Source organism: Leptospira ilyithenensis, from assembly GCF_004771005.1.
Lineage (GTDB): Bacteria > Spirochaetota > Leptospiria > Leptospirales > Leptospiraceae > Leptospira_A > Leptospira_A ilyithenensis.
The window spans coordinates 1-57,671 of record NZ_RQHV01000061.1 but is presented as its reverse complement, the minus strand read 5'-3'; the positions used below and the strand labels follow the sequence as shown (position 1 = coordinate 57,671).

Here is a 57,671-nt window from a genome sequence, read left to right as displayed (position 1 = left end):
TTCGCAGTTTCATCCTGCACCGGCCCGCTGAAACCATTCGGTTCGTAATTATCATAACTACCGTTCTCATCGAAACGAACTCCGTCCCTTTGGTAATTGTTCACTTGATTCCTAGGTCGATTTACAGGAATTAGCTGGTAATTTCCGCCCAATCTGTATCTTTGCGCATCAGGATAAGCAAACAATCTTCCTTGCAGCATCTTGTCGGGAGAGGCTCCTATCCCCGGTACCAAATTGGATGGAGAGAAAGCCGCTTGTTCCACTTCCGCAAAATAATTTTTCGGGTTTCTGTTCAATTCCAAAGTCCCTACTTCAATCAAAGGATAATCCTTATGAGACCAAATCTTTGTTAAATCAAAAGGATTGACTTTGTATTTTTCCGCATCAGCTTCCGGCATAATCTGAACGCAAAATCTCCATTGTGGAAATTTTTTCCTTTCAATTGCTTCGAACAAATCCCTCGTCGCATAATCAGGATCAGTTCCTGCAAGTTCCGATGCTTTTTCCGGGCTTAAAGTTTTGATCCCTTGTTTGGATTTAAAGTGAAACTTCACCCAATACCTTTCCCCTTTTCTATTCCAAAAACTGAATGTATGGGATCCGAATCCGTCCATAAAACGGTACCCGTCGGGAATCCCCCGGTCGCTGAATAGAATCGTCATTTGGTGGAGTGCCTCGGGAGCTTTCGACCAATAGTCCCACATACGAACCGGATTTTTATAACCGGTAATCGGATCTCTTTTCTGAGAATGGATAAAGTCCGGAAATTTGGAAGGATCTCTTTCAAAAAATACAGGGGTATTGTTTCCGACTACATCCCAGATTCCGTCTTCCGTATAAAACTTAATCGCAAAACCACGAGGATCTCTTTCCGTATCTGCGGAACCTTTCTCTCCCGCCACAGTGGAAAATCTAAGGAAGAGAGGAGTTTCCTTTCCTACTTCCGAAAATGTTTTGGCAAGAGTATAAGCCGACAAATCTTTTGTGATCCTTAAAACTCCATATGCACCTGCACCTTTTGCATGTACGACTCTTTCCGGAATTCTTTCTCTGTTGAAATGTGCCAATTTTTCAATCAGATGAGTGTCCGAAATAAGCATCGGTCCTCTGGGTCCGGCTGTCACACTGTGCTGGCTTTCCGGCACCGGTTGTCCGCCTGCGGTTGTTAAAGTTTCATTACTCATCTTAAGCCTCCTTCTTTTTTGCTTTTATAGAGTTGATTTTGAAAAACAAATGAAAACAGATACTGAGCCCAAGCTTTTGCAAATCGAAAGAAAGACCGGAATGAAGATGATCGTTTCAAATTCATTTCTCCTTCTTGCGAATCGGAATGCGTCAAACTCTCAAAATATTCTACAAGATCAGTTCTTCCGAATAACACTGCCATTTGTACGGCAGTCTGCCCCTTCGGACTTGCATAATGGAGATCCGCACCCGATTGAATCAAAATTTTTGCCAATTGCAAATTCCCTTTAAAACTAACTCCCATTAGTATGGAGTTTCCGGAATGATCTACGGAGTTCGGGTTTGCCCCGTATCCCAACAAAATATTGGTTAAATCCTCTCGACCGTTATAGGCAGAGAGCATAAGTGCCGTATAACCTTTGTCATTTTTTGCTTCCAGCTCTTCTTGTGTGACCTGCAATGACAAAAAACCGATCAAGTCCCCCTTCCTTGCGGCATCAAAAATTTCTGCCTGCCTTTTGTCGGGATTTGCAAATGTGGAACGGTAATTTTCCCAAGTAGAAACGGATGATGGTTCTCCTTTCATCCCTTCCCCCTTTTTTGCTAACATTGTCTGTTCCATTTCCAGCTCCGTTTGTCCCTACTTGCCGCTTCTACCTTTCGGAAAAGGAAAGACGAACTTTTCCGAGACTTAGTATCAATTTAGATCAAGTCTAAATATATGGAAAAATTAGACAAGAACTTTTTTTAGATTTAGTCTAAATATTGACAAAAAAATAGAAAATAGGAATTTAGCAGTATGGACCAATCTTACGAGAGAACAAAGGAAATTTTGGAAAAAGCAGGAATCCGTCCTACTTCCCAAAGGCTGGAAATGGCACATTTGATCCTTTCCAAACACCAACACCTCCAGGCGGATGAGGTATTTCATTTGATCAATATGCATTTTCCACATGCTTCCCGAGCCACCATTTTCAATAATTTGAAACTTTTCTCCGAGAAAGGTGTGATAGGAACTTTGGAATTGAAATCAGGGATTACTCATTTTGATTCCAATACGGGCCGCCATCACCATGCATTCAATGAAGAGACCGGGGAAATCATAGATATTGAACTGGAAGAAAATCTGGAAAAACAAATTTTTGAAAATCTATCTCAGAGTTATCAGGAAAAGACAGGACTCACCCTAACAAACGCTAGTTTGGTCGTGACTCTCAAGGGCAAACCGTCTAAAATTTAAATCAATTTTTTCCCCACTCTTTCTATATGGTCTAACAAATCTTTGTTTTCAATTTTATGTTTCAAAGATAAATCTATCTTATAAGGTAGCAACAAATCATCCAACTCGGTTTCAATCAGCATCAGTTCGGACAAATCCATCTCACTTGCTTCCAAACAAATATCAATATCGGAACCTGTTCGATAATTTCCCTTGGCCCGAGAACCGTAAATGACCGCATTTTCAATTTTAGGATGCCCAAAAAATACCTGTAGGATTTTTTGAACCGTTTCTTCCTTAAGACCAAATGAATTCATATCAAAGTAACGATTTCATCTTTTCATGAAATGCGAGAAAAAGAGATTCATAAGATTGCAGGATTTTCATATAAATTTCATCTGCAATCTTTTCATTATATGTATGTGAGGATAGATTTCTGCTGCGGATGGTTTCCATCCACAAATCCCCTTCTAAAATCAAACCTTTGTGAAAAGATTCACGGATTGCGTCTTTAGATCCGGTAATATCGGAATTTCCCTGATCATAGAAATAATCTTTCATTACATTCCAGGCAAGCTCATGAGTGTATTCAAAAGCTTTGATCATGCCCTGTTTTTCAATCTCGGAAAAATCCCTTTGCCTTGACAAGGATACCATTTCCGACAATTTATTCAATGCTTTGGTGTAATTTGAAAAGCGCTCTTCCATCGAATATCATTCATAAATGCCAATGGGCTTAACCTATTGGATGAATCCATTTTTGTAAAGAGAAAGATGCCGAAACCAGCGCTCAAAAATCAGAGATATTCTATTTTACGATCCAAATAATAAGCGTATCCGTTCAAAGCAATATAAGACAATAACGCTTGTATGCTGATTTCCCAAGTCGCGGAAGGGATTGGAAAAAATAAAAATCCTACATTCATAAGGATAAGGATCAGCGCTAACAAGTATATTTTCTTTTTGGATTCATTCGTCAGAGCGCGGGCATAGAAATAAACGGAAAGCAAAATCAATCCGTTTTCCAGCGCCAAGGCAATGTATTTATATTTCCAAATTCCGAAGCCTAATTTCAGGCTATCATCGGAATAAAGAGGAAGATCTTCCCTATGCATCGGCAAATCCAGAAGGAAATGGGAGAATACACAAAATCCCATCACTAGTCCTAAAAGAATTCGGTCTCTACCTATCTCTTTTCTAAATACAAAACCTGAATAGATCAAAAATACTAAAACAGACCAGATGAGCGACATCACCAAACTATGAGAAAACGGCATATAATAAAGATCAAACGGATTTGATTCCGTAAACCCTTCCACGATTCTCATCTTTTCCACTCCAAAGAGCAAAAAGAACATAAACAAATAATCCAAAAACTGTGCTGCAAAAAACAAATGAAAGAATCCCAGTTTCGGCAGGAATCTCCTCAAAACAAACGCGGGTGCATAATGTCCTGTAAACATTTTAATCTCCTAATAGAAATGTTTCAAGAGGGACAGAATAGAGTCCTCTTGATGTTTTATCAAACACAGGGAAATATGCCTTTTTACCGTAAGGAACTGCGACGGATATGTCCCTGATTTTGGTTCCGTCGTGCATTACATAATAAAGAGCTCTCTCCCCCGTCCTATCCAACACGAGAATCCCTGTTTTTTTTGCGATGGGCAATAATTTCTGCGGCAAAGAAAGTAAAAACGATTTAATCCAGGGATTTCTATGTACGAAATTGACAAGTCCCGATCTGGGTTTGATGATCCCCACCCAAATTCGTCCCTTTTCGTCCCTTTCCAATCCATCCGCAAGACCGGGAAGATTTTCAAACAGAACTTGCACCTTACCTTTGTTATTTCCCGAGATATCGGCTCTTAAAATTCTGAATTTGGTAGTTTCCGTAAAGATAACGGATTCTTCGCCCGCCTTACCTTCTTCCAAAAGAATCCCGTCGATAAAAGTAAATCCGTTTAAAACAAGCGATATGGAATCTTTTTCCCGATCGTATAACCATAGTTTACCGTGAGGATAAAGTCCGATCGCTTCGGGGACAGCACCGCTTCCCATGGAAGCATCTTCTCTTTCAAAAGGTTCCGTAATATAAATACGTTTGCCGTCTTTGGAAACAGCCAGATCATTGCACAAGGAAAAAGGACGCGAATTTGAAGAATCCAATTGGTTTTGCCGAATCGTCTTTCTCTCTTCCGAAAGATAAACCTTTTCAAACTCTTGTTTGTCAGTTTTCGGCAGATTTGTTACCAATGCTTGTATGATTTTTGTTTTTATTTCCACTTCATACAAACCGACACGGTCTTTTTCCGAATAGGATTCCCCTCCGAGTCTTGATGCACAAAATAAAATTTTATCTTTAGCTGCACCGGAGTAACTCATGCCGGCAGGATTTACGGGAGGTTTCACCCACTTCTCCGCAATCCCTTTTTGAAAATCCAATTTCCAAATCCAACCATCCATTCCCGAAGCATATCCCAATTGCAAATCGGAATCAAAGATCAAATCGTCATGTCCCACAAGTTCTTTCATATCAACTTGCAACTTTGTCAGAAAAGGATCGTTTTTGGATTCTACTGAGGAAATTTCTTTCGGAACATCACCTAACAAATACTTATCTCCTACTTTAACATTCCCTGTAGAACAATAGGTGAAAGCGGATAAAACGGTAATATAAAAAACAATCTTTAGCATTTTCATGTAAGACTACCCTTTTGTTTCCGTAATATGCGGAACATCGTCGGAAAGCCAATAGACTCTGTCTTTTTCGACGACTATGATTTCTTCAAACTTGGCCCCGAAACCATTTCCTCCTATATGAGGTTCGATCGCCCACAAACCTAACTTTTCACCCTTGTGTTCTTCCGTCAGTGTTTCCGGAAACACTCCTCTTTTGCTAAAAGACAATAATGCCTGATAACTGAACCAACTAACATAACTAATGGGAAGCAGATAGGAACTGAATTTTGCAAATGGAAACTTTCGATAAACCCTATGTCCCAGGACCGCAAAAGGATAAAGCGCATGGCAATTGGCAAATCCGGCTTCCAGAACCCTTTCGTTCACACGTTTCCAAACTTCTCCGGGGGTTTTTGCTTTTAAAAATAAAACTGGAATTTCCTTTCGGAGGTCCAATAGAAAATTTTTAGCACGAGTGAGTTCGGGATGAGGTGATAACGAACTCGTATAACCGATGTCACCCGTGTATCCGTTCACGACGGGAGAAACATCCAGGATATAAACATCGTCTTCTTTTAATTTTCTGTCCGACGGCAAATACCTCATATAAAAACCCAAGTTGAGAAATCGGGAACGATCCCCGAACCAGGCAAAAGGGCGATGCAAAAAAGACCGTGCACCATGGTCATGCAGATATGTTTTTAAAAGTTTTGCGGCTTCCTTCTCCGATATGCCGGGTCTCAATTCTTTGGAGACGGCGACTGCAGCGGAATATGCCAGGTTTTGCGCTTTGCGAAATCCTTCCAAATCAGCAGGACTAGGCTGCCAGGAAGAATCCTTGGAAAGTGAGGAAAGATGTTTGGAAGAAAAATGAAAAACAGATTCAAAAACACTTAGACTCATACACTTATCCATATTTACTATTTTAGTAATTTTAGTAATTTTAGTAAAGTTTATCTAAATAAGTAAACAAAAAAACAGGGAAAACAAAGATTTTCCTTCCCACCCCGGCAGAATGACGAAATATAAAACAAAGAAACAAAATGGCACAAGAAAAATCCGCCAAAATCATTTCCCTTTTCCAAAGAGAATTTCTAAGGAAAGGAGTCAGCAGAATCACTGTTGATGAAATAGTAGTTCGAATTGGAATTACGAAACCGACTCTTTACAAATACTTCGAAAGCAAAGAGGATCTTTTCTCTAAAGCGCTTAACAAAACAAATACGGACATTCTGACGAAAATGGATTCTATCATGAATACCAAAAAAGAATATTCGGAAAAGATCAAAGACATTCTAAGAGTGTTCCATGAAGATCTTCATTTTGCTGATGAAGATTTTTTAAAAAAACTGGAATTTCAAGCTCCCGAAGTTTGGGAAGAGGTGCAGGAGTTTCGAAGAGTAAAATTCCCCGCTCTATTTAAAAAAGTATTAAACGAAGGGATATCAAAAGGTTACATTACCAAAGACATCAACAAGGAACTCATCGCCGATTTTTTCATCTATTATGTTAGAAATTTCATATCTTACGAACCTTTGTCAAAATACAATATGAATGTAAGTTCGGCTTACCAGTTTTTTATTCAAATTTTTTTCAAAGGCATCCTAACCGAAAAAGGCAGAACTTATTTTTAAAAGTCCTGCCTTTTCGTTCTTATCAGTCTTCTCTTACCAAACGATCGGATTGAACTGCAAGTTCTTCCAAATTTTCACGGAAGTTGGAAGAACTATCTGCAATCATTGAAGAGGATTGTTCTATCGTTTGCAAAGCGCGGGATATTTCCGATGTTCCCGATTTTTGTTCCGAAGTGATGGTTTCCAATTGTTCCGATATGGAATATAATTCCTGAAAGGAATTCAAAAAGGAATCATGAATCACTCCCTGCTTTCCAACGCGGTCCTTCAACTGATCCAAATGGGTAACAAGAGTGAAAAATCCCTTTTCCTGAGTGCCCACTCTCATTTTCGTATCGAGCGCAGCTTTGTTACCGTTTTGGATTTGTTTGGCGGCTTGCGAAATGATTTTAGAAATAAGTGATGCGTTTTCGGAAGCACTGTCGGCAAGTTTTGCAACCTCTTGTGCGACTACGGCAAATCCCCTTCCTTGGTCTCCCGCACGTGCAGCTTCGATAGAAGCGTTTAACGCAAGCAAGTTGGTTCTGTCGGCAATTTCACGCATGATTTGGTTTACATCTTCCACTTTCTGAAAGGAACCTTCGACTTCATGAAAATTTTCATTCAAAGAATCCATAGCACTGGATACTTCTTTGCCGTATTTTTGAGATTCCAAAGTAGTTTCACCCAACGAGTCCGTTGCAGAACGTACTTCCTTTAAAATCTGATTTAACGTATTGCTTTCCTGATTCAACTCTTCAATTTTCTTAAATTGAACCCGAACGAAATGCGAAGCATTGTCCATTGATGCTGCAAGCTCTTCCATGGAAGCGCTGATTTCTTCCACACTGGAAACTTGAGTCTGAATTTCCGTGTTCAAAGAATCCATGGAATTTTGCATCTTGGAAACGTTGCCATTGAGAGAATCCGCTTCTTCCTTGATTCTGTTTTTAGTGGAAAGTGCCTGATTGCTTTTCTTTTCTGATTCTTCCGAAGAAAATGCTGCCTGGTCAGTGGTCTTTACCATAAACTTTACAACGGATGCAATGATATACACCCCGGTGATGAAAAAGGAAAACTTGATGATTTCCAAGAAAAGAGATATCTGATCCGGCTCAGTCGGATTAAAACTATAAGGAACTCCCGCCAAAACCACTATCAAATCATTTATAATCAATGCAAGCATCGCCGCATAACCGGAAATAAGCGTCAATTTATAAGAGAGCAAAAATCCTGAATAAAACAAAATAAAGAATAAAATCATGATAAAGAAAGGCATGTTTACCATCACTAACTTTGCCTGGGCATTGGCACCAGTATAGGTATAGGATAAAAACAATACCGAGTAGATCACCATGTCAGAAAATAGGAAATAACGGGCTAATTTGGCAATGGACTTGCCTTTACTTAATAGGCTTATTTGCCAAAAGGCATAACTCAATATAATAATCTCGAGAAAAGCATTGAAAATGGAAATCGCAGTGACTTGGGTGGTAGCCATCGCAAAAATCCCAACCGCAAACATCATCAACGTAAACCCGATGCGGATCCTATTTGCTATCTGAGCACCCGAATCCCGAAAATCTACTAACTCACCTGCCATAAATCAACCTAATCCTTTCTATTTTAAAAGAGCATGGGGGTAAATTTTCCCTGCTTCTAAATTACCTAGAAATAATTGACTCAGTATTTTCATATAATATACACATTGTTCTAAAAAAAAACAAAAGACTATACCTTAAACTTGAAAAATTTAAAAATCGAGAAAGAAATTTCCTAGTGCTTATAACAGTGCTCCGGTTGCAGACTTGAAATTTTAGAAACACTCTAAAATATAAGTAAAGTTCCTTGACCGCATAATCTGCGAGCTAAAGCATTCTTAAGCAAAGAAAACACTGGCAATGCCGTACTAAATGAAACCAGAAAAAATAAACCCGATCCGTGCGACCCTTCCCTACGATTTTTTAATCAATCTTGTTTATAAGTCCAGAGGACTGATCTTCCATTCCATTGAAGAACATTTTTCCGATGAGAGAGATACTTTCGCTTCTCCTTACCCGTCCGCACTGATTGCAAATCATGTTTCCGAGGCGGACATCTCGGCTCTTTCTGCTGTCTACAGAAGGCTCAGTCCCAGAGTCAAAGTCATCATACCTGCCAGGGAAGATATCTTGAGAAATGACTTTTTGCAAAAGGAATTCCGTACAAAAGGTATTATAAAACTTCTACTTACCGCAATTGACAAATCCCATATCATTCCTTTTTTATTGAACTATATCGGAGCGCATCCGATCAAACGTCCCTTTAGGGACAACGCCCGGGATCTGATGAAAAAGGGAGAACTGAGAGAAACCGTGGAAGCAGAATGGAGTTTCCTTGTTTCCAAAATCAAAGACGGAAGAAATTTGTTTATGTTTCCGGAAGGAACCTACAATCATGACGGGTATCTGAATCAAATCCGAAAAGGCGCATATTACTTAAAATCCAAAATAGGAAACTTGCAATTCAATTCGTTTACATTCACTTACGATTCCATCTCAACTGACAAATCCACACTCCATATTTCCTACGGAAATCCTTTCTCTTTGGAAGAAGGAATGGATGCGGATACCGTTACCCAATTGGTAGAGGAAAAATTGGGAAGCGGTTATGTTTTGACTATGGGAAATTTATTGTCCTATGTTCTGTTCAAGTTGGAAAGCCAGGTAAAAACTTCCACGGAAAAATTGAATTTGGTTTTGAATGATTTCAACGATCACATAACAAAGGAATATCCAGGTCTGAAAAAAGGTTCCAGTCTAAGAAAAAATTTTTCCTTACAGGGACTCGATCCTATTTTCAAAAAGCTGATTCGAGAAAAGTACATAGACATCAAGGAAGATTCGATTGTGCTTTTGGACAAACTCACTATCATTCCAAAGAGCATTCACAATCTTAAAAAAAACAATACGATCCTATATCATAAAAACCAACTCAACTGGCACTTAAACAAACTGGATTCCATTTGGACCGGGCTTGAAGCCAAACTGATTTCGACTGACCTGACTAGCTGACCCTGACGGGGAAATCCTTCCTTATTTGTTTCTTGACAAATGAAAGACGGGTTTCTTTATTGGCATTATGATCATTATTTCAATATTCCTGAAGTATTGAAATGAAAGGACAAAAGCCTACATGGAACTGATAGAACAACTGCAATGGCGCTACGCTACCAAAAGAATGAACGGAGCAAAAGTCCCGAAAGACAAACTGGACAAAATCCTGGAAGCAATCCAATTATCTCCCTCGTCCATGGGTTTCCAACCTTATACCATTTATGTAATCGAAAGTCCCGATACTAAAAAGGAAATCTCGTCAAAGGCATCCAAACAACCCCAAATCACAGAGAGTTCCCATTTGATTGTTTTTGCTGCATGGACTAGTCCGAGTTTGGAAAATGTGGATCGGTATATAGAACTTATTGCAAATGAAAGGTCCGTGACTCTGGAAAGCCTTACCCCTTTTAGAAATAAGATTGCAAGCGAGTTACAGAGCAAATCCTCCGAAGAATTGGTAAACTGGACGGCGAAACAAGCTTATATTGCTTTAGGAACGGGAATTGCCGCAGCTGCATTGGAAAGAGTAGATGCAACTCCTATGGAAGGATTCGATTCCAACTCGCTGGATGAGGTTTTAGGCCTAAAAGAAAAAGGGCTGAAGTCAGTAGTCTTACTTGCATTAGGTTACCGCAACCAGGAAACGGATCCTCTTGTGTCTGCAAAAAAAGTAAGAAGACCGAAAGAAGAATTATTTGTAACAATTTAGAACTAAGGAAAAACTGCTCTTTATGCCACGACCATTTTATCATCCATCACTAAAAGAAATCACACTCGACGGATTGCTTCATGCGCTAAGCGACCCGACGAGAAGACTGATTCTTTTCAATTTGATCGGATGCGAAGGAAAAAGCTGTAGCCAAACTTGCGACAACCTGGCTCCATCCACCCTTTCCTTTCATTACAAAGTGCTTAGAGATTCAGGTTTGGTTCGCTCTGAAAAAAAGGGAATCGAAGTGATGAACGTAATTCGTAAAGATGAGATAGACTCCAAATTTCCCGGTCTTTTGGAAACGATTTACAATCTTCAGAAAACAACTGTAAAACGAAAACAAATAGCATGAACCCAACTGCCAAATCCATTTCTAATATCCCTCTTTCCATTTTGGATCTAGTTCCCATAACGGAAGGAACGAGCCCTTCCTTGTCCATCCAACGTAGTTTGGATTTGGCCAAAAAAGCGGAAGCTCTCGGATACAACCGGATTTGGTTCGCAGAACATCATAATATGCTCGGGATAGGAAGTGCCGCCACATCGATTATCATAGGTTATGTGGCAAACGGAACATCCAAAATCAGAGTTGGCTCCGGCGGGATCATGTTGCCAAATCACGCACCTATGGTGATTGCCGAACAATTCGGAACTCTGGAAGCACTTTTTCCGGGTAGAATCGATTTGGGCCTGGGCAGAGCACCAGGCACAGACCAACTAACAACACATGCGCTGCGAAGAGAAAAAATCTCGGGTGGTCAGGAATTTTCCGATCAATTGGATGAACTGAGATATTTTTTAGCTCCCGGTTTCCCCGGACAAAAAGTAAGAGCCGTTCCCGGAATGGGTTCCACAACTCCGATTTGGTTACTCGGTTCAAGCGGATACAGTGCGGAACTTGCTGGTAGACTGGGTTTGCCATTCAGCTTTGCAAGTCACTTCGCTCCAGAACAATTGATGTATGCCATCGACCTTTACAAACGGGTTTTCATTCCTTCAGATGTTTTGGACAAACCCTATATCATGTTAGGTGTTAATCTTGTAGCTGCCGAATCCGACGAAGAAGCGGAAAAACTCGCTACTTCCCAAATTATCAGTTTTTTGGGACTACTTCGCGGAAACCCGAAACAAATGGGTCCTCCTTTGGAGAGTCTCGAAGGCCACTGGACTCCTTTGGAAAAAGCACATATAGAACAAAGGTTGGGATCTTCCGTCCTCGGCTCTCCTTCCACCGTAAAACAAAAGCTAAATGATTTTATTGAAAGGACGGGAGCTGACGAATTGATCGTAAACACTATGGTTTATGATTATGAAAAACGAATCCGTTCTTATGAAATTCTTTCTCAAATTAAGAAAGAAGCTCCCGTAATGGTTTGATTTTATATTCGCTATGATCATGTTTTACCTAATGCATTGGATTCCCAAACAAAGGAAAAAACGACGATGATCCTTATACCTCTCCCTAGTAATGATTTTGATCCGAGTGAGGCATCCCTTCCTTGGAAGTTACTATCAAGGTCAGAATTCAAATTTCAGTTCGCTACACCTAACGGTAGACAAGCGAAAGCGGATGAGAGAATGTTAACCGGAAAAGGTTTCGGAATTTTAAAACCGGGATTTATTGCAAGAAATGACGCAAGAGATGCGTACGCGGAAATGGAAAATTCAAAAGAGTTTCAAAACCCGATTTCTTATTCGGATATAAAAGAAAAAGATTATAAGGCACTTCTTTTGCCTGGGGGACACGCCCCCGGAATGAAAGAATATTTAGAATCGGATATTTTACAAAAAGCCATAGTTGATTTTTTTCATTCGGAAAAACCGATAGCAGCCATCTGCCACGGAGTTTTGCTTGCAGCAAGAAGTATCGACCCGAACACAAACAAATCGGTATTATACGACAAACAGACGACTGCACTTTTGCAAAAGCAGGAACTACTCGCATATTATTCCACAAGACTTTGGCTGGGAAATTATTACAAAACTTACCCGCTGACCGTGCAAGAGGAAGTGACAAGTCTCTTAAAATCAAAAGACCAATTCAAAACAGGCGGAAGTTTGTCCCAGAGAGATAGTTTGGAAAATCCTGATCTAGGATTTACAGTTTTGGACGGGAAATATCTATCCGCACGATGGCCGGGAGATGCCTATCAATTTACAAATCGTTTTCAAATGCTTTTAAGTTAAGCTATTCTTCGATGGAGGATTTTGCCGAAGAATTTGAAAAAAAAGGATTTTATCTTTTTCGAAATTTCTTTCTACAACGGGAACTCGATGATTTCGGCGAGGTTCTTGCAAAAGCAAACGAGGAATGGCAAAAAACAAATTTTCATCCATCCTATGTGAATAGCAGCTACCTTACTTCGCTTAAATATTGTAAAGACAGAGATGAAAGGATTCGTTTCTTTCGATGGATATCACAAAAGAAACTTTTTTCCATCGCAAAGAAATTGATTCCGACAGGTCCCTACTTTCTAAACACACAAATATTTTATAATCCGAAAGACAATTTCAAAAAACCATATTGGCACCGCGACGTACAATACTTAGGTGTTTCCGAAGAAGAACAGAAAAAAATCATAGGTAAGGCTTCCGTTCTCCATTTTCGAATTCCATTCCTTGATGATCCCGGTTTGGATTTCATTCCCGGCTCCCATTCCAGATGGGATACTGAAGAAGAAAGGATCGTTAGGTTGGAGTTGGATGGTCACGGAAACGGGGAGGAAATTTACGGGAGTAAAAAAGTCCCGCATACCAAAAGGGATCTGTTGGTTTTCTCAGCCCATCTACTGCACAGAGGAGATTATTCCAAAGAAAGATTTTCTTTGGATATTTTATATACCGGTTTTAAAGAAAATTCGGAAACGGTAAAATCATTTCAACATTTTCCCGAACCTGATATCATTGATTGTTTGGAAAACCAGGATTTATTCGCCACAAAGGAAACTTCCGATACAATCTGAAGATTAACGAATATAAAAAAAGCCCCTGGCATGAAATCGCTTGATCCAAATCAATATTATGATTTTCTAATCTAGAATCAAATTTAAATCTCGGATGTATTTTATGAAGTCCAAACTGAAAAAAATCGTTCTTTCGTTTCTACTACTCTTTATCATATCATTCATAGTTTACCATTTCAAGTCCAGGCCGGAAGAGATTTTAAAATTCGATGATCCTTACCATACCGACAGACCGATTGCTTCCGGCAAAACTATGATGGCTGCCACGGGGCATCCTTATGCCACCAGGACCGCACTGGAAATTATGGAAAAGGGAGGAAACGCTGCAGACGCAGGAGTTGCCGCATTACTTGTATTAAACGTAACTCAAGGTGAAGAAGCTTCCTTTCCCGGAGTTGCGCCCCTTCTCTATTTTGATTCTTCCTCGGGAAAAGTGAAAAGTTATACAGGAGCGGGAGTCGCCCCTTCCCTTGCTACCATAGAGTATTTCCGATCCAGAGGGTATGAAACCATCCCCACTCTGAAATATTCCTCTCAGTTGGTTCCCGCTTCTCCCGATGTGATCATCGCCTTACTTCAGAAATACGGAACGATGAGTTTTTCCGAAGTCAGCGCCCCTGCGATTCAAATGGCAAGGCAAGGTTTTCCAGTACATAAAATCCTAATGAGAAACCTGAATATGAATCCGATCAAACGATTCGGATTTTCATTGCTTATGCCTTATAATGCGGAAGTATATCTCAAAGGAAAATGGTGGAAACCTTTGTTTCATAAAGAAAAATTCACCCGACCTGAATTGGCGGACACATTGTCCGAACTCGCAGATGCCGAAAAAAAATCACTGGCTGCGGGTAAATCCAGAAAAGAGACATTAACTTCCATTAGAGATTATTTCTACAAAGGCCCTATCGCGGAAAAAATAGCAAAAGCCCACAGAGAAAATGACGGAACGATGATTTTGGATGATTTGAAAAAATACTCAGGCCATTGGGAAAACCCTCTTCAAGGAACTTACAATGATTATACTGTTTTTTCCAATCCGACTTGGAACCAAGGAGCGGTAGTCCCCCTTGTGTTACAAATTTTGGAAGGAATCGATTTGAAATCTATGGGTCACAACTCACCTGAATATATTCACACAGTGATCCAAGCGATTGAACTTGCAATGGCTGACAGGGACAAGTACTTCGGAGACCCCGATTTTGTAGTGGTTCCTGTGGAAGGACTTCTCAGCAAAGGATATGCCAAACAAAGAAGAAGTTTGATTCAGAAAAACGCATTCGGTAAAACTCCTCCCTTTGGAAATCCTTTTGCATTCGAGAAAGTGAAAAACAAAACTCAATCAAATTTGATTCCGAATACAAATATCATTCCTGATTTCCACAGATATAATCATATAAATGACGTTAGTTTATTATTGGAAATCCCCGCTCGTTCCTTTTGGGAAAAAACGGATAGCGGAAGAGTAGGAAGGGACACGACATACTTAAGCATCATAGACCCGAAAGGAAATTCCATTTCACTCACTCCAAGCGATTTTCCACAGTCTCCTATGATTGCGGGAGACATAACACTCGGAATACGAATGACTCAGTTTCGTCTGGATCCGAATCATCCGTCAGCTCTCCTTCCCGGAAAACGACCTACAATCACTCCCAATGCGTCTATGATATTTCAGAAAGGAAAATTTCTAATGAGTTTCGGAACACCTGGAGGAGATATGCAAACCCAGGCAACAGTACAAGTCTTTTTAAATCTATTCGTATTCGGAATGAACCCACAAGCAGCAGTTAACTCCCCTAGGTTCCGATCTCTCAATTGGCCGGATTCATTTTCACCTCACTCTTATTATCCGGGAAGAATCGAATTGGAAGAAGAAATCTACGAAAAACACGGAACCGCTTTAAAAGACAAAGGTTATGATGTGATAGGTCGCCCCAAATGGGAATATGATTTCGGTGCTCCCTGCATTTCTCTAAAAGATCCGGAAACAGGCGTTTTAAAAGGGGGAGCCGATCCGAGGAAGGAGTCCTGGGCAGAAGGGAGATAATCCATTTTCAAGATTTCTTTTTATGATAGGTCAAAGCCTGTGAGATACAATCCTCAAGTTCCTTAACAGGAATCTTGTCTTTTAAGTGGAAGATGATACTTCGATTTCCACCAAATGTAAATTTGGTGGAATATTTTTTTCTAAAACCGTCGACTAGGTTTGTCTTGCAGTTGAAATACATCGCATATTGCTCAGGGTTTTCCTTAACCGTATGAATACGAACCGTACTTCCCGATTTTGTTTGAGTCGTCAGGTAACTGGGTTCCCCCCATTTCAAAGTCTCTTCCAGATTTCCTACTACTTCGTTTCCGGAAGCCGTATCCAAGATCAACTGTCTCAGATAAAGTAGTTTTTCTCTGAGCTTTTCAGGATAGCCGGAAAATACTTCCGCAACGGAATCGTTTTCAAATTGAATTTTTTTAGTTTTGGAATTCAGGGAATTAATAATTTCTTTTTTATACTGCATCCGATCATTCATGTTTCAAATCCATCGTATAATCCAAAGTTAAATAAAGCCAACCACAGAACCACATACTATGCCGCGCTTTGAGTCCGTTGTCAAACCAAACTTCGATGGTTTCATCCAAGGGCAATCGAATTCCAAAACCTGCAATTACCAAATACACTCCCTGGTCCCCCAAAGGATGGCGGGAATGAATCGTTGTTAGTTGAATTCCGGAAGTAAAATCGGAATATTCAATATGCAAGACACTTGTCATATTGGAATAAGGTAGCGGAAATGCGATATTCATATAAGTTACCTGATGCGTTTCATGCATGGAGTAAACCGCAGCGTAAATCGGCTTTCCTGTCTGCGCGTCAACTCTCATCCATCCTCTGGGAGAAGGACGACCGTCTTTTTCCTCAGATATAGAATTTATACTTCCTAAAATTTTCTTATCCTGATCCGGTAGATTCAATTGTTGCAGTTTTGCAAAAAAATGTTTTACCAAAAATTTCCAGATTCTTTGGAAGAAATGATTCGGCTTTGCTTTTACATTCAATTCGTATCTGTCTGTGAATTCGTAAAAATTTCTTACGGAAGGATGCGTCAGTTCCGGATCGAAATCATTTCTTCGGAATGCGGAAAAATCATCTGTCAATCCTTCCTTGGCCTTGTCTTCGGAAAGATAGGAATGAAAAAAATCCGACTCTATTTTCCCCTTAGAATGAATTTTACTAAAAGAGAATTTCCGAAGAGGAAGACTGATTTTTTGTCTCTTTGTCAAATAAATCAGCAAAGGAAGAAACAAGAATGCATTCAAAAGTCCGTGAGTCAAAATCATCCAATAAACATCCAACGGAGAAAAAATCCGCAATGAATAGGTTAATGCCAAAGAAAATGAAAGAAAACCGAAAACAAATATGCACAACACAATCGCCCTATCATAAATAAACGCATCTTTCCAAACTGATTTTAATAGAAGAAAAAGATTAACAAATGCAGAGGAGAATAAAACAAACGTGCCAAAAACTTCGATGAATCTTGGTCCAGTAAGACCAATGGCAACCAAGACAAAACCCAAAAGATAAAAGCAATTAAATGTTATATAAGTTTTTGATTCAAGACCTGAAGAGCACTTGCGAATCTTATCCCTGTAAGCTGCAAAAACGGAAACAAGAAGAAATCCTGAAAAATGGAAATGGATTGCGGTTAAAGTTTTCCAAGGTTCGCCGAAGCCGAGAAACTGCCAGGAAAACCTTGTGGAAAAAAGCCAGACACTTCCTCCCAAAAGCAGAGCCGATGCAATGAAATTCAAAAAAACTCCGAAATGGTCATAACCCCAAATCAGAAACTCGGAAAAACTAGTAACTGCATTTCCAATGCACCATAACAACCACAACAAAGCAAAAAAAATACCGAAATGATTTTGTACGGGAAAAAATAAACTCAAGGCTCCCGCAGCGGACGCAATCCGTAGTAAAAGAAATCTCAGCCTTGTATGATCAGGCTTAAGTATGTTTTGCAAGAATGGAATCAAAACAAAAATTCCATAACCCAAGACAAATTGAATGGTTAAAGTCATTGCCTGTTTTTATCCGACGGAATCATGTATAAGTAAAGTTTTTTCTCTTTCCCTTTCTTTTAAATCCGCCACAATGAGTTTGAAAATCCGAATGATTCTCCCGATCCGACACAAAACCGAAAACGGAGAATCCTTAGGTTAGGTGCCGTATGAAAAAAATAATTCTATTTTCCTCTTTATTACTCGTAGGCTGCGGAAGCATTTCGAGAGGGTGTGCCAAATACTTTGGCTATGATGAAGTCTGTGTGGACGGAGTGAAATACATTCAATTCACATCAGGTGCGAGCGTCAAATACAACCCCGATGGAACCGTGGCAACTTGCAGGTGACTTTGAGATCTTTTCCGGAGCGACCGTTATCCTGAATAGGACAACGGTCAAAGGGATCTTTCGATTAAGGATTCATCTCATACGTATCCACCAAAGCAAGCAATTTGTCTTTGTAAATACGATTGAATCTTTCTTCATTTAACACAGGTTTGCGAAGTATCTTCAAACAGTATTCTTGTTGAGCTGACGTACTAGTCGGCTTGGAATACAACTGAGTGGCGAACTTTGAAAAATCCCGTACTAAAAAGTCGAAGATTTGATCAATGATGTCTTCATCTGTTTTTTCCAATTTTGCGCTTTCCAACACCAATTGCCCGTAAGCAACCAGAGTGAACATCTCTCCCACAGTGAGCATAAAACCGATATCAGTATTTTGTTCTTTCGTGGGAGCTGCTTTTTCCAATAGCTCTTTGAATATCGCAATCTGTTCTTTGAAGATCGAAATATTGGGAAGGTTATAGGAATTATAAGCAATGTTATAATCATGAAAGAAAATCTTATCAAATCCTTTGGTTGTTGCGCCCTGGTTGAACAGATAATTGTCATCCTTGACGTCATAAACTCTAGGAATCACAGGAAGGTTTGTTTCCGATTTGAAAAAATAATTTTGCATAAACCGCATAATGAGAACCATATTTACATGCACGGTTCCTTCCAATCTAGGAAGCATTTGAATATCACGAATCGCCATTTCGAAATAGGCGTCTTTATTCAGTCCTTTGGCAGCAATGATATCCCAAAGGCCAATCACCACTTCTTCGCCTTGCGTAGTCACCTTCATCTTTTCCATAGGATTGAATAACAGATAACGCTTGTCAGTAACAGACCCAGTTCTCATATAATCGGTTGCTCTTATTGAGAAAAGTTTCATTGCTATGAGACGTGTGTAAGAATCCATAAAGATCTGTTTGATATGCGGGAAGTCGGTTACATACTGATTAAAAAGTCTTCTGTGTGCAGCATGATTGAGAGCTTCGTAAAAGGAATGTGTGCAAATTCCGACAGAACCCCAACCAAGATTGAATTTGCAAAATGCAATCGTAGCAAGTGATGTATCCCATGCCGCTCTGCCTTTGGAAATAATGTCCGCTTCCGTAATCGGGTAATCATGCAATTCAAACTCAGCCACGTAGTTTTGAGATGTTACGATGTTTTGTTTGAGTTCATAATTTTTGTGCTGCGAATTCACTCCGAAGAATACGAATTCTCCCGTATCCTGCATTTTTCCAAATGTGGATACGATCGCAGCTTTGTTTCCGTTTCCGATATAAAACTTGTCACCGCTAGCTTTATAAGTTCCATCTCCATTGGGAATGAGCATCATGTCACTTCCGATCAGATCGGCGCCGTGTTCTTTTTCGGATAAGCCGAAAGCGAAAATTTCACCGTCTTCCAAAAGTTTGGCGGCTTTCTTTTTGATCTCTTCATTTTTGCTGATCCAAATGGGACCGAGTCCGAGCATGGAAACCTGCCAGGTATACCAATAACAAAGTCCGTAAAACCCGAGGATTTCATTGAAGGCCATGATCCGGTTGCAGTCCCAACGGGAATCACTTGCTCCGTATCCGCTAGGAGTCATAAGAATTGCAAATGCCTTTTCTCTTTTTACAAATTCCAAAAAGTCTGCATACCATACTTTGTCATGGTCGTCTTGCATAAGTTTTCGTTTTCCTTTTGTCTCGAAAAACTTTACAGTTTTCAACATAAGGTTTCTAGATTTTTCATCTAAGTGAGAAAATGTTTCAGTTCTGGGATTGAATAGATTCACAGGGTTTCCTTTTCCAAAAGATTCATGTATAAGAATCTATCAATACGATTTGGGAACGGATTGTAAAGGGGTTTTTCTCTTTCAAAGGAAAGAGCCGCCCCTCCCTTCCCAATGGGAATTATAATTAGAATTGTTAGTTATGCATAGCTCAGGTTTTATTTTCGAACGATTGATTCTTAAAGCGAGCAGGAGGGAGGGGTATAACCCTCCAGCAATCATAGTGCAATCGTATAAGCTTCGAATCCATCTCTTACCGATCCTCCCATAATGGCGCTAGCACCTTTGCAAGTAAGCGATCCCGAAATTGATTTTATAATCTTGCAGCGAGCCTTGTTCCCTGGTCGATCGCACGTTTTGCATCCAATTCCGCTGCCAAATCAGCTCCGCCTATCAAATGTACGTTGACTCCCGCTTTTTCCAATGAATCCAAAAGTTCACGATTGGGATCTTGACCAGCACATATCACGATAGTATCCGCTTCCACCTTTTGGTCTTTTCCTTTCACTTCGATTAGGATTCCTTCTTTATCGATTTCCTTATAAGTAACACCTGAGATCTGAGCAACCTTCCTGTCTTCCAAAGATGTTTTATGAATCCAACCTGTGGTTTTGCCGAGAGTGGAACCGAATTTATTATTGGAACGTTTCAACATGGTGACCTTTCGATTCGATTTCATCTCTTGTTTGACGGATAGTCCTCCGTTTTCACTGATAGAAGTGTTGATCCCCCATTCTTTCAGATAATTTTCTTTTGTAAAAGGATGGCCTCCATCGGTAAGATACAAACTCACATCATATCCGATTCCACCGGCTCCGATAACTGCTACGTTTTTTCCTGCGGGTTTTCCGTTCAAAACAAGGTCCACATAACTGAGTACATTCGCCTTTTCCATACCGGGAATCGAAGGAATACGGGGAACGACACCGGTTGCAAGAACCACTTCATCGTATTTCCCGGAAATCAATTCGTCTGCGGTTACTTTTTTTCCCAGATGTACCTTAACGCCTGTTCTCTGGATTTTGTTTCCGAAATAACGAATTGTTTCTTTGAATTCCTCTTTTCCGGGAATCCTTCTGGCGATATTCAACTGACCACCTAACTCCGAATGCGCATCAAAAAGGACCACTTCATGTCCTCTTTCTGCCAAAGTGGAAGCGCAAGACATTCCTCCGGGACCCGCTCCGACCACAGCGATCTTTTTCTTTTTCGTTGTCGGTTCGATGATCAGTTCCGTTTCATGGCAAGCTCTCGGATTAACTAGGCAGCTTGTGATTTTTCCTACAAAGATATGATCGAGACATGCTTGGTTACATGCGATGCAAGTATTGATTTCTTCCGGCTTGCCCGCTTCCGCTTTGTTAACAAAATCCGGATCGGCAAGAAACGGACGTGCCATGGAAATCATATCGGCATCGCCGCGCGCCAAAACTTCTTCCGCAACTTCAGGCGTATTGATTCTGTTAGATGTTACCAAAGGAATGCCCACATGACCTTTTACCTTCGCAGTCACCCATGTGAATGCGGCACGAGGAACCATCATTCCGATCGTAGGAATTCTCGCTTCATGCCAACCGATTCCCGTATTGATGATCGTAGTGCCCGCTTTTTCCACTTCCTTGGCAAGTTGAAGTACTTCTTCTATATTGCCGCCGTCTTCCACAAGATCAAGCATGGAAAGTCGGTAGATGATGATAAAATCTTTGCCGGCTTTTTTACGAACCGCTTTGATGATTTCCAAAGGGAAACGAATCCTATTTTCAAAACTTCCTCCCCAATCATCCGTTCGATTGTTGGTTCGCCTAGCAATGAATTGGTTGATCAGGTATCCTTCCGATCCCATCACTTCCACTCCGTCGTAACCTGCTTCCCGGGCAAGACTTGCGCAAGTTGCAAATTCATCGATGGTTTTCCAAATTTCCTCTTCGGTCAGAGGGTGCGGTCTGAATATGTTGATGGGAGCGCGAAGTGTAGAGGCTCCCACGATTTTGTCGTGATAACCGTATCTTCCCGTATGTAAAATCTGAAGGGCGATTTTTCCGCCTTCTCTATGAACAGCTTCCGTCACAGGTTTGTGGTGAAGGGCGACTTCCAAACTATCCAAGACGCTTCCGTCTTTTCCCACGCGACCGGCTTCACTGGGAGCGATGCCACCGGTTACAATGAGGCCGCAACCTCCTTTCGCCCGTTCGCCGTAAAATGCCGCCATCCTTTGATAGCCGTTTTCCGCTTCTTCGAGGCCGGTGTGCATGGAACCCATCAAGGTCCTGTTCTTAAGTATGGTGAATCCTAAATCGAGAGGTGCAAGTAGATGAGGAAAAGATTTCATTCCATCCAAACAAAGAAAATGACACAGTTTTGGCAAGAGAAAGGAAATTGGTAAATTGAAACCGAGTCTCAAAGAGAAGGAGAAATAAAAGACCACCGATTTTGGACTGGTGGTCCTATTTGATCCGATCTTTAGGAATTAGCTATTTCCAATCGTTTTTGATCCATTATCATCTTCCAAGCAATCAACACTCCCATAAGAGAACCGATTCCGCCGAATAAATAAGCAGATTCATATTGAAAGTAATTTACAATGAGCCCTACTGTAGGTGCGGAAATGCCAAGAGAAATATCGAAGAAAGCTGAATATGCCCCTATCGCCGAACCTCTATTTTGTGGTCCTACTCTTTTGACCGCCTCGATTCCAAATGCAGGGAATACGAAAGAGTAACCGATCCCTGTTAATCCTGATCCCACGAATGCAAGATACGGAGAAGAAGAATAACAAATCAATAACTGTCCGAATGCTTCGATGAATAAAGATATGAACGCTACTTGAGCGCCTCCGAAACGGTCAGGCAGACCCGAAAAAAATAGCCTAGTTCCTATATAACAACCACCAAATACGATCATAGCGATGGAACCATTTTCCCATCCGCGGCTCATAAAATACAAATTGATAAAACCGGCGATCGTTCCGAATCCCAAACCTGACAGAAACAAGCCAAGCCCCGGTCCGCAAACCTTGTAAACGACAGTCCAAAAAGAAACTTTTTTCCCTGCTATCGCGTAAACCGGGCGAAGTCTAAACGCAAATCCCAAAGCCAATAAAGGCAAAAATAAAATTCCGAAAGAAAGAACCTTGAATCCGTAAAATTCCAGTAAATTCATTCCGATAGGGGAACCCACACCGATTGCTCCGTACATTGCGATTCCACACCAAACCATCGCCTTACCAGAGTTTTTTGGATCAACAGAGCCGATTCCCCATGCCAATGCACCGGAAATCAATGCCCCTTGTCCAATACCTAAAAAAGAACTTCCTAAGATCATGATTGATAAGGCCAAAAATGCGGAATCTAAATAAAAACTACTAAGTAAGTAGAATATGCCTGAAAAGGAAGATACGACTAATCCTAGTAAGATAGCGTTTTTAGGGCCTTTTGTATCTAAAAAATTTCCTATATATGGCCGAAACAAAACAGCAAAGAGGGATTCGACGCCAATGACAACCCCTCCCCAAAAAGAATCTAATCCCAAAGTTTCCTTTACATGAACGGCAAGTATCGAAAGGGGAATTCCCAAAGAAAGTACACCGGTAAATACGATCAGAACCAAAGGTAAAAGAATTTGTAAATCGGTGGCTTTTTTATTTTGAAAAGTAACAATCATAGTATCCTCACTTTAGCTAACCCGCTCTTTACTTAACTCGAGTTAACCAATATAATTGGTTTTTATAGTTTGATTTTATTTTTCAAATTTCCTTTCCTTATAACTTGATTTTTCCGATCGACATTGCATCTAACAGAACAGAAGTGAACTTTGTATTCCTAACAATTTAACTAGAAAAATAGTGGAAAGTGTCGTTTTTCAATTCATTAAGTAGAAACGGAACGAGAGACGAATCATTCATTTTTCCGTTATAAGATTCAATTGAAGTTATTCTAATAACTCTTCAACTTTATCTCTATACTAACTATTTAATTAGACTTATAAATCGCAATTTGATTTTCTACTTATCTTTATAGATTTGACTTAATAAAAACAAACATAGGTTCATAATATGTCTTTTTATAATCAATTATAAGCCGGTTCTCGCTTTTTTTACCGACAATTCAAACTAACTCATGTTTATTTTTTGATTTGATATTTTCCGAGACTTTGTAATTAAAATAACCAAACCTCGGGAAAGTTTCCATAGAAGAAGTGGAAAAAGATCAATAAAGAATTGATTTTGAAAAAACAAAAACAAATCTAGATTCCGGATATGCCCTCTTACAAATCATTCTCATCCTTTCATCTATTATTTCCAAAAAGTTTTTTTATCTTCGGACTCTTATTATTCGTTCGCTGCACTACTGTCGGTTTTCATAGCGAAGCAAAAAGATCAGCCATCGACTTCGGTTCTTTCGCGGAAATTAAAATCTGCACCATTCTGGAAACAGGAGTTTCGGAAGAAGAAACAAATAAACTCTTTGATTATTGGAATGAGGAGTTGAATTTATATTCTATAAAAGTTGTTCCTATACCTTATCGGAAAATGGAGAGACCCGGGTTTACGGGAGGTGCCATCTTTTCCTATCTTTATACATTGGACCTCGAACCTCCATGTGATCGTATTCTATATCTAAAAGGAAGAACCTTGGGAGACTTAGTATACGAATTCTTCACATTAGGAATTTTTCTTGGGGTGGGTTTGAAATTGGAAATTCACGGAGCGGTCGATTCGAAAACCCATTCCAGGGGATATATCAAATCCAAATACATCTCCACCTTACAGATATTATTTACTAGTCCCGAATCGACATTGGTCCATGAAGGATACCACCTACTCGGATGCGGTCACCAATTGTTTATGGAAGAATGTTATATTCAGATTCAGAAAGTAAAAACTCTGGCAAGAGAAAAAGAAACGGAGCCGGGTTTTTTCCCGAGCATCACCCCCGAAGGAAAAAAATTCAAGAACAGAGAAGCGATCAATTCTGAAGAGTGATCGTTTCTATCTTTTATTCGCAAACCGGCACAATTAGTTTTCAGAATTTCAAACGAACAGGATTGAACAGGCCCGATGTCATCCTCATCATGGTAAAAAAAGAAGAATTTAAATGGAAAAACAAACTCTCGATTACATCCAGAATTTCGAAACCAATGATAAGTTAGGTGGTCTCTTCGGATCGAAGTGCATCTCTGTTTCAAAGGAAGAATGTTTCTACGAATATATTGCATCTCCCGATCATTTTAACCCGAACGGAATCCTCCATGGAGGAGCGCTTTATACGGTAATGGATTCCAGTCAGGGAGCTTTTATCCATTATATACTGGAAGACATATACAAATGCGGTGCGACAGGAACAGCAACCATACGTTATTTGGCACCGGTGTCGGAAGAAAAAATAAAAATCAGAACCTGGCTGAAAGAAAAAGACAAAAGGAAATATATAATATGTTCCGAAGCAATGAATGAATCGGAAACTATCGTCGCAACTTTGGAAGAGATTTGGATCGCCATTTTAAAATAAACGAATTGGCCGGGACTCTCGCAGTAGGATTGTTGCTAGTCATTTTCCAAAAAGCGAAACCCGATCGCTTGCATTTTTGTTCCCGTAAATCAGGATTGCCTAGAAGGTGAAATTTCATTGATAGAACCTCTATTATTAGCACTCACGAGCATTACCACAAAATTCAATCAGTCGGAACTCACCAAAGCCACTGGTTTTTTCTTCGAAAGGGAAAATCGCCTTTATCTCGTTACAGCAAGGCACGTGGTATTGGACAAGCAGACAAACCACGAACCTAATTTACTTCTCATCAACCTTCATATAGATCGCCAAAACATAACGATTACCACTGATTTCTCCATACCTCTTTATAAAAACGGCAAACCTGTTTGGAAAGAAGGATATGATTCGGGAGGAGCCGTCGACGTATGCGTAATTGAACTGGACAGAAAAGCCTTGGGAGAAACTACTTTCCTTCGCGCCTTTACCATCAACCACCTGATCAAACAACTGGATCAGATCGAAGTTGGTACTTCTGCCGTGATCGTCGGATTTCCATTGGGTTTTTACGACACTCTTCATAAGCTTCCCGTAGCGAGACAAGCGCTGATTTCTTCCTCCTTCGGAATTCGCTTCCAAGGTCATGGATATTTTTTAACCGACGCGCAAATGCACAGAGGTTCCAGCGGTGCGCCCGTTGTAGTAAAGACACATTCCGGGGTTTCCAAAAGAGGAGATTTTGATTGGAGCCTAATCGGAATACATACGTCCAGGATGGATGTGATCAATAGAGATATCATAGAAGACGAAAGGTTGAATCTGAACTGCGCCTGGTATGCGGATGTACTGATGAAGCTAACTGAATGATACAATTGCAAATTGCTCAATCTTTATGCTTTTTCCAGCTATGTAAAAACCATCGAATTCAAACCAACTACTCGTTTGAGTGACATCAATTTTAATTTTGTCAAAAAATTATATATTTTGCTTTCATAGGATGAATCTTTTTTTAGCTTCTATTTTATGATTCGAGGTCATAAGATTTTTAATAAGAGAAAAACATATTTATACATGATTGTTTTACCTGCGATTCTATTCTGCAAACCGTCCCTGGATGACCAATGCGATCCGTTTGGCGAAAAAAACAAATCTACTCTCTTACTAAGAACATTATTAGGAGACAATAGCATTTTCTGCGGAAAATCCTCTTCCACAGAAAATAGCAAAGTTCTCGTAGCTCCTACTACGTTCCAATGTCCATCGGATACAGTTCCTATCCTAAACGGAAATACTGTTGCAATGCAAGTAACAACTAACGGAACGGAACTTACCTATTCCATCAATTCCGATCTCCCTAGCGGGCTGACCTTAGATACAAAAACGGGAAACATTACCGGTTCTTACACCTCATATAGAGGCTTTTTAAAAAATTATACCATCACAGGTTCCAATTCGCTTGGAACCGCCTCCTGCACTTTCAATCCCAAGTTTATGGGAAAGCTCCCATTCAAAACAAATATAGTGAGTTGTTGGGATAGTTCCGGAGGAAGCGACCCTACTTGCACAGGCCCCGTAGGACAAGACGGCTCATTGCAGCTAGGCACTTCTAATAATTTTACCGGGCCGACTCTTGTCGGTGCCGATCCGATTACAACAGACAATGTAACAGGACTTATATGGACATCGTGCAGTATCGGTCAAACTGACATCAATTGTCTTACAGGTACTGCCGGCACATTTGGTTATACCGGTGCGCAGTCTGCATGCAGCAATTTAGATACATTAAACTCCGGGGCAGGATATGCCAACTTAAAAGGATGGAGGATTCCCGAGCGGGAAGAGTATTCATATACGATCAATCATAATACTACGAACCCTGCCATCTTTACTACCTACTTCCCCCAAACAGTCTCATTCAATTATAAAACAAACACCATTCCTCCTTCCAGTCCGACTATCGCCTGGTATCCCACTTTTATAGAAGGCACCTACGGTGCGGGTGCATTGACGGATGCTCACTACCTGCGATGTGTCACGAACGCAACTTTCGATACCGCAAAAAGATACTTAGACAATCAAAACGGAACTGTCACAGATTTGAATACGTCTCTTGTATGGCAAAAATGCACAGCCGGATTCACCAATGTTACAGATTGTACGGGAGGAAGTGCCGCAACTTCCGATTGGTTAAGTGCAATGAATACCTGCAATGCATTGAGTCTCGCGGGAAGAACCTGGAGACTTCCCAATAATAAGGAACTATTGACTCTCGCCGATTTGTATATTACACCCAGCCCTGCCGCCATCGACTCAGTTTATTTCCCAAATACAAGCAGTAGTTATTATTGGACTTCCTCCACTTTGCCAACTGGAACCGCACAAGCATGGTTTGTCGGTTTCGGAATCGGAGAAAATGGTTTTATAGCAAAATCAACCACTACAAACTATACCCGTTGCGTTTCTTCTTTTTAGAAAATAAAAGTCAACATACCTTAAGTTAGGCGCCCTCCCTGCGGGACCGGGCTACTTCGGGCTCCGCTAACGCTGCGGTCGTATGCGACCAAGCCCTACGTATCCCTGGTCGGGAGATCTAACGAAAATTCGGATACAATCGAAATTTGAGTGCAAAAAGGCGAACTTATTTGAAATAAATTTCCAAAAAGAAAGGATTGGATTGCAAAACCGCCAAATCCGTGCTAAAGCGGAGTCATTGGGTGGCTTTGTGGTTCACCCCACCCAATCAGGGCGGGGAGATCCGTCCTAAACCGAAAACCGAATCAATCCTTCAAAATTTCCCGGTTTTACAAACGACTGCCAAATTACTTTCGTTAGACTATTCATCTGGCAGAACGAGCCGTGAATTTGATTCATCGTTTTTACAAATCACTTCTCTTAAGCGCGCCCGCACTTGGTACAGTATCTTTCCTGAGATTTTCTCCCATGTTCTGCCTTGACAATCTGCCCTTAGATTCGACTTTTAACCAAGTTATCTAGTGCATACGCACTAGATTCCACAAATGAGACAAGGAAATCCATGAAAGTCCACGAATACCAGGCAAAAGAAATCTTACGTAGACATAATGCCAACGTTCCCTTCGGAAAAGTCATCGATAATGCCGCTGACTGGGAAAAAGCATACAATGAAGTAGTTCAAAAATCACCCGTAGTGGTGGTGAAAGCACAGATCCATGCCGGTGGGCGTGGAAAAGGTGGCGGTGTAAAAGTTACCAAAACCAAAGACGATGCGAAAGCAGCCGTAGACAAAATCTTAGGCATGCAGCTCATTACTCCTCAAACGGGTCCCGAAGGAAAAAAAGTCCTAAAGGTTTACCTGGAACAAGGGATCGACATCGCAAAAGAATATTATATCTCTATTCTTCTGGACAGAGCATTCCGCAAAACAATCATTATGGCATCCACCGAAGGTGGTATGGAGATTGAAGAAGTTGCGGAAACCCATCCTGAAAAAATCATCAAAATCCAAATCGATCCGGGTATCGGTGTCCAAGGTTCTCAAATCAGAGAGCTGGCATTTGCATTGGGAATTCCTGCTGAAGCTCAAAAATCTTTTACTAGTCTTGTAAATTCCATTTACAGCGCTTATATCAAAGAAGATGCAGCGCTACTTGAAATCAACCCACTCATCCTTACAAAAGGAAATGAAATCGTTGCAGGTGACTGCAAGATGGACTTGGACGAAAACGCTCTCTACAGACACACTGAAAACGAAGCTTACCGCGACGAAACGGAAGAAGATCCGTTCGAAGTAAAAGCAAAAGAATTCAATCTGAACTACGTAAAACTGGATGGAAACATCGGTTGTATGGTAAACGGTGCGGGTCTTGCCATGGCGACTATGGACATAGTCAAACTTGCGGGAGCAGAACCGGCTAACTTCCTGGATGTCGGAGGCGGAGCGAACCCTGTAACAGTAGAAAACGGTTTCCGTCTGATCCTATCCGATCCGAACGTAAAAGGTATTTTCGTAAATATCTTCGGTGGAATCGTTCGTTGCGATCGAGTAGCAAACGGTGTGATCGAAGCTGCAAAAAAAGTAAACATCCATGTTCCCGTTGTAGTTCGGTTGAAAGGAACCAACGCGGAAGAAGGTAAAAAGATCCTGAACGAATCAGGACTCAATATCGTAGGAGTGGAAGGACTCCGTGATGCGGCCGACAAGATCGTTTCGCTCATAAGGAAGTAGGGAGAAGATATGACTGTTTTAGTAGATGCTAATACAAAAGTGGTAGTCCAAGGGATTACCGGTAAAGAAGGAACTTTCCACGCAACACAGATGTTAGATTATGGCACTAAGGTTGTGGCGGGAGTGACTCCGGGAAAAGGTGGTCAAACTTGGACTTCCGAAACCGGCAAGTCCGTTCCTGTACGTAACACAATCAAAGACGCGATGAAAGAAGACGGAGCCAATGCTGCGATCATCTTTGTTCCGCCTCCGTTTGCAGCTGATGCGATTTTGGAAGGCATTTTTGCCGAGATCCCTCTTGTGGTATGTATCACGGAAGGAATTCCAACCCACGATATGCTTAAAGTTTATAGCGTTCTTCGTAACTCTAAAACCAAACTGGTCGGACCGAACTGTCCCGGTGTGATCAATCCGTTTCACAAAGTAAAAATGGGGATCATGCCCGGCTTTATCCACAACCCGGGTAAAATCGGAATCGTTTCCCGTTCCGGAACTTTGACCTACGAATCCGTAGCAGCACTCACTGCGGCAGGACTCGGTCAGTCTACTTGTATCGGAATCGGGGGAGACCCGGTTCCCGGAATGAATCACGTAGAAGCGGTTCGCCTTTTGAACGAAGATCCTGACACTGAGGGAATTGTAATGATCGGTGAAATCGGCGGAACTTCGGAAGAGGAAGCTGCCGCTTACATCAAAGCCCATGTGAAAAAACCGGTTGTGGGATTCATCGCAGGTCAAACTGCTCCGCCCGGCAAAAGAATGGGGCACGCAGGTGCGATCATTTCCGGGGGAATGGGAACAGCTACTTCCAAGATCGCCGCAATGAAAGACGCTGGTGTGAGCATTTGCGCGCATATCGGGGAAGTCGGTGAAAAAATGAAGGCCGCTTTAGGAAAATAAAGAGCGATTTTTTAAGGGAGAGAGTCAAACTAGTATATATGGAACGTCGTTCAGCAATTTCAGTTCTCTTTTTGACTCTCTCATCCTTGGCTTTGCTCGCAGCAGAGTCGGATAAAAATTTCGAACTCAACTTAAAAGATGCGGTTCGTTATGCGATAGATAACAACCGTGATGTGATGCGGGCCAGACTGGAGCTTGCAAAATCGGATACGGAGTATTTGAAGAATGAAGGTAAGTATTCCTGGAGAGCATTGGCAGGAACCGACATTCAACAAAACAGATTTCCTTATAACCAAAACAATTTGTTCACAGGAACAAAAACCCAAACTAATAACTATTCTGCGGGGATTGACAAACTTTTTACAACAGGGACTTATTTCAAATTAGAAGCAAAACAAACCAGATTTGACTCGAACGCATTCGAAGATCCTTTAAAGACTCCTGCAGGATTCGGAGCTTTGGGAATCCCTCCTCTATTTACGGATTCGATCAACGTAACCATTTCCCAAGATTTGCTGAAAAACGCATTCGGTTACAAAGAAAGAAACGTGGAGACGATGCTCGAAAACCAATCTTTGATCTTAAAAGATCAGCTGGAAGAACAAGTTTCCCAAAAGGTAATCAATGCACTCGTGGATTATTGGAATTATAATGTAAAAGATTCGAGTTACCAGACATTCGAACAACTTTTAAAAAATACCAAAACAGTGAGAGACCTCACTATCCGCAAACAAGGATTAGGTCTTTCCGAATCTTTCGAAGTCAACCAATGGAATGCACTTCTCGCACAAGTGGAAGGACAGATGGCTCAGGCGGAAGCGGAAAGAGAAGAGGCAAAAAGAAAATTGATCCGATCTCTCAATCTTCCGGAAACTACAGTGTTTTCCAAAACAACTCCTCTTTCGGAAGAACTTCCTCAAAATATAAATTACGAAGCCGATATCAATTATGCTTATTTGCATAGAGCGGATTTCAAAAGTATCGCCCGCAAAAAAGAAAATGCGGAACTAGCACTTAAAAATGCCAAAAACGATGCTTTACCTACCTTGAAAGCTGCAGGCACTTACGGATACCAAGCTCAGAATTTACAAGGCGGGGCGACCAATTACACGGAAGGGAAAAACGGTGTATTCACAGGTTCATATCCTGTGATGCAAGGTTCCATTGATATGAGTTACCCGATCGGAGACACTGGTGTCAAAGCCGGTTTACGGGATGCGGAAATTCAAAAAAGACAAGTTGGCTTGGAAGAAGAAGACCTCACAAAGTCCGTAGCTGATGACGTAAGAACTAGAATTGATATCTTAAAAGCTTCCTATAAAGTGATGGAGAATGCCAAAAAGACGGAAGAAGAAGCTAAAAAATATTATGCAGGTGTTCTTCGGTCTTTCCAACAAGGAAGATTCAATGCGCTTACTGTTAAAAATTCATTGGATACATTGGTTCAGGACCAACTAGCACTCGTTCGTGCAAAAGTGGATTTCAATATCAATCTACACCGCTATTATGTTTCAAAAAATGCGTTATTTGAAGAATACGGAGTGGATCGTTCAAAACTGCTTCCGGAAGGATTTCAAAAATAAAAGAAACGGGGGAGCTATTCATTGTGATTAGATCCCGTGTTTTTCTCGCTTTAGGAATCTTTTCCTTACTTACCTTTCTTCTCATTTATTCATTTGTAGATTTTCGTGAAAAGGAAGACAAAGCCTATGCTTACTTTTCCGAAAAACAATATGAGGAAGTGATCAACCTCTACAAGGAAGATTCTACAGTTGATTCGGAAGGAGTTCTCGCCCTACTCTCCGAATCCATCTCCCGTTTGGAAAGAAAGGCTAACGATTCGAAAGAAAGAGAGACCGCTTTAAATTTTTTAAAAAGAATTCCCAAGATCAAAACCATTGAATGGGAAACAAATCTTGGAATTTACAACCATATCGAAGATCCTTATTTTCCTTTATTGAAAAAACACGGAACCCATTACAAAAGAGCGCTTATTACCAAAATCTCTTCTTTTTCAAAGATGATTCCCAAAGACAAATCAACCTATTATCTTCTTCTATTGATTTTAGAAGACCCGAGAGGACTGGAACAAACCTACAGCGAAGCGCTTGCAAATGTTCTCGGCTACCCTCTGGATTCGATCGGAGAAATAGAAACCGGGTTTCTTTTGCAAACACTTCATTTACTCAGTGCCGCTCCTACTTCATTATTTTTTGAAAATTATTTCTCAATAAACGGAAAGAATGTAAACCTGCGAAGCGGTCCCGGAAAAGAAAACAAAGAAGTGGGTAAAGTAAGTAGCCCAGAAACAACTTTCTGTTTTGAAAGGGACAATACGGAAGAAACTTTGGCGGGCAAAACAGGACATTGGGTTCAATGTTATTTTCCGGGTTTAGGAAGATCTGCCTGGCTATTTTCAGGCTTTTTAGCAAAAGTAGAACTTAACCAAAGTTACATGGATGAATTTCAGAAAAGATTCAAATCAATCGAAAACGAAACTAGAATCGATTTCGAAGGTTGGACTGGTGAAAAAATTCCTGCCGGTTTTTACGGAAAATATATTCCCAGACAAAGAGAAGTGGATTCCGGAAAACCTGGCTTTGCGCTCTTCGGATCTAAAACGGAAAAATGGGAACTGATTTGCAGAAAAATAGAAGGCGAAAAAAATTATTTTGAGTTTTCTTACAAGCCGACTGATTCCCAAACAAACATCCCTCTATTTGAAATCAGGCTGGTGTCTTCCGGGATAAGTCAACCAGCGTATTCTATTCATACGGACAAAGAATCAATTTCGATTGGTAAAAATAGATATATCCTGGACGATAGAAACAGAAGAGAGAATTTGTCATTGCATATTGAATCCCGAAAGGGAGACAAACTTTTGGCAAGTCTTCGGAACAGAAATACCGTTCTGCTTCCAAAGATAGGTTCCTTCCCGATGGATGAATCTTCCCTAAAACAGGGAAATAGTTCTTGGGAAGTATGTCTTCCCCAGGCGGTTTCTCCCAATCGGGAAAAAGCCATACTATTCGAAATTAGAACCGGTGTTCATTAATTATCAGGAGCAAAATGGCAACATACGATTACAATTGCAAAACTTGCGGACAACAATTCGAATATGTGCAATCGATGAAGGATGATCCGATCACAAAATGCATATTATGCGGTGCAGAGACTGCGGAAAGAATGATTACAAGCACAGGCGGAATTATTTTTAAAGGAACAGGATTCTACGTTACGGATTACAAAAAGGATTCTTCCAAAAGGCCAGCGGAAAGCCCAGGACAGGTTCAGGCAGCCCCGAGCACTGAGACCGCTCCCAAATCGGAAGCCGCCGTTTCCAATCCAACGAACGCTACCGAAACAAAGCCAGCCTCAAACAACTAACTGGCGCTCAATGGGAAAATTAGCCATCATCGCAGGAGGCGGGGAATTGCCGCACGTAGGTATGTCGGAAGCGATCGCTGCGGGGGAAGACGTAATCTTTCTCGGACTAAAGGAATCCGATTTTTCACCCAGAGGCTACGAATCCAGAACCATACCGGTCCATATAACCCAAGTAGGAAAAATTCTAAAAACGATTGAAAAACAAAATGTAGATAGGGTTCTTATGCTTGGAAAAGTTCGCAAAGACCTTTTGTTCCAAGGATTAAAATTCGACCTGAAAGCACTTTCCATCCTGGCAAAAACCATAAACAGGAATGACTACCCTATTTTTTTAGCAATCGCGGATGAATTCAAAAGGATGGGGGTCACTGTCATTTCTCAGAAAAAATATCTAAAATCTCTCCTTTTAAAAGAAGGAAGGTACACACCCAAAAAATTCAGTTCTTCCGACATCAAAGATATAGAATTCGGAATGATGTATGCCGAAAAAATGGCGGACCTGGACATCGGGCAACTCGTCGTTGTTTGCGATGAATCTGTCATTGCAGTGGAAGCAGTCGAAGGTACGGACGTTACCATCAGACGAGGCGGCGAATACACCAAAAAGAAAGGTTCGGCAGTCGTCTGCAAATCCGCAAAATCCAAACAAGACGAAAGATTCGACCTTCCTACCGTCGGGGTTCATACTCTTCAGATTATGAAAGAAAGCGGATGCAAAACGCTTTGTATCCGAGAGGGGGAAACATTGGTAGTAGATCCCGAGGAAGTTGTAGACTATGCTACAAAATCCAAGTTAAACTTTGTAGTGTACGGACCCTCAAAAACAAAAGGTATCAATGGTAGCCAAAAAAAAATCAAGCCACTCTAGATCTAAGTCATCAGACTCTTCCATTCTCATCCTAACGGGAGAGCATTCTGGAGATTTACTAGGTGGAGATTTACTAGGTGAACTAAAATCCATGAAGCCGGATTTTTCCTATTATGGAATCGGAGGCGATTCCATGAAAGCTCACGGATTTGAATCTTTGGAAGATATAGAAGCTTTGAGCGTAATCGGATTTTCGGAAGCAATCAAAAAGTATAGTTTTTTAAAAAGAGTTCTATTTCAAATTGTAGAAGAGGCAAAATACAGGAACACAAAACTCGCCGTCCTGATAGACTATCCAGGATTTAACCTACGCTTGGCGAGGGAATTAAAAAAAATAGGCATCCCTTCCATATTCTATGTGTCCCCTCAAATTTGGGCATGGAAATTCAAACGCATTTTTTTTATCAAAGAACATATTGCACTGATGCTGACGTTGTTTCGTTTTGAAGAGTCCATATACAAAGAATACGGAGTCAACGCAAAGTTTGTCGGCCATCCGATCGTAAGAAGGATCCCGGAAAAATTAAAGAAAGAAAGCCCTTTGCCTGGCGGACTTCCGCATACGGACGAAGGATTTGTAATCGGCCTGTTACCGGGTTCCCGAACGGGAGAGATCACAAAATTACTCGATCCTATTTTGGGAACAGCAGTTCTATTGCACAGACATGTAACTTCTCAAGGCAAAAAAATAGTATTCCTACTTCCCAATATCAATTCTAAACAGGAAAATTTCATCAAACAGAAATTAGATGAAATTAAAACCAAAGAACCTTCCATTGAAATTCATTACGTTTGGGACGGTTCCCTAAAGGTAATGAACGCAAGCGACTTATTATTGATCGCATCGGGTACGGCCACATTAGAGGGTTTGTATTTCGAAAAGCCTATGATTATTTTGTATAAGGTGAGTTTATTTACCTATTTTATCGGTTCATTGCTTATGAAGTCCAAATTCATAGGACTTGCCAATATACTTTCCGGCCAAGAAGTATGCAGGGAACTTACGCAAAACGAATGTAAGCCTAAGTATATTTTTGAAGAAGCGAAAAGAATCTTGGATCACAGCGAATTCAGAAACAAAATGATTCGTTTATTAAAAGAAACGAAAGAAAGGGAATTGGGAGCGAGTAACGGAGGAAAACTAGCAGCCAAAGAGATTTCCCATTTTATAGATTCACTAGGCACCGAAGAATCTTAAAAAGCCGGGCAGACATTGCAAAAGTAGATTCTATTATTTTAATATCAAAGACGGATCAAACGAACAACCCGATCGTCCCAGGTTCCAATCCAAGTTTTGTCTTTGATTTCGGAATACAAAAAATAGCCGATCGCATTCTCTCTATCCTCCGGACGCAATCGAACCCCCAAAGAGTCCATTTCCAAAATCAATTTCACTTCTCCGAAACTTGCAGTCTTTGCCTCTTTATCTATATCAATGACAACAATGTTGCCATCTCCTTCCAATTGCCACTTACCTGAAAAATCAGGTAGTGAGGAAAGATCGGGAGGTGTGTCTGCAACTCTGGATTTTTCGGAACAATTTTGGAAACCAATGAGAAGGATAAAAAAGATCAATAAAGAATATTTGGATGAAAATGCAGATAGATATATTCTGTTCATTTGATCACACACCTTGTATCGTCTTCTGTAAAAGACCAGTTTCCTCTATTTTCTCCCATCAGCCCGTAAAATGAATACTGAAAAAATCCGGATTTATTTTGTCCGTATCCTTTTAAGTCAGTCGAAGTGGAAATCACAGAAAGATTTCGAATGTAATCAGATTCGAAATAATGATCCAAATTGAATTCGATCGTATAGGATTCTTTATAGAGTGAATCAGGCAAATTCATTTTAAACCAAAGCTCTTCTCCTTCCCAAATCGCATTTTCCAATTTCAAATAATAATTGATCCGACCGTCTTTGGAAAGAGTATAATAATCGCTTCCCTGGCTTGCAAAAGAATAGTCCATTGAAACTAGGCGCGGTTTAAGTAGAAGCCCGCAGACTTTCATCCAAGATTCACTCCAAGGGTAACGATCCAATAACAATCCAAAACTGAAGTTAGGTGTTTTTGTAGCAAAATAGGAACTGATGTTTAACTTCGATGCTGATTTCTCAAGCCCAAAAACAAAATTAAGTCTACCGTCTTTAATGACAAAACTTCCTTTTGCTTCTCCCTGATCTGCGGCACCGTCGTAAGGATAAAAAGAGGAAATCTTCAGACCTAAATCCAAATTCATGGATTCCAAAAAGTATTTATAAATCTTTTTCTGATAAAAATACTCTTCGGGAATCAACTTCTCCTGTCTCTCTTTGATCTCTTCGTTTGTTTCTTTTTTCCAAGACTGAAATAACTCGGATAGATTATTTGCAACAAGATCCTGAATCTGCAAATTTCCTTTTGATTTCGAATAAAGCGGGTAATAAAAAGAACCGTCCGTTTTTTTCTGCCGTGTCCAATCCAGTTGTGATAAAAGTTCGAGACCGGCCGGTTTACCGAAAATTTCGCCTTTTGCCTGTAAGTTCAGGTTGTTATCTTCAGTCAGTCTTAAATTCAAGCTTGCATTCCTTATCAAAAGCAAAGGAGAATTCCAACTTAAAGAATCGCCTGCAACTTCTCCCGCTACCTTGAACCATTTATTTTTTTCCCCGGTTTCCTTTATCTCCAAGTTGCCCCTCAATTTGCCGGAAAGGGGCACTTTATCTCCGGTCTGAGAGTCTTGCAATAGTTCGGCGAGAGGTTCCAATTCCGCTACATCAAACAGGATATTTTTTTGTAAAAGAATTTCCTTTCCGGGAGTTACTATGTCTTCCACTTTAATCTGAAAATCATAAGAGCTATACTCGCGGGTCTCTTTGTTTTCCTGAAACAAAAACTTTTCATTAAAACGAAGGCCTTTGACCAAATAGGAATTGATCCATGGCAGATAAAAATTCGTATTTTCGTATTCAACATCCCCTTTAATCATATAACTTCCGTCAGATGTTTTTTCGGTGACTGCTTCTCCCGACAAGACGGAGGATTGCAGGTTCGTGCCAAACAGGTAATTTACAAGTAAGGGAGCTTCTTCCGAAGGATAGTTTTTCCAGAAAAATTCAAATTTATATTCATTGAATTTTCCTTCCGCAAAATACCCTTCTCCTTTAACGCGCGTTGCATTAGGAACCCAGAACCAGCCGTTATCATAACTTACAAAAATTTTGTCGTTTTTTCTCCGAAAGGAAATATCCCAACCTTCCCTCCAATTGAGGATAGTGGAGTTTCCTTTTTTATAATTGATTCTGGTATCATGAAAGATCACTTCTTTGATCTTTGTATTTTGAAAGTATTCTATAAGCTTTTTTTCCAGCTCCTCATCATTTTCCAAAACCAGATTCGGACTGAAAAAATCAATCCGTTCCACATAAGGGTTATTAGTAAAATAAGAAGACAATCGAAAGGTAACTTTTTTGACTTTTAAAAGATGTGCATTGAATGAGAAGTCTTCTTCTCTCGAGATCACAAGATCTTCCAGAATAAGACCTTCTCTGAGGGAAAAGTCGACAACACCCAAATCGACAGCTTTCCCGATTTCCTTATTGATTGTTTCCGTCACGATGGCTCTTACCGAAACCAAAGGGATACGTTTCGTTTTGAGAAAATACTCAAAGCCGATATAGATCAGGGAAAGTAAAAAGAACACTCCTCCCAATGCCAGAAAGGAATATATGGTTTTTTGATGCTTTCGAAGGATAGATAGGAAGATGGAGAAATAAGCCCTTAAATCTTCGTCAGATAGAAGGGCGATTGGAAACTTCAAGGGAGATTAAAGTTTTCCCTCCGGCTGAAGAACTTCCATACATTCTTTTTGGATGGAACGTAGAGTTTCATTTTCAGGAAACTCCTCCAGACCTAAGTTGGCCACTTGGAGTCCTTTTTGGTAAAACCCGGCGTTTTTGTAATCATAGCCCATTTTTAAATAGGTTTTTGCCGCTGTTTCATAATAAAACTCGTCTTTCTTCTGATTGCCTTTGTGGTATGTTTTTGTCAAAGCAGCAAGTGCAGGGTAATATTCCCTCTCTGCTACCAAAGACTGAACTACCAGTTTTTTGCGTTCAGGATTGTAAGTTTTGTCTAATTTTTCGGATTGGTTTAGGTATTGGATCGCTTTTGCATATTGGTTTTTGCCTATATGAGCTCTTCCAAGATATAAATTCAATTCCGGGCTATTCGCATTCGCATTTTTTAAAGAAAAAATTTGATTCAAAGTCTCAATAGAATCGTCGTATTTACCAAGCTCTAAAAGAAGTCTTCCTTTCGTAAGATAAAGTTTGGATTTTGTTTCGTCAGATGCATTGGAGATTTTAAGCTCTTTGTCGATGGACTCGATCTGAGCAAAATGGGAACTTGTGTTGATCTTAGGATATCCCCCTATCATGCGCACGGAATCATCCGTGGATGCACAATTCAACACAACCGCCAACGCCATAAACAGGGTTAGTGGGTAAAGTCGTTTCATTAGCCTACCTTCAGTTTCTCTAATTCCTCTAGGAAATTCAATGTTTCCGCTTCCCGATCCTCTTTTTCCAAAGGAAAATAGAGAACCACGTCCCGGGAAAGCTCTTTTATAAATCGAGACGGGTCGCTCGCGATTTGTTCTCCGAATTTTCGCCTGGAACGGGCTGCGGTCAAGTACAATTTTCGCCTTGGCCGAGTCATTCCCACGTAGAGAAGCCTTCTTTCTTCATCGACAGCTTCTCCTTCTTCTATAACACGTGAGTTCGGTAAAATTCCCTCTTCCAGTCCAACTAAAAAAACTAAATCGTATTCCAGACCCTTGGACTGGTGCATAGTCAGGAGTTGGACTCTCCGGTCCTTTTCCTCCTCCTTGGGTTCGTCCTCCATCATCAGGGCCAGGCGTTGCAAAAAGTCGAAAATTTTCGGTTTTTCCTCTCTTTCCTCGTTTTCGAAAAAGGCGAGCATATTGACCAGTTCGCTCAGGTTGAAAATCCGTGCTTTGGAGACTTTTTCGTCAGATTCCTCGATCGAAATCTCCCTTTCAAAACCGATCTGGGTGATCATCTCTTTCAAAACCGGGGCCAGTTTGGGAGAGAGTGAAAATTTCTTTTTGAATGTTTCCACAAGTTCCACGAAATGATAAATCTCCTGGCGCACTTTGGTTTTAACTTCTGTTAAATAATCAACATCTTCGACGATTTTCAAGAAAACATCGAAGATGGAAATGCCTTTGCTGAATGCTTCTTCCTGCAATTTATTTACAGTAGTGGGTCCGATTCCCCGTTTGGGATAATTGATGATGCGAAGCAGGGAATAATCGTCTTTCGGATTTGCCACATAACGGAGATAACAGATACAATCCCTCACTTCTTTGCGATCGAAAAAATTATAACCGCCTACTACCTTATAAGGAATGTTTCTATTTCTAAGTTCTTCTTCGAACGGTCTCGATTGAAAATTCGTGCGGAACAAAATAGCAATCTCGTTTCCCTGAAATTCATTTTTGATAAGCACGGACTGAATCCGACTGGCAACAAAGATGGCTTCCTCTTTTTCATCCGCAGTTTCGTAATACTCCACATTCTCATCAGATTGAATCCGACTGAAAAGTTGTTTTTCCTTTCGACCCTTGTTGTTTTTGATAAGTGAATGCGCGGCTTCTATGATGGGTTGTGTAGAACGGTAATTTTCAAGCAATCGGACTATTTTTGCATGAGGGAATTCTCTTTCAAAATTCAAAATGAGTTCTACGTTGGAACCTCGAAAAGCATAAATACTCTGATCGTCGTCTCCCACCACACAAAGGTTATCGCTTTTCCCCCGGAACAGAGACAAGAATTCATATTGAAGTTGGTTGGTATCCTGGAACTCATCCACAAGAAAGTACTGGTATTTTTTATGATACGCTTCTGCTACTTCCGGAAACTCGTGCAAAATTCTTTTGGGAAGTAAAATCAAATCATCAAAGTCGATTGCATTTTTTTCCTTCAGTCCTTCTTCATACATGGGAAATAATTCTTGTGCAATCAGACTGAACTCTTCGGAAACATCGAGCGAAGCGTTTCTCGAAAGTCCCATCGTATTTTTTGCATAGGAAATTCTCCGAAGGATTTCTTTCGGAGGGACTTTCTTAGGATCTATTTTTTTGATTTTGAGAAGTTCGGAAACAAAGGATTCCTGGTCTCCTCCGTTGAATAACAGAAAAGTTTCGTGATAACCGAGTTTGGTAATATGTTCTTTTAGTATCCTGAGACCTAACGAATGAAAGGTGGAAAGTATGATTCCTTTCAGTTTTTCACGAGGCACCATTTTCCTAAGTCTTTCCGAAAGTTCCTTTGCACTTTTATTAGTAAAGGAAAGTGCCACGATCCTTCCCGCAGAGATTTCTTTGTTTTGAATCATATGGGCGATCCTGTTTGTGATCACCCTGGTTTTTCCGGAACCTGCTCCCGCAAATACAAGGAGCGGGCCTTGTATTGTATTGACTGCTTCCATTTGGGCGGGGTTGAGTTTCATATTCTTTTTCTTTAAGTCGCCCGGGAAAGGGACATAATCCAGAAAAAGTACAAAGTTCTACCTGAAAACCAGAAAAATAACCCGAAAGGCCTGCCTTTCGGTATTTTTAACATCTATTTATTTGATTTCATCAATCTGAGACATGGCATCCAATTCCCCTTGTTTGGCGGTGCGGATTTTCCAGTCTTTGTTTTTAGGATCTATATCCAAAGCATTCCCTTTCTCTACTGTGAAAGAAACGTTGTCTGACTTTCGGGTGATCTCTACTGCACCGTCCCGAACTGCAAACGTACCTGTTTCCGTTTCTTTGTTTACCTGGCCCCAAAACTGAGTGCCTCTTACCGCAGCAACGACTGTGGGAGTCACCACTTTCAAGGACTGTCCCTTATTCAATTTTGCCGCTTTGACAAGTATATTTCCCTCGGAAACGGTAAGAGAGAGTGCATCTTGCGTAAGAGCGTCCAAACTGACAACAGTGTCTCCCAGCATACGCATCGTTCCCAGATCGGATGCAAGATCCAGGCTCGCGCCTTTTGCAGTTCTGATCACTTCAGACTGCGGAAGAATATCATATGCCCTCAGGCTTTTGGGTTCCTGACTTTTTTCCGCTTCTCCCTTTAAAAAGGAAATGGTAAAAACTTTGGACTTTGGTTCCTCTTTGCAGTTCACGAATGAGCAAACCAGAACTACAGTTAGAAAAAAAAGAAAGGTAAAACGTTTCATTTTAGAACACTCCTTGCTTACGTTTGTTACGTAGAACTTAGACAATCTCCGATTGAAAACCGTTAGAAAATGTGTATTCAGAATTGCTGCCGAAAAATTTAACTAATAGGCTCATGGCAAAACACGAACGTAATAATTGGAAAGATATTTATCCCACCCCCATCTACACTCTTGCCAGTTTCGATATGGAACTACCGAGAACCCAAAAAATAAAAACATACTACGTATTGAAATCCAAAGATTGGGTGAATGTGATTCCGATTACCAAAGAAGGAAAAATCCTTCTCATCCGCCAGTTCCGCCATGGTTTGGGAGAAATCAGTTTGGAAATTCCGGGAGGGATTGTAGACGAGGAAGGAAGAGATGCGTCTCTTGTTTCCGCAAAAAGAGAGTTACGTGAAGAAACAGGATTCACTGCCAAAGATGAAAATTACGAACTGCTATCCAAATTTTCAGGAAACCCTGCGATGTTCACAAACTGGTCCTACTCCTATATTGCAAAAGATGTGGAAAAAACGGGCCCCGTCGAATTCGACGAAGGAGAAGATATAGAAATCCTACTCGCTTCACCGGAAGAAGTGAAACAATACTTAGTCGAAGGCAAAATCCATCATCCTCATATGGCTGCAGCACTAGGATTGTATTTTTTAAAGCAAGAAAGAACTTAATGCAATCGTTTAGGATAAACGCCTTTATTTTGAGGGTTTCTCCGAAAAAATTCAGTCTCACTCTAGCAAATCCTTGCAAAAAATCCGCTACAAATGCGAAAGAACTAGAAATTTTCGTTTAATAGATCATAATGGACCAATGGTGAACAAAATGACACGCTCCTTTCTGATTTTGTGTTTAATCCTGCTTTTTCAAACTCAGTTTTTAACGGCTGAGGAAGATCCCAAACTAGAACCGATTACGATTACTGTGCAAAAGGGAGAAAATCTATCTCTCATTTCCAAAAAGTATCTTGAAGATTCCAATCGTTGGTCCGAACTATTAAAATATAATAAAATTCCAAATCCCAATTTGATCAAACCGGGTATGAATCTGGTGATCCCCGTCTTCCTTCGGAAACCAGTGATGGGAGTGGCAAGTTTTGTCATCGGAAAAGTGGAATGGAACGGTGCAGGAGGAACAGGGCCTTGGACTCCTATGAAACTGGGACAAGAACTGCACGCTAAAGACCAGATCAAAACTTCCGAAAAAGGCAAAGTAGACATTCAAATCAGAGAAGTAGGACTCATTCGGGTTTTCCATGATAGCTTATTCGAGGTGAAGGGAAAAGAAACTCCTAACTCTGCGGTTTCAGTAGCACTTCTCAAAGGCAGTCTTGATGCCAAAGTAAACAAGTCCGCACAAAAGCAAGGCGACTACAAACTAACAATAGTAAATCCATCAGCGACTGCGGGTGTTAGGGGAACTGAGTTCCGAGTGGAATTGGATTCCAAACTCAATAGTACAACTTCCTGTTTTGAAGGAGTTGTAGATGTGAACGCGCAAGGGAAAACAGTCACAGTTACGGAAGGTATGGCCACTTTTGTTGAAAAAGGAAAAGCTCCGGTGGAACCTTATTTGATTCCTGAAGCTCCCAAACTAAAAGCCGAATAAGAATACGAATGAAAAAAATTTGGATCCTTTTACTTTTCTCTTCTACTATCATTCTCTCGGAACCAAAGAAGGAACTCAGTATCCTGATTGATTCTCCCGAAGATGCCAATTTTGAATTGGAGCTTTGGAAAGAAAATCCGGGAAATGGTGATGCTATCACCAAATCGGTTCCTGAAGTAATCTTATTCAGAGGAAACAAAATCAAAGTCAATCCGAAAGATGAATTTGTTTTCTTTCGGGTGAGACGCATTGGAAATTTCGGAGCCAAAGGATTTTGGACCCAAGTGTATTCCGCCGATGTGGATCCGGGTTCCCCACTTTCCGTTCCCAATGAATTCAAACAAGCTCCCAAAGTATTTGCAAAGGTAGAAGAGCCGGTGGTGGAACGTCCGAGTGATACAGGTAGTTTTGTAGCCATTCCCGACAAAGGAAATGTAACCCTTTATCTGACGCGTGAAAAATTGAAGATCACGACTACGGACTCAATGGCAGGGACACTCGTAACGCATTACAAGGTTAATGACGGTATCTGGCAGACTTTACCTGCGGGTGAATTTTTGAGTTTTTCGGATGAAGGTAATTATAATCTACAGTATTACTCTGTGGACCGGGTAGGAAACAAAGAAGAAACTCGTTCCGTTTATTTCATCAAAGATACATTGGCGCCTAAGACTAATTTGTTGTGGTTGGATGAAAAACAAACGAATGGACAAACATCAGGTTATTATTCTCCCGAAACCAAACTTAGTTTGAATTCCACTGATTTAGGAAGCGGTATCCAAGAAAGTTTTTATGCAGTTCAGTGTACAAATTCGGAATCTGCGTCTTTCCAAAAGTATACTTCTCCCATCTCGTTGAAAGAAAGTTTCTCAGAATGCAAAAACCAATACCGCTTGCTTGTATATTCCGTAGATAAAGTGGGAAACAAAGAAACGACACAAGTGTTTGAAATCAATTACAGTTCTCTCGCAGTGGCAACCGTTCAGGAAGAAAAAAAGAACTGATTATCATCCCGTAGCTATAATCGCCCCGTTCTTCGTAACAATCACCGTATGTTCGAACTGGGTGACGAGAGATCCGTCTCTCGTTTTCAATGTCCAACCGTCATTTGCCTCATACACATAATGAGCGCCGGTGGAAACAAAAGACTCAATTGCAAGAACCAGACCTTCATTCAATTTGAAGGTTTCTTTTTTATCTTCATAAGGAAGCACTTGAGGAGGTTCGTGCAATTTACGGCCTGTTCCATGGCCTGCTAAATTCCTTACCATCGTGTAACCTTCGTTCTTTGCAGAAAGATGCATCGCCCTTCCTATATTTCGCAAATAATTTCCTGTCTTTGCCTGGGAAATTCCAGCGAGAGTGCTGTTCCTTGCCGCCTGACAGAGATGAGTTCTTTCCGGATTGGAATTGCCTACCGTCAGAGAAATCCCGCAATCCGCGTAAAATTCGTCCAACTTTCCGGACACGTCGATATTTACCAAATCGCCTTCTTTTAATATTTTTGTTTCGGAAGGAATTCCATGAGCGGCTTCTTCATTAACGCTGATGCAAGTGAAGCCCGGGAAATTGTAATCGAATTTAGGAGCCGACATTGCTCCGAATTTATGAAAATAGCTTTCAGCAACTGAATCCAATTCTTTTGTACTGATCCCGGGTCTTACCAATCGGACCAAAACATCACGAACAAGGGCTACAAATTTCCCCGCCTTTAAAATACCTTGCAATTCTCTTTCGTTTTGAATCGACATATAACATTAGGATCCAAATTTGTTATGTATAGGAAACTATTTTACAGATATTTTTGTAAAATTTCCTTCAATGCTTTCGTATCAACCGGCTTGGTTAGAAAATCATTCATTCCTACGGAAAAACATTTATCTTTTTCTTCGACCAATGCACCAGCAGTCAAGGCAATGATCGGAACCGTTCTTTCATTTGAATTTTCGGATTCTCTAATCATCTTTGTTGCAGTGAGACCGTCCATTACCGGCATTTGAATGTCCATAAGCACCAAATCGGGTCTTTTCGATTGAAATTGTGTAACAGCTGCTTGTCCGTCTTCAGCTTCTATCAAACAGGCATTCGGATACCATTGACTTAGGAATTTTTTCATAAGTTTTCGGTTGATCAGATTATCTTCTACAAGTAAAATCTTAGGGCCTGATAGATTGCTTTTAATCGGATTATTTTCTTTTGAGGAAATCACTGACCGATGATTTGACTGCTTTTGATGAATGGACTTGATCGCTTTGTATAAATCGTAAGACTTTACCGGCTTAACAAGCTTTTGATTGATTCCATATTCTACGGAATACTTGATCATCTTCATGTCCTCGCCCGAGCTATGAAGAAGAATGATAGGAAGATCCGTAGGAGAAAGTTTCAACTCTTCCCTAATCCATCTGGTTGTTTCCAATCCATCAAGCACAGGCATCTGGTAATCCATAATGACCAGATCAAAAGGATCGGAGTTCATGATTTTTTCCAATGCTTCTTTACCGTTTCCTGCTTCCTCTACGATTTGATTCGAACCGATCAGCGTTTGAGATAATATTCTGCGATTATTGTCATTGTCATCCACAATCAAAATGCGCTTTGCATTTGCAAATTTACCTAATAATTTCTTTTCATCCTTAGAAAATGCAGAAACCAAATCAAAATAGAATATGCTTCCCTTCCCAACTTCAGTTTCCAAGTTGAGAGTTCCTCCCATCATCCCCACAAGAGAATCGGAAATAGTAAGACCGAGCCCTGTACCGCCAAACTTGCGTGTAGTGGAAGCGTCTCCCTGGGAAAACTCTTTGAATAATTTCTTTCTGTCTTTTTCGCTGATTCCGATTCCGGTGTCCCTTACCGAAAATCGGAAAAGCCCTTTCGGGGGGTCATTTTCTTTAAATATCACTTGCAATTCAACTTCGCCAGCATCGGTAAACTTGATTGCGTTACTTAAAAGATTCATCAACACCTGTTTCAAACGGATAGGATCCGCTGTGATGAAACGAGGCAAATCAGGCTCGTAATTTAGCAATAACTCCAGTTTCTTTTCATCTGATTTATATTTTAGAATATCTATGATTTGTTCCAAAAGTTCAACCAGATCCACTTCCACCTCATCGAGTTCCATTTTGCGGGCTTCGATTTTAGAAAAATCCAAGATATCGTTTATGATTCCAAGCAATGAATTGGCCGAAACGATCGTATTATGAACGTATTCTTTTTGCAAAGAATCAAGTTCTGTATTTGATAATAGCTCGGAGAACCCAATCACCCCGTTCAAAGGAGTTCTAATCTCATGACTCATATTTGCAACAAACTCTGATTTGGCGTGATTTGCGGCGTCCGCTTGTTCTTTAGCAAATAATAAAACCTGTTCGGATTGTTTTTTTTCGGTTATATCGGTTGTCACTATCACGCAGGACTCTTCTTCAAACGGGAGAGGCATGGCGCTTACTTCCGTCCAGATAAAGGAACCGTCTTCTTTTTCAATCCCTACTTCCATAGAATGAATCGGCTTTTGTTCTCTGATTGCTTTAGCCGTAGGCATATCTTCAGGTAACAAGAGTTTACCGTTGGAGCCGTAATATTTTCTATATTTATATAAACCTTGTTCCAAACCTTCTCTTGTAATACCTACTATATCGCTCAACGTTTGGTTGAATTCCAATAAGGTACGGTTCTTATCAATGATGGAAACACCGATGGGAAGAATATCAAATAGTTTAATCCATTTGGTAACACTCTCCCGCAAAGCACCCTTGGTATTTTTCTTTTCCGTAATGTCTTCCAGAACTACGGCAAAATGATCCGGCTCGTGATAATAAATGGTTTCTTTGAACCAACGGTCATTTTCTTTTAAGTAATATTCGATCTCTCTTCTGGTTCGGTGGACGGTAATGTTTCCGTAAACTTGAATTCTATCAAAGCCAGATTTTGGTAATAAACCCATTACCTCGGAAGCAAACCGATTGGTAATATTTTCCGAAAAAACACCTGTTAAATTCTCAAAAGCAGCATTTACAGCTAAAATTTGATAATCTTTGGGTTGGTTTTTATCATCCGAAATCAGACGGTGGTAGGCGAATCCATAAGGAAGGCCTTCAATCAGACTTTGGTATATATGGAAATCCATGATTTAAGGAAATCAGACGAAAAAAAGAAGGAAAATAGAAACTTTAAGTAAGCAAATTTACGGAGTTTTATCTTTTTTCCGTTTTGTGATAGGTGGAATTCGGCAGAAAAATGTAGCGGATCCTGCCAGAACAAGTCCCCGTTTTTTCAAAAACCACAGCCTGTTCTTGAAATGGATGGATCCGCAGTATCCTGAAAAACAAGCTTCCGGGCTTGGGAAAAAATCTTAGATGGCAATTCCGCCGGAAAAAACCAATTCCACAAATCCGAAATTTTGAGAGGCGCGATTGGAACCACCACTTGTGAGAATATCGGTCAAGTCAATGTACCCGGCTTTTCCACCTAACTCAAGAAAGTAGGTTTTCATAAATTCATAACGTCCCGCAGTATATCCCGAAACTCCGTAACCAGAGATATGAAAATTATTATTCTGACCTTTTCCCATCACACGTGCGTCCGTCCTGCAAACAACCATTCCACCGCCCGCGGATGTTACCCAACTCAAAGCGGATTCTCCATTGGCAGCAGTCCACATAGGAATGAGATATCCCGCATCCAGGAAAAGAAAATTGAGACCGTCCGTATGTTCGAACTTGAGGATATCGGGAGTCAATGTAATCACCTCTTCTCCTCCGTGATAACCGGCCATCTGCGCGATATGGCCGGGAAATAAATACTGGAATGCGATGGATTCAATTGCAGGATGCAGATTGTTTTTTTGGATCGCAAGCGGATCCACATAACCTGAGTAAGCTACAGGCTGTCCTTGCGTGACAACATACTTCATATGATCCTGGCCGAACGCCAAGAAGAAATGGTCCGAAAAAAAGTAGGAAGCTTTCAGATTGTATTGGGGAATCTCAAATTTGGTAGGATCAATATAAACTGCCGAAAGTCGTTCAGGTTTGTCTTTTGCGTCTACGGACTTGTAAGTATAATGATAGCCAGGTCCGCGAAAATTGATATCGCTTTGAGTATAACCTGATCGGTTGTATCCCCATTGGAATGTCCATTTTCCTTTTCTATTTCCCACATGGTAAGGAGTTGTAGTTGCCTCCTCCTCAGCCAAAACCGGGCTAATAACAAGAAAAAAACCGATAAGAAAGACAAAAAATCGAATATGATTACGGTCCGAAGAGAAAGAAGCTTTTTTTTTCAAAGACATGTGAGCGTGGTATTTCCTCGTTTAAAGAAATGAAAAATTACCAGCGGAAACAGGAAAGATATTTATTGTCTTCTTGAATTCTTTGTCAAAAAAATACACAAAACTCCCAAGACGTTCCTTCACTATCCGATGAACGAAACAAAACATAACATTTGCTAAATCTATATATCAAAACAAGAAAACAAATCAGAAAGCGGAAAAGCCCCATTGTTTGAGTGGACAGAACCCCCTATGAAAAAACTAATGAAGGTAGAGTCCGTTCATGGCAAAATACCTTTCCAATTTTTCCATCTTTCAATTCAGAGATTTTCGTTTTTTCATTATTTCCCGATTTTTTATGATAATCGCCATCAACATTCAGGCAACGATCGTCGGCTGGCAAGTATATGACCTAACAGGGAGCACACTGGACTTGGGTTTGATCGGCCTTGCAGAGGCCATTCCTTCCATTATCGTTGCTTTATACGCAGGCCATTTAGCGGACATTAAAGAAAGAAGAAGCATCATGTTGATCTGCTTATTCGTTTTATTTCTCTGTTCTCTGGCTTTACTTAGTTTTACGGGACCTTTTTACTTTCTTTTGGAAAAATTCAAAGCCTATCCCATCTTTATAGTAATTTTCATTTCCGGGATTGCCAGAGGATTTATTTCACCGGCTATCTTCAGTTTTGTGACTCAAATCGTCCCCAAAGACAAATACGCCCAATCCGCAGCATGGATGGGAACTTCCTTTCAGGCAGGAGCCGTCCTTGGGCCGGCGGTCGGAGGTTTACTCTACGGTTGGATCAACATTCAGTCCGCTTATGTTTTAGACTGTATTTGCATAGGACTTCCCTTTTTAATGACCCTCTTTATTGCACCGCGACCTCTTCCTGAAAAGAAGATAAGAGAACCTTTGGCGCAAAGCCTTGCTGCGGGACTCAAATTCGTTTGGAAAAACGAAATCATGTTAGGTGCTATGGCATTGGATATGTTTGCCGTTTTATTCGGAGGAGCGATTGCACTACTTCCCGTATTTGCGAAGGATATTCTGGATGTAGGATCGGAAGGTTTGGGGATTTTGCGCGCAGCACCTTCTCTTGGTGCGTTTGTAATGGCTTATTTTCTGACACATAGGCCCCCTCTCAAACGGTCGGGCAGCCTGCTTTTGGGAAGTGTTTTCGGATTCGGAATTTGTATGTTGGTGTTCGGGCTTTCCAGTTTGTTTTGGATGTCACTCATTGCATTATTTCTCTCCGGTTTTTTCGATAGTGTTTCCGTCGTTATACGTTCCACCATCATGCAAACGATGACTCCGGAAGAGATGCGGGGAAGAGTCAGTTCCATCAATAAAATTTTTATCGGAAGCTCCAATGAAATCGGCGCATTCGAATCCGGAACGACCGCAGAAGCAATGGGACCTGTAGGGTCAGTATTATTCGGCGGAATTATGACTGTTTTGATCGTCATAATATCTGCAAGGTTTATTCCCAAACTCCGTAAATTAGAGCTAAAGGATTGGGTTTAAAAAATGATGGAAAAAAATTTACAATAGAAAAAGATTAGGGATAATTATGAGCGATTTCATTCACGATTCAAAACTTTCAGCTACCCATAAAGAAGAACTGGAAAAGATCATCAAAACGATGTTAACTGAAGTGAATACGAGGATTGCACATCTCGGCATCAATAATTTCATGCGATTGAACGATGATATCGCCAAAATCATCGTTCCTCTTCTGGAAGACAAACTGGATTGAACTTTAAAATTCCTTACATACAGATACTCCGCTGCCATTAGAATTCATTTTCTGTTTTTGTTGCAGATACCGGATCCAGCCGGGAATCTCAGTATTTTTTCTTTTCGTACAAATATGCCGATAACCTGAATCCGTTTCGAGTATGATCCAATTTTCTCCAACGATCTTTGTTTTTAAATCGAGATCAAAATCATTTCCTGAAACGGGATAAAATTCCGACGGTTCTTTTTTTCCGTCCCATAAAATCAATTTCCGAATTTGAATCATTTCATCCGCAGTCCATCTGTATTTATCCCAAAATGTTAGAAAAGACCAATGAGAATGAGATCGTAAAGGTTCGTTCATCCATTGAAAATCGGATGGCAAAACAAAATCTCTGGCCTGAAACCGATTGGGAAAAACCTGTTTATAGAATTCGTCTTCCGTTATGTCCAAAGAAACATTCAAAATATTTGCGAGCCCTGAAGAATTTCTGTCAACGAATGCGGAAGCACCCGTTTGTTTTGTCAAAAGGAAAGAACTCAATAGCTTGGAACCAATTCGAGTGATATGATAGGATGTTTTTTCTTACTCAGGATCGGAATTGTATTCGGAAGCTGCAGATTTGACTCTTTCCCATTCTCCTAAAAATTCTTTGGCAATCTTTCCGGAATTAAATTCGATAAAAAATTCACGATTTTCATCTCTTGCCGATACTGTGTAATTATAAGATCCGACGAGCACCTTTTCTTCATCTATTATCATTGTTTTATGATGTAACAATCCTCCTCGAAAACTTCCCTCTTTTACCTCTACATCTTCGTTTCCGTCCACATAAACTTTGGACGGATGGGAGAGTAAACCTCCGAGGATCTTTCCTTCATCATTGATCGGAAAATTATATACTGCTTCAACAACCACTCCCCTCTTGCTTGCGGCCAATAACGCATAACTGATCACCGGATCATAATGAGTATAGATCATATAACGTATGCTTGTTTTTGCATTTAAAATGGAATCGAGGATTTTGTCTTGAATTTGTTTTCCTGCTTCGGGAGAAAATAAAATCATTCCTTTGGAAAAGAGAAAGACCCCGGATAAATCGACTTCTTCCAAGTGTTCTCTGAATTTTCTAATCTCACCTGCTGGCAATGTCCATTCCCAATAAACATTATTGTCCCGAACCAGTCCGTGACCGCTGAAATTTCCAGTGCCAAGAAAGACTCTTTCCTCATCAGCAAATAAGATCTTCGTATGGTGAATGCCCGATCCTTTCCAGGGAGTCACATGAATTCCGAATTTTTCCGCTTCTTCATAAGACTCGTCTTTATCTCCTAATAAATTGATTTTCACTCCTCTCGATTTTGCTTTTCTTAAAGCAATCAAACTATCCAGATCATCCAAACTATAAATAAATCCGTCTATCCTGAATTTGGCGCTATCGATAAAACTCACTATTTTTCGCCTAACTTTAAATTTACTATCTTCGGGAGTATCACGTCCGGGATAGGCAAAATAAAAGATTGTTTCGGCGGGAGTAATTTGCGTTAATAATGCTGAAAGATCGGTATCGTTTTTAGACTTCGGTTTGCAATTCACAAACAAAACAGCAATGAAAATAATCGTTAGTTTCTTCATTAGAAATGAATCCTCCCGAATGCGCTGACCATCGTGCCACTGAGTCCCAAACTTTCGGCAGACCAAAGATAACTTAGCAAGATTCCCAATTCCAAGACTCCATCCAAATGAAGGCTTGTTTCCAAAGCTGATTCAGCCAAAAAAAACAATTCAAAACTCTCCTTTTTGAAACTGATTTTTCCCTCCGATTTTCCCTGGGCCAAATAGGGTAAAAAATAGGCTCCGATCATACGAAAGTAAAATAAATCAGTATGATATGATAAAATCAGTTCGGAATAATATGCGGGAGTCCGTCCGTTAAGCAATGTTTGGTTTCTTTCCAGACCGTTCCCGGTGATAAACCCTCCCGGGTAAATTTGTAAAACTTGGGAAAGAAACAGAGTAGATCCGAGATGGGTTCCCATTCCAGTAAAACCCAAACACGACAATTTACCGGTATCGGATCGTTTGTCAGAATCATTCAAATAATTCGACCACCTTACGCCGTACAGTTGGTTTTGCCAACCACCCCCCAAGGATATCGCTTCGCCTTCGATAGGCAAGGAACCTGAATTTTGAATCGATTTTGAATATGTTCGATCCGTTCCTTTCGCCCAAAGAAATTCCCCCATCAGATAAAATTCATTCCAATCGAATTTTCCTCCTATAACACCCGTAACAACGGAATCCCCATCCCCTCCTTTTTCTTTTACATCCGATTCGATTTCACGAGTCTGTTTTCCCCAAGAACCTTGTTCCAAATATTGTATTCCCAATGACAGAGATGATTTTTTCCCGTAAACGACTCCCAAACTATGTCTTCTTCTTTGACCGCCAGACCGATCTGCCTTCCCGATTGAAATGATCCCGGGAGATAAAAATTCTTTTTCAAGAATCCTATAACCTTGGTAATAGTCCCATAGAAATACCTGTGTTTTTAAGTTTTCGGAAAATACTTTTTCAAAAAAAAGTCCATCCCCTCCATCCGAATAACCAAGGAAAGGTGATGATCGAAAGGAATGTTCCTTACGTCCAACACCTAAGAGGAGACCCCAAAGTTTACCTGCGATATAACTGTTTTTCCCCAGATAAATGTCCGGGCGGGAAGAATTTCCTCTTGTCACCAGTTGCATATTCCAATGGATTTCCAAACGTTCCCAGGAAGCCGAATATCCGAAACCGCCGAAATGAACTTGTTCCGTATTGCGATTCAAATATTGCCCGGACAAATCATTGGCTGCGGGAAAGCCATCTTGCAGATACCAGCCGGGAGATTCAGCAAAGCCGGGTCTTAGCCGTTCATAAAGAATTTGAACCTCCGTTGTTCTGGATCCGGTGCTAACACTTAATCCTTGTTTATCGGCATATAAAAAACCTGTTAGTGACAATACTAAAATTGAAATAAATAAGGGTTTCAATTTTGAGCCTGAAAGATTTGAAAATCTTTGGAGCCATTTCCTATTTTTCCGGGAATCAATAAGGAATACTGATCCGTTTCCGTTTTTACCGAAAAAGGTGACAGAGTTGTTTTTTTCCCATAACTGGAAATATGGATTCTATCTCCGTTTTCCATTTTATAAAGATCCAGTTTTTCCTGTGCGGCGATTCCGTTTCCTATAGTTGAAGTGGAAACCACTGTAAGAAGTTTATCCGTATTACGAATGATTGGTGGGAAATACCAATTTTCTCCGTCGGGATCGACAATCCATCCGCAATCTCCCGGATCCAAAACTCCCGACCCAAAATCCAAATGGGAATTCGAAAGAAAATTCGGTATCTTGTTCGGAAATCGGGTATGATAAGAAACAATTCCATCCGAAGAGTTTTCATCCTCGATTAAGAACCGACTTAAGTCTTCCGAATGATTCGAACGATTGCAAATATATACCCATTCGTTCCCAGACTGTGCAGGATTCGGAAATACTCCTTCAATTACAACGCTTCCCTGTCTATGAATCATTGTTTGGTGGAAGTTTTCGAAAGAAAAAGAAAATTCGGAAAAGATGATTTCGTCTGAAAGAAACGCGTCTAAATTTTGAAATTCAGCATTCGCAAGTTTCGTTTCCGAAAAAGAGGTTTCGAAAATCAGTGGAAAGGAAACCGAATGATTGCCGGAAAAAAGCCTGCTTGTCCCCTCTCTCAGATTTTCCGGTAGCAGAAAATAAACATCCGTTTTTAAAATCTTTTCCGATTCGGAAACAGGTTTTTCCAAACCGGCAATCTGAATCCCTTTTTGGTTGAATTCGCCCGGACTGAAATACGTGAAATCAGAACAGCTAACGTTTGTTTTTTTACTAAAACTATTTAGAAACGGATGAGTTTCGGGATGAATGCTCACTCGTATATTCTGATCTATGCCGAAGTCCTGATAGATAAGAGGATTATAACTAAATTGAAATTTTGGATTCCCGGAACGCACGGATCCAAACAGAGAGTCGGAAGTGGTAATTGTGGTGGTCCAATCACCTAGAATGCCTTCAGGAAGGTCAATACCAACTAACGATATACAAGCGAAAGAGCCAGAATGAACAAAAGGAAAAAAATTGTCTTTCTCCTTCCAGAATACAAAATTTCTTTTTCTATCCGTTTCAATGGAAAAATATACAAATCCTTCCGCGTCCAATGGGCTTTTCCATTCCAAAAATCTTTCCGAATAACTGCCTATTCCATCCTTGGTTCCTTTGAATAGAACCTCCGAAATCTCCAAAGGTAAATAAGAATGTCTGTCAAAAACAAATACATCTCCCGGACTAATCTGCAATCCTTTCGAAACAAAGTAAGGATGGGAATTCAAATTAGGATGCGGCACAGAACTTCCATCCGCACTGACTAGGATGGACCTTTCCGCGAAGCCACCTTTATGAGTTAAAGCGTAATGATCTTCGGAGCGAAAAATGATCTTGCTTTTGCCGGATTCTCTTTCCGTAATTTTAAGTTCGGGAATTTGGTATTTGATTTGTTTGGTGCTAAATGGTTTGGTCAAAGATGAAAAGGACCAACCTTCCCAAACAGATCTGGAAATTAAAAATACCTCTCCTCGGGAAACCGGTTTTGATTTGGATTGCAATGGAAATACATCTCCTTCATACGTCAATTCCAGAGAAGAAAGATCGCATACTTCTCCGTCATTGACCCACTCCAGGTAGGCACCCAAATTGAATGTAGACTGACCTGTACCCGAAAAATATTCAGAGAGTCGGATATTTTCCACAACGCAGGACTTTTCCCTGAACTTACTTTCCAAAAGAGCGCCTGCAATCTCATTGGGAAGTCCCGGGTTACCACAAAACGAATCTTTTGTGATATAATAATTCAATGTATTTCTACAGCTTGCTTTCCGACGACTATTTGCAAAATACTCCCCTCCTTGCGAAAAGATATATTTCGGCTCAATAGACAAATTCCCGTTCAGGTTCCAAAAACCTACTTTCCCTATCTTTTCCGCCATACCAGAGTCCAATTTCAAACCGGACATTGTGTCCGAGTCCCGAAAAAGAAAAACCGATTTAGGAAGAATCAGTTTGTGAAATGATTTTAAAAATTCCAGATCCTTTGCAAAAATCTTTTTATCAGGCAGCGAATCCGTTTCCTCGAAACCGAAAGATTCATATTCGGGACAAGTCACTTCTTCGGAAGGATTTTCCCACTCCAGATAACGTTTGTAAATCGAATCGGAATGGCGGAATGATTCGGACACCACGGGCAAATCCGGTCTGCAAACCTGCAACCATTTTTGATTTTGTTCTACGATCTTGTCTTTCAATGAAATCGGATCGGAACATGCGAATTCCAAAGAGATAAATCGAATCTGCGAAACTGTAGTCGCTAGGATTCTGGAAGGGAACAGGATTTCGCATTCTTTTTCAGACCATCGGTAAAATTCGGCATTAGGAACATCAAACCGGGAATAGGCGATCGTGCCGTCCGACAATGAGTTTTTTGCATAAGATTCCAACGGGATCTGATTTCTATGTTCTTTTTCCCATTCCGAAAGCTTCAGATGTCTAGCATGCCAACCTTTTCCCCAACCCTCTCTAGGATGTTCGGAAGGAATTATTTCATCCAATAGGGAAAACGAGTTTTCCCAATACGGTTTCGTATCGGGATCGGAAGGAAGGCAAATTTTAAATTTAGCACCTGTTTCTCGGTCGAACAGAACCTTCGGAAGGGATAATAGACAAAAACCATCCTCTCCCGAATCTAAAAAACGTTCTTCCGAAAATTCCTGATCGAAAATCTCTTCCCCGTAACTGAATTGAAAAACCGGTGAATTGAGAGACGACCCTATAGGAAATGGAAAAATCGAATCTGAATTTCCCTTTCGCATACAGGATAAAAAAAACCAGACAAATAAAAATCCAAGGACAAGGTTTTGTAATCTCATATTTCCCCTGGCAAGTAAGGAGAAAAAAGTAAGAAGATTGGTTTTAAAAAATAAAAAACGATTCGGCTTTTTGACCGATCCATTTTTGGTTTCTACAATTGGCAGATGATTAGGGATGGCGCCTCGGATTTATTAGATGACCTGGATTTAGTCGAATAACATGTTTTTGCGAGGCTCAGGATCTTCTTCGGCAAAAAGGCGAACTTTTTCCGAGAATTTTCGGGAACACGCAAGGAAGGGTTGCCGGTTCGAGCTGAATATGTTAGTTGGAACTCATTGGGTGGCGGGTGGTTCACCATCCCGTTACCCATAAGTAAGTAACTTCCACATGATTGCCGCAGATTGTAATTTGTAAAGTCCCCTAGCCAAAGCCAGAACTCCAGGGTGTCCATCTCCTTTTCTACCGAGATGTCCGCCAAGTTGCCCTATCTGGCGCATAACTAAAGATAGTTTAGGAACTTCATTCGGAACATCTTTGGTCATATACAGTCTTGCGTGAAGTGCCTTCCATTCATGTTCTTCAAATAAAACGGATGCTGGTAAATCAGGGCATTCTCTGCCAAGTGTTGTTAGAAATAAAATTCTCCAGGCAATGATCGAATCAATGGCAAGAACTCTTTGTAATCGTTCCAATGTTTGAAATTGATGTTCTTCAATTTTGCAGCCTGACTTTAGAGTCTTAAAGAAAGTTTCAATCACCCACCTCCTGCGATACCATTCTATTTTTTCGAAAGCATCTTTAAAATTGAGAATTGGAATTGTTGTTAGAATGATCCAATGAATAGGGTCTCGTCCTTTGGGCGGGTTAACTTCGCTGGCGGAGATGGCGTATAATGGAATATTCGGATATTGATTTTTTTTTGGTAAATCATAAGAAGGTTTTATGGATACTTCTTTAAACTTTAACCTGAGTGTTGCTTCTCTTGCTTGTGAATTTTTCTTTTTAGGTATTATGATATCATACTCGGCAAATTCACTGATTTGATTCAATTCTTCGTATAAATATTTCGTTTCACCACTAGTGATGTTTCTGTTGGTTCTGGCTCGTATCAGCAGATCAGGCTTGTTTTCATTGGTGTTTTTGGCATGTTCCAGAAACAATTCAAAAATATCACCTTCCCTGTCGCAGATACTTACAAAGTGAAAAGACTTACTACTTGTCGCTTGTATTTCACATAATCTTTGAAATGATTTCAACCAACGATAACTTTCCTTATCTTCAATCGGTGTCCTCTTTCTATCAACTTTCTTTTGGTTGTGCGTTCTTCCATCTAGGGTTGATTCTCTCGCCCATACTTGAGAATCAAGAATTCCCAAGGCTGTTCCATCGACAGT

The 57,671-nt window shown here is 40.5% G+C and carries 51 protein-coding genes and 1 pseudogene (1 of these 52 running past the window's edge); 26 read left to right on the top strand and 26 right to left on the bottom strand.

All coding sequences use genetic code 11. The annotated features are described in order from the left end of the window. Both EHS11_RS13495 and EHS11_RS13490 read right to left on the bottom strand, forming a co-directional pair. Positions 1-1,184: the 5' portion of a catalase gene (locus EHS11_RS13495; RefSeq protein WP_135764936.1), read on the bottom strand. It extends 250 nt beyond the left edge of the window; 1,184 of the gene's 1,434 nt are visible here — the first part of the coding sequence; its start codon is at positions 1,182-1,184; its stop codon lies beyond the left edge, outside the window. Then, complete coding sequence (locus tag EHS11_RS13490; protein WP_167884446.1) at positions 1,181-1,795, bottom strand: ankyrin repeat domain-containing protein; 615 nt, start codon at positions 1,793-1,795, stop codon at positions 1,181-1,183. Before EHS11_RS13490 ends, EHS11_RS13495 begins: the two co-directional genes overlap by 4 nt. A gap of 189 nt (positions 1,796-1,984) precedes the next feature. Between EHS11_RS13490 and perRA the strand changes: the two genes are divergently transcribed. Beyond that, positions 1,985-2,425, top strand: coding sequence for a peroxide-responsive transcriptional repressor PerRA (perRA, locus tag EHS11_RS13485; protein WP_135764934.1), 441 nt, complete (start codon positions 1,985-1,987; stop codon positions 2,423-2,425). On the opposite strand, the gene EHS11_RS13480 is transcribed toward perRA, so the two are convergent. The 5 genes from EHS11_RS13480 to EHS11_RS13460 all read right to left on the bottom strand — a co-directional run bounded on the left by EHS11_RS13480 (position 2,422) and on the right by EHS11_RS13460 (position 5,986). Beyond that, positions 2,422-2,721, bottom strand: a complete 300-nt coding sequence (locus EHS11_RS13480; RefSeq protein WP_135764933.1) for a nucleotidyltransferase domain-containing protein — start codon at positions 2,719-2,721, stop codon at positions 2,422-2,424. The genes perRA and EHS11_RS13480 overlap by 4 nt on opposite strands. A 1-nt stretch (position 2,722) precedes the next feature. Beyond that, the gene (locus EHS11_RS13475; RefSeq protein ID WP_135764932.1) at positions 2,723-3,112 is read right to left on the bottom strand and encodes a nucleotidyltransferase substrate binding protein; all 390 of its coding nucleotides are present in this window, start codon (positions 3,110-3,112) and stop codon (positions 2,723-2,725) included. A gap of 89 nt (positions 3,113-3,201) precedes the next feature. Then, entirely contained in the window at positions 3,202-3,867 is a 666-nt protein-coding gene (locus EHS11_RS13470) for a hypothetical protein (protein WP_135764931.1), read from the bottom strand. A gap of 1 nt (position 3,868) precedes the next feature. Beyond that, the gene (locus tag EHS11_RS13465) at positions 3,869-5,104 is read right to left on the bottom strand and encodes an SMP-30/gluconolactonase/LRE family protein (RefSeq protein WP_135764930.1); all 1,236 of its coding nucleotides are present in this window, start codon (positions 5,102-5,104) and stop codon (positions 3,869-3,871) included. A gap of 6 nt (positions 5,105-5,110) precedes the next feature. Continuing rightward, positions 5,111-5,986 carry a M24 family metallopeptidase gene (locus EHS11_RS13460; protein WP_167884445.1) on the bottom strand — a complete coding sequence of 292 codons (876 nt, stop codon included), beginning with the start codon at positions 5,984-5,986 and terminating at the stop codon, positions 5,111-5,113. A 140-nt stretch (positions 5,987-6,126) separates the two neighbouring features. Here EHS11_RS13460 and EHS11_RS13455 point away from each other — a divergent pair, with 140 nt between their 5' ends. Beyond that, positions 6,127-6,717, top strand: a complete 591-nt coding sequence (locus tag EHS11_RS13455; RefSeq protein ID WP_135764928.1) for a TetR/AcrR family transcriptional regulator — start codon at positions 6,127-6,129, stop codon at positions 6,715-6,717. A 22-nt stretch (positions 6,718-6,739) separates the two neighbouring features. Here the strand turns inward: EHS11_RS13455 and EHS11_RS13450 are convergent, their stop codons facing one another. After that, a complete protein-coding gene (locus EHS11_RS13450) occupies positions 6,740-8,299 on the bottom strand; it encodes a methyl-accepting chemotaxis protein (protein ID WP_135764927.1) in 1,560 nt (519 codons plus the stop codon). Between the two features lie 310 nt (positions 8,300-8,609). Here EHS11_RS13450 and EHS11_RS13445 point away from each other — a divergent pair, with 310 nt between their 5' ends. From EHS11_RS13445 to EHS11_RS13415, 7 genes are all read left to right on the top strand, one after another. Next, positions 8,610-9,749 (top strand): 1-acyl-sn-glycerol-3-phosphate acyltransferase, encoded by a 1,140-nt coding sequence (locus tag EHS11_RS13445; RefSeq protein ID WP_135764926.1) that lies wholly within the window; start codon positions 8,610-8,612, stop codon positions 9,747-9,749. 121 nt (positions 9,750-9,870) lie between these two features. Beyond that, a complete protein-coding gene (locus EHS11_RS13440; protein WP_135764925.1) occupies positions 9,871-10,500 on the top strand; it encodes an NAD(P)H-dependent oxidoreductase in 630 nt (209 codons plus the stop codon). Positions 10,501-10,522: 22 nt separating this feature from the next. Continuing rightward, on the top strand, positions 10,523-10,855 hold the full coding sequence (locus tag EHS11_RS13435; protein ID WP_109019351.1) for an ArsR/SmtB family transcription factor: 333 nt from the start codon (positions 10,523-10,525) through the stop codon (positions 10,853-10,855). Beyond that, positions 10,852-11,880 (top strand): LLM class flavin-dependent oxidoreductase, encoded by a 1,029-nt coding sequence (locus tag EHS11_RS13430; RefSeq protein WP_135764924.1) that lies wholly within the window; start codon positions 10,852-10,854, stop codon positions 11,878-11,880. Before EHS11_RS13435 ends, EHS11_RS13430 begins: the two co-directional genes overlap by 4 nt. 66 nt (positions 11,881-11,946) lie before the next feature. Then, positions 11,947-12,690: a type 1 glutamine amidotransferase domain-containing protein gene (locus EHS11_RS13425; RefSeq protein WP_135764923.1), complete on the top strand. Its 744-nt coding sequence runs from the start codon at positions 11,947-11,949 to the stop codon at positions 12,688-12,690. A gap of 11 nt (positions 12,691-12,701) precedes the next feature. Next, positions 12,702-13,466 carry a phytanoyl-CoA dioxygenase family protein gene (locus EHS11_RS13420; protein ID WP_135764922.1) on the top strand — a complete coding sequence of 255 codons (765 nt, stop codon included), beginning with the start codon at positions 12,702-12,704 and terminating at the stop codon, positions 13,464-13,466. 103 nt (positions 13,467-13,569) lie between these two features. Beyond that, positions 13,570-15,516, top strand: coding sequence for a gamma-glutamyltransferase family protein (locus EHS11_RS13415; protein ID WP_135764921.1), 1,947 nt, complete (start codon positions 13,570-13,572; stop codon positions 15,514-15,516). Between the two features lie 7 nt (positions 15,517-15,523). Here the strand turns inward: EHS11_RS13415 and EHS11_RS13410 are convergent, their stop codons facing one another. Together EHS11_RS13410 and EHS11_RS13405 are read right to left on the bottom strand one after the other, a co-directional pair. After that, a complete protein-coding gene (locus tag EHS11_RS13410; protein WP_246047885.1) occupies positions 15,524-15,994 on the bottom strand; it encodes a DUF1801 domain-containing protein in 471 nt (156 codons plus the stop codon). After that, complete coding sequence (locus EHS11_RS13405) at positions 15,987-17,543, bottom strand: YndJ family transporter (protein WP_135764920.1); 1,557 nt, start codon at positions 17,541-17,543, stop codon at positions 15,987-15,989. Before EHS11_RS13405 ends, EHS11_RS13410 begins: the two co-directional genes overlap by 8 nt. A 149-nt stretch (positions 17,544-17,692) precedes the next feature. Between EHS11_RS13405 and EHS11_RS13400 the strand changes: the two genes are divergently transcribed. Further along, entirely contained in the window at positions 17,693-17,872 is a 180-nt protein-coding gene (locus EHS11_RS13400; RefSeq protein WP_135764919.1) for a hypothetical protein, read from the top strand. A 64-nt stretch (positions 17,873-17,936) separates the two neighbouring features. On the opposite strand, the gene EHS11_RS13395 is transcribed toward EHS11_RS13400, so the two are convergent. The 3 genes from EHS11_RS13395 to EHS11_RS13385 form a co-directional block, all read right to left on the bottom strand. Continuing rightward, positions 17,937-19,640, bottom strand: a complete 1,704-nt coding sequence (locus EHS11_RS13395) for an acyl-CoA dehydrogenase family protein (protein WP_167884444.1) — start codon at positions 19,638-19,640, stop codon at positions 17,937-17,939. A gap of 310 nt (positions 19,641-19,950) precedes the next feature. Then, positions 19,951-21,966 carry an NADPH-dependent 2,4-dienoyl-CoA reductase gene (locus EHS11_RS13390; protein ID WP_135764918.1) on the bottom strand — a complete coding sequence of 672 codons (2,016 nt, stop codon included), beginning with the start codon at positions 21,964-21,966 and terminating at the stop codon, positions 19,951-19,953. Between the two features lie 131 nt (positions 21,967-22,097). After that, positions 22,098-23,297 carry an MFS transporter gene (locus tag EHS11_RS13385; RefSeq protein WP_135764917.1) on the bottom strand — a complete coding sequence of 400 codons (1,200 nt, stop codon included), beginning with the start codon at positions 23,295-23,297 and terminating at the stop codon, positions 22,098-22,100. Positions 23,298-23,892: 595 nt separating this feature from the next. Between EHS11_RS13385 and EHS11_RS13380 the strand changes: the two genes are divergently transcribed. The 11 genes and pseudogenes from EHS11_RS13380 to lpxB all read left to right on the top strand — a co-directional run bounded on the left by EHS11_RS13380 (position 23,893) and on the right by lpxB (position 35,680). Further along, complete coding sequence (locus EHS11_RS13380) at positions 23,893-24,618, top strand: hypothetical protein (RefSeq protein WP_246047883.1); 726 nt, start codon at positions 23,893-23,895, stop codon at positions 24,616-24,618. Between the two features lie 112 nt (positions 24,619-24,730). Next, positions 24,731-25,144: a PaaI family thioesterase gene (locus EHS11_RS13375; protein ID WP_135764916.1), complete on the top strand. Its 414-nt coding sequence runs from the start codon at positions 24,731-24,733 to the stop codon at positions 25,142-25,144. 117 nt (positions 25,145-25,261) lie between these two features. Beyond that, positions 25,262-25,990, top strand: a complete 729-nt coding sequence (locus tag EHS11_RS13370; protein ID WP_135764915.1) for a S1 family peptidase — start codon at positions 25,262-25,264, stop codon at positions 25,988-25,990. 204 nt (positions 25,991-26,194) lie between these two features. After that, positions 26,195-27,595 (top strand): Lcl C-terminal domain-containing protein, encoded by a 1,401-nt coding sequence (locus EHS11_RS13365; protein ID WP_167884443.1) that lies wholly within the window; start codon positions 26,195-26,197, stop codon positions 27,593-27,595. Between the two features lie 562 nt (positions 27,596-28,157). After that, positions 28,158-29,327, top strand: a complete 1,170-nt coding sequence (gene sucC, locus EHS11_RS13360; RefSeq protein WP_135764913.1) for an ADP-forming succinate--CoA ligase subunit beta — start codon at positions 28,158-28,160, stop codon at positions 29,325-29,327. Between the two features lie 9 nt (positions 29,328-29,336). Continuing rightward, positions 29,337-30,227, top strand: a complete 891-nt coding sequence (sucD, locus tag EHS11_RS13355; RefSeq protein WP_135764912.1) for a succinate--CoA ligase subunit alpha — start codon at positions 29,337-29,339, stop codon at positions 30,225-30,227. Between the two features lie 38 nt (positions 30,228-30,265). Continuing rightward, on the top strand, positions 30,266-31,810 hold the full coding sequence (locus EHS11_RS13350; RefSeq protein ID WP_135764911.1) for a TolC family protein: 1,545 nt from the start codon (positions 30,266-30,268) through the stop codon (positions 31,808-31,810). 23 nt (positions 31,811-31,833) lie between these two features. Continuing rightward, positions 31,834-33,282, top strand: a complete 1,449-nt coding sequence (locus tag EHS11_RS13345; RefSeq protein WP_135764910.1) for an SH3 domain-containing protein — start codon at positions 31,834-31,836, stop codon at positions 33,280-33,282. 14 nt (positions 33,283-33,296) lie between these two features. Beyond that, positions 33,297-33,488, top strand: a pseudogene (locus EHS11_RS20205) (FmdB family zinc ribbon protein); the annotation flags it as partial. Between the two features lie 136 nt (positions 33,489-33,624). Continuing rightward, positions 33,625-34,482 (top strand): LpxI family protein, encoded by an 858-nt coding sequence (locus EHS11_RS13335; RefSeq protein ID WP_135764908.1) that lies wholly within the window; start codon positions 33,625-33,627, stop codon positions 34,480-34,482. Then, entirely contained in the window at positions 34,451-35,680 is a 1,230-nt protein-coding gene (gene lpxB, locus EHS11_RS13330; protein WP_135764907.1) for a lipid-A-disaccharide synthase, read from the top strand. The genes EHS11_RS13335 and lpxB overlap by 32 nt, the downstream gene beginning before the upstream one ends. Positions 35,681-35,724: 44 nt before the next feature. Here lpxB and EHS11_RS13325 read toward each other — a convergent pair whose 3' ends face one another. The 5 genes from EHS11_RS13325 to lsa19 form a co-directional block, all read right to left on the bottom strand. Next, positions 35,725-36,102, bottom strand: coding sequence for a hypothetical protein (locus EHS11_RS13325; RefSeq protein WP_135764906.1), 378 nt, complete (start codon positions 36,100-36,102; stop codon positions 35,725-35,727). Next, positions 36,099-38,282, bottom strand: a complete 2,184-nt coding sequence (locus EHS11_RS13320) for an LIC_12586 family protein (protein WP_246047882.1) — start codon at positions 38,280-38,282, stop codon at positions 36,099-36,101. Before EHS11_RS13320 ends, EHS11_RS13325 begins: the two co-directional genes overlap by 4 nt. A gap of 6 nt (positions 38,283-38,288) precedes the next feature. Further along, on the bottom strand, positions 38,289-38,981 hold the full coding sequence (locus tag EHS11_RS13315; protein WP_135764905.1) for a tetratricopeptide repeat protein: 693 nt from the start codon (positions 38,979-38,981) through the stop codon (positions 38,289-38,291). After that, the gene (locus EHS11_RS13310) at positions 38,981-40,996 is read right to left on the bottom strand and encodes an ATP-dependent helicase (RefSeq protein ID WP_135764904.1); all 2,016 of its coding nucleotides are present in this window, start codon (positions 40,994-40,996) and stop codon (positions 38,981-38,983) included. Before EHS11_RS13310 ends, EHS11_RS13315 begins: the two co-directional genes overlap by 1 nt. A gap of 117 nt (positions 40,997-41,113) precedes the next feature. After that, entirely contained in the window at positions 41,114-41,719 is a 606-nt protein-coding gene (lsa19, locus tag EHS11_RS13305; protein WP_135764903.1) for an adhesin Lsa19, read from the bottom strand. Positions 41,720-41,832: 113 nt separating this feature from the next. Here lsa19 and EHS11_RS13300 point away from each other — a divergent pair, with 113 nt between their 5' ends. From EHS11_RS13300 to EHS11_RS13290, 3 genes are all read left to right on the top strand, one after another. Further along, positions 41,833-42,387 (top strand): NUDIX hydrolase, encoded by a 555-nt coding sequence (locus EHS11_RS13300; RefSeq protein WP_135764902.1) that lies wholly within the window; start codon positions 41,833-41,835, stop codon positions 42,385-42,387. Between the two features lie 151 nt (positions 42,388-42,538). Continuing rightward, positions 42,539-43,321, top strand: a complete 783-nt coding sequence (locus EHS11_RS13295) for a FecR family protein (RefSeq protein WP_246047880.1) — start codon at positions 42,539-42,541, stop codon at positions 43,319-43,321. An 8-nt stretch (positions 43,322-43,329) separates the two neighbouring features. Beyond that, on the top strand, positions 43,330-44,325 hold the full coding sequence (locus EHS11_RS13290; protein WP_135764900.1) for an LBF_2017 N-terminal domain-containing protein: 996 nt from the start codon (positions 43,330-43,332) through the stop codon (positions 44,323-44,325). 3 nt (positions 44,326-44,328) lie between these two features. Here the strand turns inward: EHS11_RS13290 and map are convergent, their stop codons facing one another. From map to EHS11_RS13275, 3 genes are all read right to left on the bottom strand, one after another. Continuing rightward, the gene (gene map, locus EHS11_RS13285; protein WP_135764899.1) at positions 44,329-45,072 is read right to left on the bottom strand and encodes a type I methionyl aminopeptidase; all 744 of its coding nucleotides are present in this window, start codon (positions 45,070-45,072) and stop codon (positions 44,329-44,331) included. A 41-nt stretch (positions 45,073-45,113) separates the two neighbouring features. After that, the gene (locus tag EHS11_RS13280; RefSeq protein ID WP_135764898.1) at positions 45,114-47,453 is read right to left on the bottom strand and encodes a PAS domain-containing hybrid sensor histidine kinase/response regulator; all 2,340 of its coding nucleotides are present in this window, start codon (positions 47,451-47,453) and stop codon (positions 45,114-45,116) included. Between the two features lie 225 nt (positions 47,454-47,678). Next, positions 47,679-48,617, bottom strand: coding sequence for a hypothetical protein (locus tag EHS11_RS13275; RefSeq protein WP_246047879.1), 939 nt, complete (start codon positions 48,615-48,617; stop codon positions 47,679-47,681). 262 nt (positions 48,618-48,879) lie between these two features. Between EHS11_RS13275 and EHS11_RS13270 the strand changes: the two genes are divergently transcribed. After that, positions 48,880-50,124, top strand: a complete 1,245-nt coding sequence (locus EHS11_RS13270) for an MFS transporter (protein WP_135764897.1) — start codon at positions 48,880-48,882, stop codon at positions 50,122-50,124. 46 nt (positions 50,125-50,170) lie between these two features. Then, complete coding sequence (locus tag EHS11_RS13265) at positions 50,171-50,356, top strand: hypothetical protein (protein WP_135764896.1); 186 nt, start codon at positions 50,171-50,173, stop codon at positions 50,354-50,356. A 3-nt stretch (positions 50,357-50,359) separates the two neighbouring features. Here EHS11_RS13265 and EHS11_RS13260 read toward each other — a convergent pair whose 3' ends face one another. From EHS11_RS13260 to EHS11_RS13240, 5 genes are all read right to left on the bottom strand, one after another. After that, complete coding sequence (locus tag EHS11_RS13260; protein WP_135764895.1) at positions 50,360-50,881, bottom strand: hypothetical protein; 522 nt, start codon at positions 50,879-50,881, stop codon at positions 50,360-50,362. A gap of 42 nt (positions 50,882-50,923) precedes the next feature. Next, a complete protein-coding gene (locus tag EHS11_RS13255; RefSeq protein WP_135764894.1) occupies positions 50,924-51,973 on the bottom strand; it encodes a phospholipase D-like domain-containing protein in 1,050 nt (349 codons plus the stop codon). Beyond that, positions 51,973-53,340 carry an LA_2168 family protein gene (locus EHS11_RS13250; RefSeq protein WP_167884442.1) on the bottom strand — a complete coding sequence of 456 codons (1,368 nt, stop codon included), beginning with the start codon at positions 53,338-53,340 and terminating at the stop codon, positions 51,973-51,975. Before EHS11_RS13250 ends, EHS11_RS13255 begins: the two co-directional genes overlap by 1 nt. A 26-nt stretch (positions 53,341-53,366) precedes the next feature. After that, the gene (locus EHS11_RS13245; protein ID WP_135764892.1) at positions 53,367-56,336 is read right to left on the bottom strand and encodes an LIC11755 family lipoprotein; all 2,970 of its coding nucleotides are present in this window, start codon (positions 56,334-56,336) and stop codon (positions 53,367-53,369) included. Positions 56,337-56,639: 303 nt separating this feature from the next. Further along, the coding region (locus EHS11_RS13240; protein WP_135764891.1) for an IS4 family transposase at positions 56,640-57,671 on the bottom strand (1,032 nt) is incomplete at its 5' end.

Bases quoted from the DNA above. Each gene is read 5' to 3' on its own strand.
- EHS11_RS13490 (WP_167884446.1), bottom strand. From the start codon at position 1,795: ATGTTAGCAAAAAAGGGGGAAGGGATGAAAGGAGAACCATCATCCGTT.
- perRA (WP_135764934.1), top strand. From the start codon at position 1,985: ATGGACCAATCTTACGAGAGAACAAAGGAAATTTTGGAAAAAGCAGGA.
- EHS11_RS13480 (WP_135764933.1), bottom strand. From the start codon at position 2,721: ATGAATTCATTTGGTCTTAAGGAAGAAACGGTTCAAAAAATCCTACAG.
- EHS11_RS13475 (WP_135764932.1), bottom strand. From the start codon at position 3,112: ATGGAAGAGCGCTTTTCAAATTACACCAAAGCATTGAATAAATTGTCG.
- EHS11_RS13470 (WP_135764931.1), bottom strand. From the start codon at position 3,867: ATGTTTACAGGACATTATGCACCCGCGTTTGTTTTGAGGAGATTCCTG.
- EHS11_RS13465 (WP_135764930.1), bottom strand. From the start codon at position 5,104: ATGAAAATGCTAAAGATTGTTTTTTATATTACCGTTTTATCCGCTTTC.
- EHS11_RS13460 (WP_167884445.1), bottom strand. From the start codon at position 5,986: ATGAGTCTAAGTGTTTTTGAATCTGTTTTTCATTTTTCTTCCAAACAT.
- EHS11_RS13455 (WP_135764928.1), top strand. From the start codon at position 6,127: ATGGCACAAGAAAAATCCGCCAAAATCATTTCCCTTTTCCAAAGAGAA.
- EHS11_RS13450 (WP_135764927.1), bottom strand. From the start codon at position 8,299: ATGGCAGGTGAGTTAGTAGATTTTCGGGATTCGGGTGCTCAGATAGCA.
- EHS11_RS13445 (WP_135764926.1), top strand. From the start codon at position 8,610: ATGAAACCAGAAAAAATAAACCCGATCCGTGCGACCCTTCCCTACGAT.
- EHS11_RS13440 (WP_135764925.1), top strand. From the start codon at position 9,871: ATGGAACTGATAGAACAACTGCAATGGCGCTACGCTACCAAAAGAATG.
- EHS11_RS13435 (WP_109019351.1), top strand. From the start codon at position 10,523: ATGCCACGACCATTTTATCATCCATCACTAAAAGAAATCACACTCGAC.
- EHS11_RS13430 (WP_135764924.1), top strand. From the start codon at position 10,852: ATGAACCCAACTGCCAAATCCATTTCTAATATCCCTCTTTCCATTTTG.
- EHS11_RS13425 (WP_135764923.1), top strand. From the start codon at position 11,947: ATGATCCTTATACCTCTCCCTAGTAATGATTTTGATCCGAGTGAGGCA.
- EHS11_RS13420 (WP_135764922.1), top strand. From the start codon at position 12,702: ATGGAGGATTTTGCCGAAGAATTTGAAAAAAAAGGATTTTATCTTTTT.
- EHS11_RS13415 (WP_135764921.1), top strand. From the start codon at position 13,570: ATGAAGTCCAAACTGAAAAAAATCGTTCTTTCGTTTCTACTACTCTTT.
- EHS11_RS13410 (WP_246047885.1), bottom strand. From the start codon at position 15,994: ATGAATGATCGGATGCAGTATAAAAAAGAAATTATTAATTCCCTGAAT.
- EHS11_RS13405 (WP_135764920.1), bottom strand. From the start codon at position 17,543: ATGACTTTAACCATTCAATTTGTCTTGGGTTATGGAATTTTTGTTTTG.
- EHS11_RS13400 (WP_135764919.1), top strand. From the start codon at position 17,693: ATGAAAAAAATAATTCTATTTTCCTCTTTATTACTCGTAGGCTGCGGA.
- EHS11_RS13390 (WP_135764918.1), bottom strand. From the start codon at position 21,966: ATGAAATCTTTTCCTCATCTACTTGCACCTCTCGATTTAGGATTCACC.
- EHS11_RS13385 (WP_135764917.1), bottom strand. From the start codon at position 23,297: ATGATTGTTACTTTTCAAAATAAAAAAGCCACCGATTTACAAATTCTT.
- EHS11_RS13380 (WP_246047883.1), top strand. From the start codon at position 23,893: ATGCCCTCTTACAAATCATTCTCATCCTTTCATCTATTATTTCCAAAA.
- EHS11_RS13375 (WP_135764916.1), top strand. From the start codon at position 24,731: ATGGAAAAACAAACTCTCGATTACATCCAGAATTTCGAAACCAATGAT.
- EHS11_RS13365 (WP_167884443.1), top strand. From the start codon at position 26,195: ATGATTGTTTTACCTGCGATTCTATTCTGCAAACCGTCCCTGGATGAC.
- sucC (WP_135764913.1), top strand. From the start codon at position 28,158: ATGAAAGTCCACGAATACCAGGCAAAAGAAATCTTACGTAGACATAAT.
- sucD (WP_135764912.1), top strand. From the start codon at position 29,337: ATGACTGTTTTAGTAGATGCTAATACAAAAGTGGTAGTCCAAGGGATT.
- EHS11_RS13350 (WP_135764911.1), top strand. From the start codon at position 30,266: ATGGAACGTCGTTCAGCAATTTCAGTTCTCTTTTTGACTCTCTCATCC.
- EHS11_RS13335 (WP_135764908.1), top strand. From the start codon at position 33,625: ATGGGAAAATTAGCCATCATCGCAGGAGGCGGGGAATTGCCGCACGTA.
- lpxB (WP_135764907.1), top strand. From the start codon at position 34,451: ATGGTAGCCAAAAAAAAATCAAGCCACTCTAGATCTAAGTCATCAGAC.
- EHS11_RS13325 (WP_135764906.1), bottom strand. From the start codon at position 36,102: ATGAACAGAATATATCTATCTGCATTTTCATCCAAATATTCTTTATTG.
- EHS11_RS13315 (WP_135764905.1), bottom strand. From the start codon at position 38,981: ATGAAACGACTTTACCCACTAACCCTGTTTATGGCGTTGGCGGTTGTG.
- EHS11_RS13310 (WP_135764904.1), bottom strand. From the start codon at position 40,996: ATGAAACTCAACCCCGCCCAAATGGAAGCAGTCAATACAATACAAGGC.
- lsa19 (WP_135764903.1), bottom strand. From the start codon at position 41,719: ATGAAACGTTTTACCTTTCTTTTTTTTCTAACTGTAGTTCTGGTTTGC.
- EHS11_RS13300 (WP_135764902.1), top strand. From the start codon at position 41,833: ATGGCAAAACACGAACGTAATAATTGGAAAGATATTTATCCCACCCCC.
- EHS11_RS13295 (WP_246047880.1), top strand. From the start codon at position 42,539: ATGACACGCTCCTTTCTGATTTTGTGTTTAATCCTGCTTTTTCAAACT.
- EHS11_RS13290 (WP_135764900.1), top strand. From the start codon at position 43,330: ATGAAAAAAATTTGGATCCTTTTACTTTTCTCTTCTACTATCATTCTC.
- map (WP_135764899.1), bottom strand. From the start codon at position 45,072: ATGTCGATTCAAAACGAAAGAGAATTGCAAGGTATTTTAAAGGCGGGG.
- EHS11_RS13280 (WP_135764898.1), bottom strand. From the start codon at position 47,453: ATGGATTTCCATATATACCAAAGTCTGATTGAAGGCCTTCCTTATGGA.
- EHS11_RS13275 (WP_246047879.1), bottom strand. From the start codon at position 48,617: ATGTCTTTGAAAAAAAAAGCTTCTTTCTCTTCGGACCGTAATCATATT.
- EHS11_RS13270 (WP_135764897.1), top strand. From the start codon at position 48,880: ATGGCAAAATACCTTTCCAATTTTTCCATCTTTCAATTCAGAGATTTT.
- EHS11_RS13265 (WP_135764896.1), top strand. From the start codon at position 50,171: ATGAGCGATTTCATTCACGATTCAAAACTTTCAGCTACCCATAAAGAA.
- EHS11_RS13255 (WP_135764894.1), bottom strand. From the start codon at position 51,973: ATGAAGAAACTAACGATTATTTTCATTGCTGTTTTGTTTGTGAATTGC.
- EHS11_RS13245 (WP_135764892.1), bottom strand. From the start codon at position 56,336: ATGAGATTACAAAACCTTGTCCTTGGATTTTTATTTGTCTGGTTTTTT.